General features: G+C 61.5%; 47 protein-coding genes, 1 other RNA gene and 1 pseudogene. 33 read left to right on the top strand and 16 right to left on the bottom strand.

Annotation, left to right across the window (positions count from 1 at the left end; genetic code table 11):
* The 17 genes from rnpB to lpxC form a co-directional block, all read left to right on the top strand.
* Positions 1-138: RNase P RNA component class A (rnpB, locus tag Q8O69_RS21975), an RNA gene on the top strand; the annotation flags it as partial.
* A 308-nt stretch (positions 139-446) separates the two neighbouring features.
* Positions 447-902 (top strand): division/cell wall cluster transcriptional repressor MraZ, encoded by a 456-nt coding sequence (mraZ, locus tag Q8O69_RS21970; RefSeq protein WP_090249128.1) that lies wholly within the window; start codon positions 447-449, stop codon positions 900-902.
* Between the two features lie 2 nt (positions 903-904).
* The gene (gene rsmH / locus Q8O69_RS21965; protein WP_305594582.1) at positions 905-1,846 is read left to right on the top strand and encodes a 16S rRNA (cytosine(1402)-N(4))-methyltransferase RsmH; all 942 of its coding nucleotides are present in this window, start codon (positions 905-907) and stop codon (positions 1,844-1,846) included.
* On the top strand, positions 1,843-2,136 hold the full coding sequence (ftsL, locus tag Q8O69_RS21960) for a cell division protein FtsL (RefSeq protein WP_305594580.1): 294 nt from the start codon (positions 1,843-1,845) through the stop codon (positions 2,134-2,136). Before rsmH ends, ftsL begins: the two co-directional genes overlap by 4 nt.
* A complete protein-coding gene (locus Q8O69_RS21955) occupies positions 2,133-3,875 on the top strand; it encodes a penicillin-binding protein 2 (protein WP_305594578.1) in 1,743 nt (580 codons plus the stop codon). The genes ftsL and Q8O69_RS21955 overlap by 4 nt, the downstream gene beginning before the upstream one ends.
* Positions 3,875-5,353, top strand: a complete 1,479-nt coding sequence (locus Q8O69_RS21950) for a UDP-N-acetylmuramoyl-L-alanyl-D-glutamate--2,6-diaminopimelate ligase (protein ID WP_305594576.1) — start codon at positions 3,875-3,877, stop codon at positions 5,351-5,353. The genes Q8O69_RS21955 and Q8O69_RS21950 overlap by 1 nt, the downstream gene beginning before the upstream one ends.
* Entirely contained in the window at positions 5,346-6,728 is a 1,383-nt protein-coding gene (murF, locus tag Q8O69_RS21945) for a UDP-N-acetylmuramoyl-tripeptide--D-alanyl-D-alanine ligase (RefSeq protein ID WP_305594574.1), read from the top strand. Before Q8O69_RS21950 ends, murF begins: the two co-directional genes overlap by 8 nt.
* Positions 6,728-7,810 (top strand): phospho-N-acetylmuramoyl-pentapeptide-transferase, encoded by a 1,083-nt coding sequence (mraY, locus tag Q8O69_RS21940; protein ID WP_305594572.1) that lies wholly within the window; start codon positions 6,728-6,730, stop codon positions 7,808-7,810. Before murF ends, mraY begins: the two co-directional genes overlap by 1 nt.
* Positions 7,811-7,831: 21 nt before the next feature.
* Complete coding sequence (murD, locus tag Q8O69_RS21935; protein WP_305594571.1) at positions 7,832-9,178, top strand: UDP-N-acetylmuramoyl-L-alanine--D-glutamate ligase; 1,347 nt, start codon at positions 7,832-7,834, stop codon at positions 9,176-9,178.
* On the top strand, positions 9,178-10,404 hold the full coding sequence (gene ftsW, locus Q8O69_RS21930; RefSeq protein ID WP_305594588.1) for a putative lipid II flippase FtsW: 1,227 nt from the start codon (positions 9,178-9,180) through the stop codon (positions 10,402-10,404). The genes murD and ftsW overlap by 1 nt, the downstream gene beginning before the upstream one ends.
* A complete protein-coding gene (gene murG / locus Q8O69_RS21925) occupies positions 10,394-11,464 on the top strand; it encodes an undecaprenyldiphospho-muramoylpentapeptide beta-N-acetylglucosaminyltransferase (RefSeq protein WP_305594569.1) in 1,071 nt (356 codons plus the stop codon). The genes ftsW and murG overlap by 11 nt, the downstream gene beginning before the upstream one ends.
* A 34-nt stretch (positions 11,465-11,498) precedes the next feature.
* Positions 11,499-12,920 (top strand): UDP-N-acetylmuramate--L-alanine ligase, encoded by a 1,422-nt coding sequence (gene murC / locus Q8O69_RS21920; RefSeq protein ID WP_305594587.1) that lies wholly within the window; start codon positions 11,499-11,501, stop codon positions 12,918-12,920.
* Complete coding sequence (locus Q8O69_RS21915) at positions 12,917-13,867, top strand: D-alanine--D-alanine ligase (protein ID WP_305594567.1); 951 nt, start codon at positions 12,917-12,919, stop codon at positions 13,865-13,867. The genes murC and Q8O69_RS21915 overlap by 4 nt, the downstream gene beginning before the upstream one ends.
* 3 nt (positions 13,868-13,870) lie before the next feature.
* Positions 13,871-14,746: a cell division protein FtsQ/DivIB gene (locus tag Q8O69_RS21910; RefSeq protein WP_305594565.1), complete on the top strand. Its 876-nt coding sequence runs from the start codon at positions 13,871-13,873 to the stop codon at positions 14,744-14,746.
* A 20-nt stretch (positions 14,747-14,766) separates the two neighbouring features.
* Positions 14,767-16,014, top strand: a complete 1,248-nt coding sequence (gene ftsA, locus Q8O69_RS21905; RefSeq protein WP_090251236.1) for a cell division protein FtsA — start codon at positions 14,767-14,769, stop codon at positions 16,012-16,014.
* 43 nt (positions 16,015-16,057) lie between these two features.
* Complete coding sequence (ftsZ, locus tag Q8O69_RS21900; RefSeq protein WP_160085453.1) at positions 16,058-17,245, top strand: cell division protein FtsZ; 1,188 nt, start codon at positions 16,058-16,060, stop codon at positions 17,243-17,245.
* Between the two features lie 112 nt (positions 17,246-17,357).
* Positions 17,358-18,269, top strand: coding sequence for a UDP-3-O-acyl-N-acetylglucosamine deacetylase (gene lpxC / locus Q8O69_RS21895; protein WP_090249100.1), 912 nt, complete (start codon positions 17,358-17,360; stop codon positions 18,267-18,269).
* A gap of 84 nt (positions 18,270-18,353) precedes the next feature.
* Here lpxC and Q8O69_RS21890 read toward each other — a convergent pair whose 3' ends face one another.
* On the bottom strand, positions 18,354-18,809 hold the full coding sequence (locus Q8O69_RS21890; protein ID WP_275960783.1) for a DUF721 domain-containing protein: 456 nt from the start codon (positions 18,807-18,809) through the stop codon (positions 18,354-18,356).
* An 81-nt stretch (positions 18,810-18,890) separates the two neighbouring features.
* Here Q8O69_RS21890 and Q8O69_RS21885 point away from each other — a divergent pair, with 81 nt between their 5' ends.
* The 6 genes from Q8O69_RS21885 to Q8O69_RS21860 all read left to right on the top strand — a co-directional run bounded on the left by Q8O69_RS21885 (position 18,891) and on the right by Q8O69_RS21860 (position 26,800).
* Complete coding sequence (locus Q8O69_RS21885) at positions 18,891-19,817, top strand: M23 family metallopeptidase (protein ID WP_305594561.1); 927 nt, start codon at positions 18,891-18,893, stop codon at positions 19,815-19,817.
* 117 nt (positions 19,818-19,934) lie between these two features.
* Positions 19,935-22,667, top strand: a complete 2,733-nt coding sequence (gene secA / locus Q8O69_RS21880) for a preprotein translocase subunit SecA (RefSeq protein ID WP_305594559.1) — start codon at positions 19,935-19,937, stop codon at positions 22,665-22,667.
* Between the two features lie 290 nt (positions 22,668-22,957).
* Positions 22,958-24,175: a bifunctional glutamate N-acetyltransferase/amino-acid acetyltransferase ArgJ gene (gene argJ, locus Q8O69_RS21875; RefSeq protein WP_305594558.1), complete on the top strand. Its 1,218-nt coding sequence runs from the start codon at positions 22,958-22,960 to the stop codon at positions 24,173-24,175.
* A 126-nt stretch (positions 24,176-24,301) separates the two neighbouring features.
* The gene (locus tag Q8O69_RS21870; RefSeq protein WP_305594556.1) at positions 24,302-24,934 is read left to right on the top strand and encodes a glutathione S-transferase family protein; all 633 of its coding nucleotides are present in this window, start codon (positions 24,302-24,304) and stop codon (positions 24,932-24,934) included.
* Positions 24,931-25,872 carry a Nudix family hydrolase gene (locus Q8O69_RS21865; protein WP_305594554.1) on the top strand — a complete coding sequence of 314 codons (942 nt, stop codon included), beginning with the start codon at positions 24,931-24,933 and terminating at the stop codon, positions 25,870-25,872. Before Q8O69_RS21870 ends, Q8O69_RS21865 begins: the two co-directional genes overlap by 4 nt.
* 34 nt (positions 25,873-25,906) lie before the next feature.
* Positions 25,907-26,800 carry an RluA family pseudouridine synthase gene (locus Q8O69_RS21860; RefSeq protein ID WP_305594552.1) on the top strand — a complete coding sequence of 298 codons (894 nt, stop codon included), beginning with the start codon at positions 25,907-25,909 and terminating at the stop codon, positions 26,798-26,800.
* Between the two features lie 138 nt (positions 26,801-26,938).
* On the opposite strand, the gene Q8O69_RS21855 is transcribed toward Q8O69_RS21860, so the two are convergent.
* The 4 genes and pseudogenes from Q8O69_RS21855 to Q8O69_RS21840 all read right to left on the bottom strand — a co-directional run.
* Positions 26,939-27,520, bottom strand: coding sequence for a cob(I)yrinic acid a,c-diamide adenosyltransferase (locus Q8O69_RS21855; protein WP_305594550.1), 582 nt, complete (start codon positions 27,518-27,520; stop codon positions 26,939-26,941).
* A 2-nt stretch (positions 27,521-27,522) separates the two neighbouring features.
* On the bottom strand, positions 27,523-29,541 hold the full coding sequence (locus Q8O69_RS21850; RefSeq protein WP_305594549.1) for an ATP-binding protein: 2,019 nt from the start codon (positions 29,539-29,541) through the stop codon (positions 27,523-27,525).
* 46 nt (positions 29,542-29,587) lie between these two features.
* Positions 29,588-30,496: a putative 2-dehydropantoate 2-reductase gene (locus Q8O69_RS21845; protein ID WP_305594547.1), complete on the bottom strand. Its 909-nt coding sequence runs from the start codon at positions 30,494-30,496 to the stop codon at positions 29,588-29,590.
* A gap of 110 nt (positions 30,497-30,606) precedes the next feature.
* Positions 30,607-31,483, bottom strand: a pseudogene (locus Q8O69_RS21840) (response regulator); the annotation flags it as partial.
* 142 nt (positions 31,484-31,625) lie between these two features.
* Between Q8O69_RS21840 and Q8O69_RS21835 the strand changes: the two are divergent.
* Both Q8O69_RS21835 and Q8O69_RS21830 read left to right on the top strand, forming a co-directional pair.
* A complete protein-coding gene (locus tag Q8O69_RS21835; RefSeq protein WP_275960794.1) occupies positions 31,626-32,105 on the top strand; it encodes a YajQ family cyclic di-GMP-binding protein in 480 nt (159 codons plus the stop codon).
* Between the two features lie 112 nt (positions 32,106-32,217).
* Positions 32,218-33,051, top strand: a complete 834-nt coding sequence (locus tag Q8O69_RS21830; RefSeq protein ID WP_305594545.1) for a mechanosensitive ion channel family protein — start codon at positions 32,218-32,220, stop codon at positions 33,049-33,051.
* 12 nt (positions 33,052-33,063) lie between these two features.
* Here the strand turns inward: Q8O69_RS21830 and Q8O69_RS21825 are convergent, their stop codons facing one another.
* From Q8O69_RS21825 to Q8O69_RS21815, 3 genes are all read right to left on the bottom strand, one after another.
* Positions 33,064-33,789, bottom strand: coding sequence for a lipopolysaccharide kinase InaA family protein (locus Q8O69_RS21825; protein WP_305594543.1), 726 nt, complete (start codon positions 33,787-33,789; stop codon positions 33,064-33,066).
* 64 nt (positions 33,790-33,853) lie between these two features.
* Positions 33,854-35,398, bottom strand: a complete 1,545-nt coding sequence (locus Q8O69_RS21820; RefSeq protein WP_305594541.1) for an AmpG family muropeptide MFS transporter — start codon at positions 35,396-35,398, stop codon at positions 33,854-33,856.
* 43 nt (positions 35,399-35,441) lie between these two features.
* On the bottom strand, positions 35,442-35,831 hold the full coding sequence (locus Q8O69_RS21815) for an MGMT family protein (RefSeq protein WP_305594539.1): 390 nt from the start codon (positions 35,829-35,831) through the stop codon (positions 35,442-35,444).
* A 1-nt stretch (position 35,832) separates the two neighbouring features.
* Here Q8O69_RS21815 and Q8O69_RS21810 point away from each other — a divergent pair, with 1 nt between their 5' ends.
* Complete coding sequence (locus Q8O69_RS21810; protein WP_305594537.1) at positions 35,833-36,831, top strand: DUF481 domain-containing protein; 999 nt, start codon at positions 35,833-35,835, stop codon at positions 36,829-36,831.
* Positions 36,832-36,941: 110 nt separating this feature from the next.
* Positions 36,942-37,946 carry a DUF481 domain-containing protein gene (locus Q8O69_RS21805; protein ID WP_305594535.1) on the top strand — a complete coding sequence of 335 codons (1,005 nt, stop codon included), beginning with the start codon at positions 36,942-36,944 and terminating at the stop codon, positions 37,944-37,946.
* A gap of 182 nt (positions 37,947-38,128) precedes the next feature.
* Here Q8O69_RS21805 and Q8O69_RS21800 read toward each other — a convergent pair whose 3' ends face one another.
* A complete protein-coding gene (locus Q8O69_RS21800) occupies positions 38,129-38,887 on the bottom strand; it encodes an SDR family oxidoreductase (RefSeq protein ID WP_275960801.1) in 759 nt (252 codons plus the stop codon).
* Between the two features lie 93 nt (positions 38,888-38,980).
* Between Q8O69_RS21800 and Q8O69_RS21795 the strand changes: the two genes are divergently transcribed.
* From Q8O69_RS21795 to Q8O69_RS21775, 5 genes are all read left to right on the top strand, one after another.
* Positions 38,981-39,712 carry a HugZ family protein gene (locus tag Q8O69_RS21795; protein ID WP_305594532.1) on the top strand — a complete coding sequence of 244 codons (732 nt, stop codon included), beginning with the start codon at positions 38,981-38,983 and terminating at the stop codon, positions 39,710-39,712.
* Positions 39,713-39,918: 206 nt separating this feature from the next.
* Positions 39,919-40,368, top strand: a complete 450-nt coding sequence (locus tag Q8O69_RS21790) for an FxsA family protein (RefSeq protein ID WP_305594530.1) — start codon at positions 39,919-39,921, stop codon at positions 40,366-40,368.
* A gap of 223 nt (positions 40,369-40,591) precedes the next feature.
* Positions 40,592-40,888, top strand: coding sequence for a co-chaperone GroES (locus Q8O69_RS21785; RefSeq protein ID WP_305594528.1), 297 nt, complete (start codon positions 40,592-40,594; stop codon positions 40,886-40,888).
* Positions 40,889-40,947: 59 nt separating this feature from the next.
* Positions 40,948-42,591 (top strand): chaperonin GroEL, encoded by a 1,644-nt coding sequence (gene groL / locus Q8O69_RS21780; RefSeq protein WP_275960804.1) that lies wholly within the window; start codon positions 40,948-40,950, stop codon positions 42,589-42,591.
* A 598-nt stretch (positions 42,592-43,189) separates the two neighbouring features.
* Positions 43,190-43,414: a hypothetical protein gene (locus Q8O69_RS21775; RefSeq protein WP_090382500.1), complete on the top strand. Its 225-nt coding sequence runs from the start codon at positions 43,190-43,192 to the stop codon at positions 43,412-43,414.
* 58 nt (positions 43,415-43,472) lie between these two features.
* Here Q8O69_RS21775 and Q8O69_RS21770 read toward each other — a convergent pair whose 3' ends face one another.
* The 7 genes from Q8O69_RS21770 to Q8O69_RS21740 form a co-directional block, all read right to left on the bottom strand.
* Positions 43,473-46,520: a multidrug efflux RND transporter permease subunit gene (locus tag Q8O69_RS21770; protein ID WP_305594525.1), complete on the bottom strand. Its 3,048-nt coding sequence runs from the start codon at positions 46,518-46,520 to the stop codon at positions 43,473-43,475.
* Positions 46,521-46,547: 27 nt separating this feature from the next.
* Complete coding sequence (locus tag Q8O69_RS21765) at positions 46,548-47,684, bottom strand: efflux RND transporter periplasmic adaptor subunit (RefSeq protein WP_305594523.1); 1,137 nt, start codon at positions 47,682-47,684, stop codon at positions 46,548-46,550.
* A gap of 200 nt (positions 47,685-47,884) precedes the next feature.
* The gene (locus Q8O69_RS21760; RefSeq protein WP_275960808.1) at positions 47,885-49,510 is read right to left on the bottom strand and encodes a methyl-accepting chemotaxis protein; all 1,626 of its coding nucleotides are present in this window, start codon (positions 49,508-49,510) and stop codon (positions 47,885-47,887) included.
* 191 nt (positions 49,511-49,701) lie between these two features.
* Positions 49,702-50,796 carry a DUF1513 domain-containing protein gene (locus tag Q8O69_RS21755; RefSeq protein WP_305594585.1) on the bottom strand — a complete coding sequence of 365 codons (1,095 nt, stop codon included), beginning with the start codon at positions 50,794-50,796 and terminating at the stop codon, positions 49,702-49,704.
* A gap of 9 nt (positions 50,797-50,805) precedes the next feature.
* Positions 50,806-51,867 (bottom strand): imelysin family protein, encoded by a 1,062-nt coding sequence (locus Q8O69_RS21750; RefSeq protein WP_305594521.1) that lies wholly within the window; start codon positions 51,865-51,867, stop codon positions 50,806-50,808.
* Positions 51,868-51,877: 10 nt separating this feature from the next.
* A complete protein-coding gene (locus Q8O69_RS21745; protein ID WP_305594519.1) occupies positions 51,878-53,293 on the bottom strand; it encodes a di-heme oxidoredictase family protein in 1,416 nt (471 codons plus the stop codon).
* Between the two features lie 373 nt (positions 53,294-53,666).
* The gene (locus Q8O69_RS21740) at positions 53,667-55,001 is read right to left on the bottom strand and encodes an imelysin family protein (RefSeq protein ID WP_305594517.1); all 1,335 of its coding nucleotides are present in this window, start codon (positions 54,999-55,001) and stop codon (positions 53,667-53,669) included.
* Positions 55,002-55,201: 200 nt separating this feature from the next.
* On the opposite strand from Q8O69_RS21740, the gene Q8O69_RS21735 reads away from it, so the two are divergent.
* The coding region (locus Q8O69_RS21735; protein WP_305594515.1) for a LemA family protein at positions 55,202-55,710 on the top strand (509 nt) is incomplete at its 3' end.

The raw sequence follows: 55,710 nt of genomic DNA, 5'->3' as shown, positions 1-55,710 counted from the left end.
ACTCGGAGCAAGACCAAATAGGGTTCCATTGGCGTGGCCCGCGCTGGAACCGGGTAGGTTGCTAAAGGCGTGCAGTGATGTACGTCGTAGAGGAATGACTGTCCTCGACAGAACCCGGCTTACAGATCGACTCTCCACCTTCCTCATTTATCCGCTTCACTGTTTCACCTCCTTTCTAAGACCGAAAAAATCTTACTCTTAACAAACTACTTTAACTTCGCGGTTCAACGCGCTGCATAAGCTCATTTTTATATCCATTTCCTCGCGTTATTTCTCCGTTTTGCCCCTCTCAAAGTTCGCTAAATCGCCGTTCTATAAGGATTTTTCCCGCCAAGCGTGCCTTGACGGTGGGGGGCGTGCGTTCCTATAGTGTGCGCGAGTGGTAGGAAGTGGCACAAAGTGGGTTTCTTAGGCATGGATAGCTAATAAAAAGGGGTAGCGCGATCGTGTTTCGCGGAGCAAACGCCATCAGTCTCGACGCCAAAGGGCGACTCGCGATGCCAAGTCGGTATCGGGACGAGCTTGTGTCGCGTTGCGCCGGCCAGCTTATCGTCACGATTGATGCCATCGACCCCTGCCTCTGCGTCTATCCACTGTCCGAGTGGGAGCTGATTGAAGCCAAGCTCCGCGAACTCGCCTCCTTCCGTGAAGAAAACCGCCGCCTGCAGCGTTTGCTAATCGGCAACGCTGTTGACCTTGAGCTGGATGCCAGTGGTCGTTTCCTGGTGCCGCCGCGTCTGCGCGAGTACGCCAAGCTGGACAAGCGCGCGATGCTGGTCGGCCAACTCAATAAATTCCAACTGTGGGATGAAGATGCCTGGAATGCTGTGGCCGATGCCGATCTGGCCGCGATCAAGCAACCGGGTGCTCTGTCCGACGACCTACGTGACCTGATCCTGTGACCATGACCAGCAATTTCCGCCACATCACCGTGCTGCTCGACGAGGCTGTCGAAGGGCTGGCTGTGCGCGCCAATGGTTGCTACCTGGATGGCACCTTCGGGCGCGGCGGGCATAGCCGGCTGATCCTGGAAAAGCTCGGACCAGACGGTCGCTTGCTGGGGTTTGACAAAGATCCCCTGGCAATTGCGACGGGAAATGCGCTGGCGGCCGAAGACGGCCGCTTTGTCGTTGTGCAGCGCAGCTTTGCCGAGCTGGGCGCCGAGCTGACGCAGCGCGCGCTGGGCGGCCAGGTCAGCGGCATTTTGCTCGATCTCGGTGTGTCGTCGCCGCAGCTGGACGACGCCGAGCGCGGCTTCAGCTTTATGAATGACGGCCCGCTGGATATGCGTATGAACCCGGATGCCGGCGTCAGCGCCGCCGACTTCATTGCCAGCGCTGGCGAAGAAGAAATTGCCCGGGTGTTCAAGGAATACGGCGAAGAGCGCTTTGCCAAGCGCATGGCTCGCGCAGTGGTGTTGCGCCGCGCCGAGCAGCCGTTTACCCGCACCGCCGATCTGGCCCAGGTGCTGACCGTGGCCAATCCGGCCTGGGAAAAAGGCAAGAATCCGGCAACGCGCGCCTTCCAGGGCCTGCGCATCTATATCAACAACGAACTGGGTGATCTGGAGAGCGGCCTCGACGCGGCCCTGGAAAACCTCGAAGTGGGCGGTCGCCTGGTGGTGATCAGCTTCCACTCGCTGGAAGACCGCATCGTCAAACTCTTTATGCGCAAGCATGCCAAGGGTGAGATGGACAAGCTGCCGCGCGATCTGCCGATCATCCCGAAAGCCTTCGAGCCGCGCTTGAAGCTGATCGGCAAACCGGTATTCGCCTCCGAGGCTGAGCTTGCCGCCAATCCACGTTCGCGCAGTGCGGTGATGCGCATTGCAGAGAAAGTGCGATGAGCGCGCTATTCGCCAAGCCATTGCCCGGTGGCAGTCTGCTGATGCTGCTGTTGTTTGTGGCTGTGCTGGTGTCTGCGGTGGGGGTTTCCTACAGCGCGCACTGGAATCGTCAGCTGCTTAACGACCTATATGCCGAACTCAGTGTGCGCGATAAGGCGCAGGCCGAGTGGGGCCGGCTGATTCTCGAGCAAAGCACCTGGACCGCGCATAACCGCATCGAAACCCTGGCCACTGAGCGCCTAAGCATGCGTATCCCGGATGCGGCCGAAGTGCGCATGGTGGCGCCATGATCGGTCTTGAAGGCGCACTCTACCCCTGGCGCTTCCGTCTGGTGCTGCTGCTGCTGGCATTGATGGTGGGTGCGATTGCCTGGCGAATTGTCGATCTGCAGGTGTTTGACCAAAGCTTCCTGCAGGCCCATGGCGACGCACGCAGCGTGCGGCATATCCCGATTCCAGCGCATCGCGGGCTGATCACCGACCGTAATGGCGAGCCCCTGGCTGTCAGCACTCCGGTGACTACCCTGTGGGCCAATGGCAAGGAGCTGCAAAGCGGCAAGGCCAAGTGGAATGAACTTGCTGCTGCCCTGGGTCAGGACGCCAAGACCTTCTCTGTGCGCCTGGCTGCGGCGCATGAGCGCGAGTTTATGTACCTGGTGCGCGGGCTGACGCCTGAACAGGGCCAGCGCATTCTCGACCTGAAAGTGCCGGGCGTGTACGGCATTGAAGAATTCCGCCGCTTCTATCCAGCGGGTGAGGTGGCCGCCCATGTGGTGGGCTTTACCGACATTGATGACCGTGGCCGCGAAGGCATGGAGCTGGCCTTTGAAGACTGGCTGGCCGGCGTGCCCGGCAAGCGTCAGGTACTCAAGGACCGGCGCGGACGGCTGATCAAGGACGTCCAGGTTGCACAGAATGCCAAGGCCGGTAAGGCCTTGGCATTGTCGATTGACCTGCGCCTGCAATATCTGGCACACCGCGAGCTGCGCAACGCCGTCACCGAGTTCGGCGCCAAGGCCGGCAGTCTGGTGCTGCTCGACGTACAGACCGGCGAAGTGCTGGCCATGGTCAACCAGCCGACCTACAACCCGAACAACCGCCGCAATCTGCAGCCGGCGGCCATGCGCAACCGCGCGATGATCGATGTGTTCGAGCCAGGCTCGACCGTCAAGCCGTTCTCCATCGCTGCCGCCCTGGGCTCCGGCCGCTGGACGCCGGCAATGACCGTGGACACTGCGCCGGGCAGCTTGAAAATCGGCCGTTACACCATTCGTGACGTATCGCGTGGCGGGGTGCTCAACCTGACCCAGATTCTGATGAAGTCGAGCAACGTCGGCATCAGTAAGGTGGCCTTCGATATCGGCGCAGAGCCGATTTACGCCGTGATGCAGCAAGTCGGCCTGGGCCAGGACACCGGCCTGAGCTTCCCAGGCGAGCGCGTCGGCAATCTGCCCAACTACCGCGTCTGGAAACAGGCCGAGACCGCCACTCTGGCTTATGGCTATGGCCTTTCGGTGACCGCGGTGCAGTTGGCGCATGCCTACTCGGTGTTGGCCAACCACGGCGGGAACGTGCCGTTGTCGATGGTGCGTTTGGATCGCCAGCCGGTCTCCACCCAAGTCATTGATCAGCAGATCGCCAAAACCGTACTCGGTATGCTCCAGTCGGTGGTTGAAGAGCCAGGCGGCGGCGGTGCGCGGGCCAAGGTGCCGGGCTACCACGTCGGCGGCAAAAGCGGCACCGCACGTAAAGCCGCCACCGGCGGCAGCAAGGGTTATGTCGACAAGGCCTATCGCTCGTTCTTCGCCGGTGTTGCGCCTATCGATAACCCACGTATTGCCGCGGTCATCATGATTGATGAGCCGGGCGAGGGCGGTTACTACGGCGGCCTGGTCGCCGCGCCGGTGTTTGGCAAGGTCATGGCCGGTGCGCTGCGGCTGATGAACGTCGCCCCGGATAACCTGCCGCCAGCCGAGCCAGTGAAGGTTGAAACCGCAGCCGTTGATCCCCTTAAAGGAGGGCGCATCTAATGCCTATGCCCCTTAATCAGTTGCTGCCGGAAGCCGCCAGCTCCACCCTGATTCGTGAATTGACCCTGGACAGCCGCAAGGTGCGTCCGGGTGACCTGTTTCTCGCCGTGCCCGGCACCCAGCAGGACGGCCGCGTGCATATCGCCGATGCGGTTGCACGTGGCGCAGCTGCCGTGGCCTATGAAGCCGAAGGCGCTGCGGTGATGACTGCGCACAGTGCCGAGCTGGTTGCGCTCAAGGGCCTGGCTAATCAGCTGTCGGCGATTGCCGGGCGCTTCTATGGCGAGCCGAGCCGTGGCCTGCACCTGGTCGGCATCACCGGCACCAACGGCAAAACCAGCGTCAGCCAGTTGCTGGCTCAAGCGCTGGATCTGCTGGGCGAGCGCTGCGGCATCGTCGGCACCCTGGGTAATGGTTTCTACGGCGCGCTGGAGCAGGGCCGTCACACCACGCCTGACCCCATTGGCGTGCAGGCGACCCTGGCTGACATGAAAAACGCCGGTGCGCGCGCCGTGGCCATGGAGGTCTCGTCCCACGGTCTGCATCAGGGTCGCGTGGCTGCCCTGGCGTTTGATGTGGCGGTGCTGACTAACCTGTCGCGCGACCATCTGGATTACCACGGTTCGATGCAGGCCTACGCCGAGGCGAAAGCCGCGCTGTTCGCCTGGCCGGGTCTGCGTTGCCGGGTGCTCAACCTCGACGATGCCTTTGGCCGTGAGCTGGCCGCTGCCGAGCACGAGTCGCGGTTGATCAGCTACAGCCTGATCGATTCCGACGCCTACCTGTATTGCCGCGACGCACAGTTCGACGAGCAGGGCGTGCGCGCGACCTTGGTCACTCCGCGTGGTGAAGGCAGCCTGCGCAGCTCGCTGCTGGGGCGCTTTAACCTGAGCAACCTGCTGGCGGTGGTCGGCGCGCTGCTCGGCCTGGATTACCCACTGGATGAAATTCTCAAGGTGCTGCCACAGCTACAGGGCCCGATTGGCCGGATGCAGCGTCTGGGCGGCAACACTTCGGGACGAGCCAAGCAGCCGCTGGTGGTGGTGGATTACGCGCATACCCCGGATGCTCTGGAAAAAGTCCTCGAAGCCCTGCGCCCGCACGTCAAAGGCCGCCTACTGTGCCTGTTCGGCTGCGGTGGTGATCGCGACAGCGGCAAGCGTCCGCTGATGGCGGCGGTGGTCGAGCGTCTGGCCGATGCGGTGCTGGTCACCGATGACAACCCGCGCACTGAAGCGCCCGCGCAGATTTTCAGCGATATCCGCGCCGGCTTTGCCAGCCCGGAATCGGTGCAGTTTATTCACGGTCGTGGCCAGGCGATTGCCCAACTGATTGCCACTGCCAGTGCCGATGACGTGCTGGTGTTGGCCGGCAAAGGCCATGAGGACTATCAGGAAATCAACGGCGTGCGTCAGCCGTTCTCCGATCTGGTCGAATCGGCCAACGCTTTGGCCGCATGGGAGGTGGCGCATGCTTAAGGCGCTGCATTTGAGCGAAGTGGCTGCACCATTGGCTGCCCGGGTGATCGGTGCGGACGTGGCGTTCAGCGCCGTCAGCAGCGACAGCCGGGCGATTCAGCCGGGCCAGCTGTTTGTCGCCCTGGCCGGCCCGCGCTTCGATGGCCATGACTACCTGACGGAAGTCGCCGGCAAAGGCGCAGTGGCTGCCCTGGTTGAGCGTGAAGTGGTTAATGCTCCGCTGCCGCAACTGCTGGTGAGCGATACCCGTCTGGCCCTTGGTCAACTGGGCGCGTTGAATCGTCAGGCGTTTAACGCGCCAGTGGTGGCGATTACCGGTTCCAGCGGTAAGACCACCGTGAAAGAAATGCTCGCCAGTATCCTGCGTGAGGGCCTGCAAGGTTCGGTGCTGGCCACCCGTGGCAACCTGAATAACGACCTTGGCGCGCCGCTTACCTTGCTGGAGTTGGCTCCTGAGCATGTCGCCGCAGTGATCGAGTTGGGCGCCAATCATGTTGGCGAAATCGCCTACACCGTCGGCCTGACTCTGCCGCAGGTGGCCATCATCAACAATGCCGGTAACGCCCATGTCGGCGAGTTCGGCGGCCCGGAAAAGATTGTCGAAGCCAAAGGCGAAATCCTCGAAGGCTTGAATGACAGCGGCGTGGCCGTGCTCAACCTTGACGACAGCGCATTCGCCATCTGGCAGCAACGCGCTCAGGGTCGTTCGGTTAGCAGTTTCGCTCTGCGTAATTCCGCAGCTGACGTCTACGCCAGCGAACTGGCCCGCGACGCCCGTGGCTGCTCAGCCTTTACCCTGCACTGCGCCAGCGGTCAGGCACGTATTCAGCTCAACCTGCTCGGCGAGCACAACGTCGCCAATGCCCTGGCTGCTGCGGCTGCAGCCCAGGCGCTGGGCATTACCCCGGCCGCGATCAAAGCTGGGCTGGAAAGCCTGCAGCCGGTCAAAGGCCGCGCCGTTGCGCAGATTGCGCCGAACGGCCTGCGGGTGATCGACGACAGCTACAACGCCAACCCGGCATCCGTTTGCGCAGCTATCGATATCCTCGCCGGCTTCCCTGGCCGCCGCGTGCTGGTGCTGGGCGATATCGGCGAGCTGGGCGAATGGGCCGAGCAGGGCCATCGCCAAGTCGGCAGTTATGCCGTTGGCAAGGTTGATGCGCTGTATGCCGTCGGCCCGAAGACGGCTCACGCAGTGGCCGAATTTGGCGCGGCGGCTCGGCATTTTGCCGACCAGGCCAGCCTGATTGCTGCGCTGCTTCTAGAACAAGGCAGCGAGCAGGGCGACACCACCCTTCTAATTAAAGGTTCACGCAGTGCGGCGATGGAAAAAGTCGTCGCGGCACTGTGTGGCACATCCGGGGAGATTCACTAATGCTGCTGCTGCTGGCGGAATACCTGCAACAGTTCCACAAGGGTTTCGCAGTGTTTCAGTACCTGACACTGCGCGGCATCCTCGGCGTGCTCACCGCGCTGGCGCTGTCGCTGTGGCTTGGCCCGTGGATGATCCGCACTCTGCAGATTCGCCAGATCGGCCAGTCGGTGCGCAACGACGGCCCGCAGTCGCACCTGTCGAAGAAAGGCACGCCCACCATGGGCGGCGCGCTGATTCTCTCGGCCATCGCCGTCAGCACCCTGCTCTGGGCCGACCTGTCCAACCGCTACGTCTGGGTCGTGCTGGCCGTGACCTTGCTGTTCGGTGCCATCGGCTGGGTCGATGACTACCGCAAGGTGATCGAGAAGAACTCCAAGGGCCTGCCGAGCCGCTGGAAGTACTTCTGGCAGTCGGTGTTCGGCCTGGGTGCCGCGCTCTTCCTTTATATGACTGCGCAAAGCCCGGTGGAAACCACCCTGATTCTGCCGATGCTCAAGGACTTCAGCCTGGAGCTGGGTCTGGGCTTCGTGGTGCTGACCTACTTCGTTATCGTCGGTTCGAGCAACGCGGTAAACCTGACTGACGGCCTCGATGGCCTGGCCATTCTGCCTACCGTGATGGTCGGCGGCGCGCTGGGGATCTTCTGCTACCTGTCGGGCAACGTGAAGTTCGCCGAATACCTGTTTATTCCCTATGTACCGGGTGCGGGTGAGCTGATTGTGTTCTGCGCCGCCCTTGTTGGTGCTGGCCTCGGTTTCCTCTGGTTCAACACCTACCCGGCGCAAGTGTTTATGGGCGATGTCGGCGCACTGGCGCTGGGCGCGGCCCTGGGCACCATCGCAGTGATCGTCCGTCAGGAAGTGGTGCTGTTCATCATGGGCGGCATCTTCGTGGTGGAAACCCTGTCGGTGATCATCCAGGTCGCCAGCTTCAAGCTTACCGGCAAGCGCGTGTTCCGCATGGCGCCGATCCATCACCACTTTGAACTGAAAGGCTGGCCAGAGCCGCGCGTAATCGTGCGCTTCTGGATCATCACCGTGATTCTGGTGCTGATCGGCCTTGCCACCCTGAAACTGCGTTGAGGATTGAGGACTTATAACAGCATGACCCTGATCGCTTCTGACCACTTCCGCATCGTTGTCGGCCTCGGCAAGAGCGGCATGTCCCTGGTGCGCTTCCTCGCGCGCCAGGGCCTGCCGTTTGCCGTGGTCGACACACGTGCAAACCCGCCGGAGCTCGCCACCTTGCGTGAGCAGTTCCCGCAGGTGGAAGTGCGTTGTGGCGAACTGGATGTGGAATTCCTCTGCCGCGCCAGCGAACTGTTGGTCAGCCCGGGTCTGGCCATTGCCACCCCGGCGCTGCAGGCGGCGGCTGCGCGCGGGGTCAAGCTGTCGGGTGATATCGATCTGTTCGCCCGTTATGCCAAGGCGCCGATCATTGCCATCACCGGCTCCAACGCCAAAAGCACCGTGACCACCCTGGTTGGCGAGATGGCCGCCGCTGCGGGCAAGAAGGTCGCCGTCGGCGGTAACCTCGGTACGCCGGCGCTGGATCTGCTGAATGATGAGATCGAGTTGTACGTCATGGAGCTGTCGAGCTTCCAGCTGGAAACTACCGACCAGCTCAACGCTGAAGTGGCGACCTGCCTGAACATCAGCGAAGACCATATGGATCGCTACGCCGATCTGCCGGCCTACCACCTGGCCAAACACCGCATCTTCCGTGGTGCGCGGCAGGTGGTGGTGAACCGCGATGACGCCTTGTCGCGTCCGCTGGTGGCCGATCAACTGCCGTGCTGGTACTTCGGCCTGGGCAAACCGGATTTCAAACGTTTCGGCCTGCTCGAAGAAGATGGCGAGAAGTCTCTGGCTTATCAGTTCGCTGCGCTGCTGCCGGTACGTGAGCTGAAAATTCGCGGCGCACACAACCAGTCCAATGCCCTGGCTGCCCTGGCGCTGGGCCATGCGGTGGGCCTACCGTTCGAGCCGATGTTGGCAACCCTCAAGCAGTTCGCTGGCCTGCCGCATCGCTGCCAATGGGTTGGTGAGCGCAATGCGGTGAGCTACTACGACGATTCCAAGGCCACCAACGTCGGTGCCGCGCTGGCTGCTATCGAAGGCCTGGGTGCGGATATCAGCGGCAAACTGGTGCTGATCGCCGGTGGCGATGGCAAGGGCGCGGATTTCTCGGCGCTGAAAGCGCCAGTCGGCACGTTCTGCCGCGCCGTGGTGCTGCTTGGCCGCGATGCTGAGCTGCTGGCTGAGGCGCTGGGCGACGCCGCCCCGCTGATCCGGGTCAAGACCCTGGAAGAGGCTGTGCAGCGCGCTGCTGAACTGGCCGAGCCAGGCGATGCCGTACTGCTGTCGCCGGCCTGCGCCAGCCTGGATATGTTCAAGAATTTCGAAGAGCGCGGGCGTCTGTTCGCCCAGGCCGTGGAGGGTTTGCAATGATGCTGGCCCGCCTGCTCGCCGCACCTTCACCGCTGCATACCCGTCGCGGTATCGATCTGGACTTTCCGCTGCTGGCCGGTTGCCTGGCGCTGCTCGGCCTGGGGCTGGTGATGATTGCTTCGGCTTCCTCGGAAGTGGCCGCGGTGCAGTCGGGCAACCCGCTGTACCACATGATTCGTCACCTGATTTATCTGACCATCGGCCTCGGCGCCGCGCTGGCGACCCTGCTGGTGCCGATGGCGCTGTGGCAGCGCTACAGCGGCGTGCTGCTGCTGGCGGCGGTGGTGTTGCTGATTTTGGTACTGCTGCCGGGTATTGGCCGTGAGGTCAACGGTGCCAAGCGCTGGATCGGCCTGGGCGTGTTCAACCTGCAGCCCTCCGAGCTGGCCAAGCTGTTTAGCGTGATGTTTATCGCCGCCTACCTGGTGCGTCGCCAGACCGAAGTGCGCGAGAAACTCACCGGCTTTATCAAGCCGATGCTGGTACTGGGCCCGATTGCCGCGCTGCTGCTGGCCGAGCCGGACTTCGGCGCCACCGTGGTGCTGGTCGGTGCGGCCATCGCCATGCTGTTCCTCGGCGGGGTCAACCTGCTGCGCTTTATTCCTCTGGCGGCCTGCGTACTCGGCCTTGGCGTGGTGGTGATGACCAGTCAGGCCTATCGCCTGGAGCGTCTGACCAACTTCGTCGACCCCTGGGCTGACCAGTACGGTGCCGGTTACCAGCTGAGCCAGGCGCTGATCGCCTTCGGCCGTGGCGAATGGTTCGGCGTCGGCCTGGGCAACAGTGTGCAGAAGCAGTTCTACCTGCCGGAAGCGCATACCGACTTCGTATTTGCCGTGCTGGCCGAAGAGCTGGGCATGGTCGGCGCACTGATTACCGTCGCCCTGTTCGTCTTCGTCAGCGTGCGCGCCCTGTATATCGGCCTGTGGGCAGAGAAGGCCAAGCAGTTCTTCTCGGCCTATGTCGCCTACGGCCTGGCGTTCCTGTGGATCGGTCAGGTACTGATCAATATCGGCGTGAACGTCGGCCTGCTGCCGACCAAAGGGCTGACTCTGCCATTCCTCAGCTACGGCGGCAGCTCGCTGGTGATCTGCTGCGTCAGCCTGGCGCTGCTGCTGCGTATCGAGTGGGAGCGTCGTACTCAGCTCGGTAGCGAGGACGTCGACTTCAAGGAATCGGATTTCTTCGAAGGCCAGTCCGCCGAGGAGGTTCAGCATGCGCGGTAATGTGCTGATCATGGCCGGCGGCACCGGCGGGCACGTATTCCCTGCACTGGCCTGCGCCCGTGAGTTCAAAGCGCGCGGCTACAGCGTGCATTGGCTGGGTACGCCGCGTGGCATCGAGAATGAACTGGTGCCGGCTGCCGGTCTGCCGCTGCACCTGATCGACGTCACTGGTCTGCGTGGCAAGGGCAAGCTGTCACTGCTGAAAGCGCCGTTCCAGTTGATCAAGGCACTGTTCCAGGCACGCAAGGTAATGCGCGAGCTGCAACCGTTGTGTGTGCTGGGCATGGGCGGTTATGTCACCGGCCCGGGCGGCCTGGCCGCGCGCATGAGTGGCGCGCCGCTGATCATCCACGAGCAGAACGCCGTGGCCGGTACTGCCAACCGCAGCCTGGTGCCATTCGCCAGTCGCGTCTGCGAAGCCTTCCCGAATACCTTTGGCAACAGCGACAAGCGCCGCACTACCGGCAATCCGGTGCGTGAAGAGCTGTTCCTGGAAACCCCGCGTGACTCGCTGCGCAACCGCCAGCCGCGTTTGCTGGTACTGGGCGGCAGCCTAGGTGCCGAACCGCTGAATAAATTGCTGCCCGAAGCCTTGGCGCTGGTGGCCGCTGAGCTGCGCCCTGAGGTGTTCCATCAGGCCGGCAAGCAACATGATGCAATTACCGCTGAACGCTATCGCGCGGTTGACGTCGAAGCGCAGGTCGCGCCGTTTATCAAGGACATGGCGCGGGCCTACGCCTGGGCCGATCTGGTGGTGTGCCGGTCCGGCGCACTGACTGTCAGCGAACTGGCCGCCGCAGGCCTGCCGGCATTCCTGCTACCGCTGCCACACGCGATTGATGATCACCAGACCCGCAATGCCGATTATCTGGCCAGTGCCGGCGCTGCCGTACTGCTGCCACAACGTTCCACTGACGCCGCCAAGCTGGCCGCGCAGCTGACCGAGGTTTTGATGCACCCCGAACAACTCACTCAAATGGCGCAGACGGCTCGTCGTCTGGCCAAGCCCGATGCAACCTGCACCGTTGTCGATATCTGCCTGGAGGTGGCCCGTGGCTAAGTCTCCCGCCGCTGCACGCTCGGAAATCCGCCGTATGCGCCGCATTCGCCGTATCCACTTTGTCGGCATCGGTGGTGCCGGCATGTGCGGTATTGCCGAAGTGCTGCTTAACCTCGGCTATGAAGTCTCCGGCTCCGACCTCAAGGCCTCGGCCGTGACCGAGCGTCTGGAAACCTTCGGCGCGCAGATCTTTATCGGCCACCGCGCCGAGAACGCCGAGCAGGCCGACGTACTGGTGGTATCCAGCGCGGTAAATACCAGCAATCCGGAAGTTGCTACGGCCCTGGAGCGTCGTATCCCGGTAGTGCCGCGCGCCGAGATGCTCGCCGAGCTGATGCGCTACCGCCACGGCATTGCCGTGGCTGGCACCCATGGCAAGACCACCACCACCAGCCTGTTGGCCTCGGTGTTCGCTGCTGGCGGCCTGGACCCGACGTTCGTCATCGGTGGCCGGCTGAATGCAGCAGGCACCAACGCGCAGCTGGGCAGCAGCCGTTACCTGATCGCCGAAGCCGATGAGAGTGACGCCAGCTTCCTGCACCTGCAGCCGATGGTCTCGGTGGTCACCAATATCGACATGGACCACATGAGCACCTATGGCGGTGACTTCAACAAGTTGAAGAAAACCTTCATCGAGTTCCTCCACAACCTGCCGTTTTACGGGCTGGCGGTGATGTGTGTGGATGACCCGATCGTGCGCGAAATCCTCCCGCAGGTGGCCCGTCCGACCGTGACCTACGGCTTTGATGAAGATGCCGACGTGCGTGCGATCAATGTGCGTCAGCAAGGTATGCAGACCTTCTTTACCGTGCTGCGCCGCGACCGCGAGCCGCTGGATGTGTCGGTGAACATGCCGGGCAACCACAACGTGCTGAACGCCCTGGCCACCATCGCCATCGCCAGCGACGAAGGCATCAGTGATGAAGCCATCGTCCAAGGCCTTTCGCAGTTTCAGGGTGTGGGTCGACGCTTCCAGGTCTACGGCGAGCTGCCGGTGGACGGCGGCAGCGTGATGTTGGTCGACGATTACGGCCACCACCCGCGCGAAGTCGCGGCGGTGATCAAGGCCGTACGCGGTGGTTGGCCGGAGCGCCGCCTGGTGATGGTTTACCAGCCGCACCGTTTCAGCCGCACCCGCGACCTGTATGACGATTTCGTTCAGGTGCTCGGTGATGCCCAGGTGCTGTTGCTGATGGAAGTCTACCCGGCCGGTGAAGCACCGATTCCGGGGGCTGACAGCCGCAACCTGTGCCACAGCATCCGTCAGCGCGGCCAGCTCGACCCGATCTATATCGAACGCGGCGTGGACCTCGCTCCAATCGTCAAGCCGCTGCTGCGCGCGGGCGACATTCTTCTCTGCCAAGGTGCCGGCGACATCGGCGGCCTGGCCCCGCAACTGTTGCAAAGCCCTTTGTTCGCCACAGTCGGCGGCGAGTCATCAGAGGAGTCGAAATGAGTGCTGCCAGTCTGCAATCACAATTTCCGGTCAGCGCCTTTGGACGCGTGGCCGTGCTGTTCGGTGGCAAGAGCGCCGAGCGTGAAGTCTCGCTGAAGTCCGGTAATGCCGTGCTGCAAGCGCTGCAGGCGGCTGGCGTGGATGCGTTCGGCATCGATGCTGGCGATGACTTGCTGCAGCGCCTGACCGCCGAGAAAATCGACCGTGCCTTTATCGTGCTGCACGGCCGTGGCGGTGAAGACGGTTCGATGCAGGGCCTGCTCGAGTGCGCTGGGATTCCCTACACCGGCAGCGGCATCCTGGCCTCGGCCCTGGCCATGGACAAACTGCGTACCAAGCGCGTGTGGCTCAGCCTTGGCCTGCCAACGCCGGCCCACGCGGCTCTGACCTGCGAAGCCGATTGCCATGCGGCGGCTGCCGAGCTGGGCTTCCCGCTGTTCGTCAAACCGGCCCATGAGGGGTCGAGCATTGGCATGGCCAAGGTCAATGATGTCGATGCGTTGATCGCTGCCTGGAAGGATGCCAGTCGCTACGACTCGCAGGTGCTGGTCGAGCAGATGATCGCCGGTCCCGAGTTCACCATTGCCATGCTGCGTGGCCAGGTGTTGCCGCCGATTGCGTTGGGTACGCCGCACAGCTTCTACGACTACGACGCCAAGTACCTGGCCAATGACACCCAGTACCGCATCCCGTGCGGTCTCTCGGCGGAGAAGGAAGCCGAGCTGAAAGACCTCACTGCCCGCGCCTGCGAAGCAGTCGGCACCCAGGGCTGGGCCCGGGCCGACGTGATGCAGGACGTCGACGGCAAGTTCTGGTTGCTGGAAGTCAACACCGTGCCGGGCATGACCGACCACAGCCTGGTGCCGATGGCAGCCCGCGCTGCAGGTCTGGATTTTCAACAACTGGTGTTGGCGATTCTGGCCGACAGTCTTGAGGCACGGGGTTAACTTATGACGGCCACCTTGCGTCACCAGCCAGGCTCGAACCGCGCTCCCGTGCGCGGCAAGCCTGTGCCGCGTGGCGCCAGCCGTTTGGTGGCCAAGGAGCCGATCAGCCTGCGCATGAGCCTGCCGAAGGCCCGCTTTGCGGGGCTGGGCGGCTGGCTCAAGCACCTGACCTGGCCGCTGTTGCTGCTTGCGCTGGGCTACGGCACCTACGAGTTGTCGTTGCGCGCGCTGCCCTATGCCGACCAGCCGATTGCGCGGATCAGCGTCGAAGGCGACCTCAGCTACGTCAATCAGCAGGCCGTGCAGCAGCGTATTGCGCCCTATGCCAATGCCAGCTTCTTCAAGGTTGACCTGCTCAGCCTGCGCCGCGAGCTGGAACTGATGCCATGGATCGCCAGCGCCCAGGTGCGCCGCGTATGGCCGGATCAGTTGGTGGTACGTCTGGAAGAACAATTGCCGATTGCCCGCTGGGGCGATGAGGCACTGCTGAACAACCAGGGCGAGGCGTTCGCGCCGCAGGAACTGGCCAATTACCAACACCTGCCGCAGCTGTATGGCCCCAAGCGGGCGCAGCAGCAGGTGATGCAGCAATACCAGGTGCTCAGCCAGATGCTGCGGCCCATGGGCTTTTCCGTGGCACGCCTGGAGTTGCGCGAGCGCGGCAGCTGGTTCCTCTCCACCGGGCAGGGCATCGAACTGCTGCTGGGGCGTGACCATCTGGTGGAAAAAATGCGGCGCTTCACGGCCATCTACGCCAAGGCCTTGAAAGAGCAACAAACGAATATTGCGCGGATCGATCTGCGTTATGCCAACGGCCTGGCCGTGGCATGGCGCGAGCCGGTAGCGCCCACGGCGGCACCAACCGCTGTCGTGCAGTGAATCAGGAGAAGACAAGAGCCATGGCAAACGTGCAGAGCGGCAAGATGATCGTCGGCCTCGACATCGGTACCTCCAAGGTGGTGGCACTGGTCGGTGAAGTGAATGCGGACGGCCAACTGGAAATCGTCGGCATCGGCACCCATCCGTCGCGCGGCCTGAAGAAGGGCGTGGTGGTGAATATCGAGTCCACCGTGCAGTCGATCCAGCGCGCTGTGGAAGAAGCCCAGCTGATGGCCGGCTGCCGTATCCACTCGGCTTTTGTCGGCGTGGCCGGCAACCATATCCGCAGCCTCAACAGCCACGGCATCGTTGCCATTCGTGATCGTGAAGTCAGCCCGGCAGATCTGGAGCGGGTGCTCGACGCCGCCCAGGCCGTGGCGATTCCGGCCGACCAGCGCGTACTGCACACCCTGCCGCAGGATTACGTGATTGATAACCAGGAAGGTGTGCGTGAGCCGCTGGGCATGTCTGGTGTGCGTCTGGAAGCCAAGGTGCACGTGGTCACCTGCGCGGTAAATGCCGCGCAGAACATCGAGAAATGCGTGCGCCGCTGCGGCCTGGAAGTCGACGACATCATCCTTGAGCAGCTGGCCTCGGCTTATGCGGTGCTGACCGATGACGAGAAAGAGCTGGGCGTGTGCCTGGTGGATATCGGCGGCGGCACCACTGACATCTGCATCTTCACCGAAGGCGCGATCCGCCACACCGCGGTAATCCCGATTGCTGGCGATCAGGTCACCAACGACATCGCCATGGCCCTGCGTACGCCGACTCAGTACGCCGAAGAAATCAAGATCCGCTACGCCTGCGCCCTGGCCAAGCTGGCTGGTGCCGGCGAAACCATCAAGGTGCCGAGCGTTGGTGATCGTCCGCCGCGCGACCTATCGCGTCAGTCCCTGGCCGAAGTGGTCGAGCCGCGTTACGACGAGCTGTTCACCCTGATCCAGGCCGAACTGCGCCGCAGTGGCTACGAAGACCTGATCCCGGCGGGCATCGTCCTGACCGGCGGTACGGCGAAGATGGAAGGCGCGGTGGAGCTGGCCGAAGAAATTTTCCATATGCCGGTCCGCCTGGGCGTGCCCCAGGGCGTCAAGGGCCTGGCCGATGTGGTGCGTAACCCGATTTATTCCACAGGCGTGGGCCTGTTGCTGTACGGACTGCAAAAGCAGGCCGACGGCATCTCCATGTCTGCGCTTGGCAGCTACAGCGATGAACCCAAACAACCTGTGCTGGAACGGCTGAAACGCTGGGTCCAGGGCAATTTCTGATTTTGCAGTAGGCGTTACAACTAGAAAGTAAAGGAGAGGGAAAATGTTCGAACTCGTAGACAGCGCTCCAGCTAGTGCGGTTATCAAGGTCATCGGCGTGGGCGGCGGCGGCGGTAATGCTGTCAATCACATGGCGAAAAACAACATTGAAGGCGTTGAGTTCATCTGCGCCAACACGGATGCACAGGCACTGAAAAACATCGGCGCACGTACCGTGCTGCAACTGGGCACTGCGGTGACCAAGGGCCTCGGCGCGGGTGCCAATCCAGAAGTCGGCCGTCAGGCGGCCATGGAAGATCGCGAGCGTATCGCTGAAGTGCTGCAAGGCACCGATATGGTCTTTATCACCACCGGCATGGGCGGCGGTACCGGTACCGGTGCAGCTCCTGTTATTGCTCAGGTGGCCAAGGAAATGGGCATCCTCACCGTTGCGGTGGTGACCCGTCCGTTCCCGTTCGAAGGCAAGAAGCGCATGCTGATCGCCGAAGAAGGCATTCGCGCGCTGTCGGAAAGTGTCGACTCGCTGATCACCATTCCGAACGAAAAACTGCTGACCATCCTCGGTAAAGACGCCAGCCTGCTGTCGGCTTTTGCCAAGGCTGACGATGTACTGGCCGGTGCCGTGCGCGGTATCTCCGACATCATCAAGCGCCCGGGCATGATCAACGTCGACTTCGCCGACGTGAAAACCGTGATGAGCGAAATGGGCATGGCGATGATGGGCACTGGCTGCGCCAGCGGTCCGAACCGTGCACGCGAAGCCACTGAAGCAGCGATCCGCAACCCGCTGCTGGAAGACGTCAACCTGCAAGGCGCGCGCGGCATTCTGGTGAACATCACCGCCGGTCCTGACCTGTCCCTGGGTGAGTACTCCGACGTGGGTAACATCATCGAGCAGTTCGCTTCCGAGCACGCCACCGTCAAGGTCGGCACCGTGATCGATCCGGACATGCGCGACGAGCTGCACGTCACTGTAGTTGCCACTGGTCTGGGTGCGCGTATCGAGAAGCCGGTCAAGGTTATCGACAATACTGTGCAAGTTTCTGCCAGCACTGGCAGTAATGCCGCAGCCCCGGCGCGTGCCGAGCAGAGCGTCAACTACAAGGACTACGAGCGTCCGACCGTTCAGCGTCAAAGCCACGGCGGCGCTGCCACTGCGGCCAAGCTGAACCCACAGGATGACCTGGATTACCTGGACATCCCGGCGTTCCTGCGTCGCCAGGCCGATTGATGAAATGTATCAGGAGTATTGGGGTGATTGGTGTTCAGCAAAGGCCGGTTCTGCTATCATCGCCGGCCATTGTTGAAAACAATTCGCAACTAGTGCTATAGCGGCCAAAGCCATGATCAGACAACGCACCCTGAAGAACATTATCCGCGCCACTGGCGTCGGCCTGCATTCCGGGGAAAAGGTATACCTGACCCTGAAGCCGGCACCCGTGGACACCGGTATCGTGTTCCGTCGTACCGACTTGGACCCTGTCGTGGAAATTCCCGCGCGTGCAGGCAATGTTGGTGAAACCACCATGTCGACCACTCTGGTCAATGGTGATGTCAAGGTGGATACGGTAGAGCACCTGCTTTCGGCCATGGCTGGCCTGGGCATCGATAACGCCTACGTCGAGCTCTCCGCGTCCGAAGTCCCGATCATGGATGGCAGTGCGGGTCCCTTTGTATTCCTGATTCAATCTGCTGGTTTGCAAGAGCAGGACGCCCACAAGCAGTTCATCCGCATCCTTCGTGAAGTGACAGTAGAAGAGGGCGACAAGCGCGCCACCTTCGTGCCTTTCGAAGGGTTCAAGGTGACCTTCGAGATCGATTTCGATCATCCGGTCTTCCGCAATCGCACCCAGTCGGCCAGCGTGGACTTCTCCAGCACCTCGTTTGTGAAAGAAGTCAGTCGTGCCCGTACCTTCGGTTTTATGCGTGATATCGAGTTCCTGCGTTCACAGAACCTGGCACTCGGCGGCAGCGTAGATAACGCCATCGTGGTAGATGAGTTCCGTGTGTTGAACGAAGACGGCCTGCGTTACGAGGACGAGTTCGTCAAACACAAGATTCTCGATGCGATTGGCGATCTGTACCTGCTGGGTAACAGCCTGATTGGCGAGTTCAAGGGTTTCAAATCGGGGCATGCGCTGAACAATCGCCTGCTGCGCACCCTGATCGAGCAGCCTGATGCTTGGGAAGTGGTCACCTTTGATGACCCCAACACCGCGCCAATCTCTTACATGCGCCCGGTTGCGGCCGTGTAACGCAATACCCTCCTTACTTTGCTTTTTGAGGCCACCTTCGGGTGGCCTCTTTTTTAGCCTAGGTTTTGGTGGGCATAAAAGTACTTATTCGCTGGGTTTGCCGTGTTTGGCCAGGCGCTCCAGGGCAGCGCGTAGCTTGGGGTCGCTAATGCCGTCGGCGGTGGCTTGGATGTTTTCCGCAGCGCTGCTGGACAGGCAGATTGTGCGACCCGGTGCACGCCTTTCGGCAGTCGGAGGTTGCACCTTGAACAGGATCTTCGTTAAGGTCGCGAATTCTTCGAGTGCCTGCAGTTGTTTCAACAAGCGTTTTTGTTGATAGCGCAGGCGCGTGGCCCAGTGGCCATCGGTGATGATCAATAGCAGGCAACCCTCGCGCCATGAGGCTACATGGCAGTGTTCGCGAGCAGCAGGTTGCAGCTGGCTTTCCAGTAGGTGCTGCAGACGATCAATGCGTTGCGCTTGATTGAACAGCGCCTTCAGGGGTTTCGCTTCGCGCAACAGCGCGGCGGGAGCCCGGGCCGGCAAAGGACGAAAAGTCATGGCAGGACGCCTGAAAAAGTGGAGCCGCCATGGTAGCAGAATCGCTGCTGCCGACTGACGCTTCACCACTAGGGGAAGGCCGTGCACATCATTCTACTTAGTCGGCACCACGGTGCCGCACGCTCGCTCAGTCTGGATCTGCGCTGGCTATTGCTGGCGTTGCTGCTGGCGCTCGGCGCAGCGCTGGCCAGCGGTGTGGCCGTCGGTGCCTGGTGGGCGCCAGCAACGGTTGAGGTGCATGACGACACCCAGCTCAACCAGGCGATGGATCAACAGCGCGCCGAAGTCGGTGAAGTACGGCGTGACGCGCAGCGTCAACTGGATGCCTTCGCCGTGCATGTCGCTGAGTTGCAGGCGCGCCTGACCCGTCTGGATGCCTTGGGTGCACGCCTGACCGAGTTGGCGGATCTGGATGCCAACGAATTCGACTTCTCCCTTAATGTTGGCCAGGGTGGTGCGGAAGATGCCCTGGGCGATGCCGCGTATGCGCCGCCGCCGTTTATGGATGAGCTGGATCGCCTGAGTCTGCGCCTGGACAGCCGCGAACAACTGCTGGAAGTGCTGGAGCAGCTGATCGGCGAGCGACAGCTGAATGAGGCCGAATACCTGTCTGGCATGCCGGTGCGCCATGGCTATATGTCCTCGCCATTCGGTCGTCGCGTGCACCCGCTGACCGGGCGCAATACCCAGCATAAAGGTGTCGATTTTGCCGCCAAGCCCGGCAGTGATGTGGTGGCCGTCGCGGCCGGCGTGGTGAGTTTCTCCGGGGTCAAGTCAGGTTACGGGCATACTGTGGAGATCAGTCATGCAGACGGTTACACCACCCTGTATGCGCACAACAAGAGCAATCAGGTACAGATCGGTGACCTGGTGCAGCGCGGCCAGACCATTGCCAAGGTCGGCCGCAGCGGCCGCGCCAGTGGTTACCATGTGCACTTCGAGGTCACCAAGCATGGCCGGCTGGTCAATCCAGCCAGCTATATAGCCCGGGTTAACGACGTCGAATAACGCCGCTTTCCTCGTTTGCGTTTCCGGGTAGAATGCCCCCTTCGCACGCAGCCATAAAGGCTGCATGGGTCGCTGTTCAGCCGCCCTCAATCCATACGCCTGGAAGATCCTGTCGATATGTTTGCGCCTTTGTTGAAAAAACTCTTTGGAAGCAAGAACGAGCGTGAAGTCAAACGCATGCTCAAGGCGGTACAAGCCGTCAATGCCTTCGAGGAGCAGATGCTTGCCCTTTCCGATGAGCAACTGCGTGCCAAGACGGAGGAGTTCAAAGCCCGTCTGGCCAAAGGCGAAACCCTCGATCAGCTGCTTGCTGAAGCCTTTGCGGTCGCCCGCGAAGCCGGCAAGCGGGTGATGGGCATGCGCCACTTCGACGTGCAGTTGATTGGTGGTATGACCCTGCACGAAGGCAAGATCGCCGAGATGCGCACCGGTGAGGGTAAGACCCTGGTGGCGACCCTGGCGGTGTACCTCAATGCGCTGTCCGGCAAGGGCGTGCATGTGGTGACGGTCAACGATTACCTGGCTCGCCGCGACGCCAACTGGATGCGTCCGCTGTATGAATTCCTCGGTATGAGCGTGGGTATCGTGACCCCCTTTATGCCGCCGGAAGAGAAGCGTGAAGCCTACGCCGCCGATATCACCTACGGCACCAACAACGAATTCGGTTTCGATTACCTGCGCGACAATATGGCCTTCAGCCTGGAAGACAAATTCCAGCGCGAGCTGAATTTCGCCGTAATCGACGAAGTTGACTCCATTCTGATCGACGAAGCGCGCACCCCGCTGATCATCTCCGGCCAGGCCGAAGACAGTTCGCGCCTGTATACCGAGATCAACAAGCTGATCCCGCGCCTCAAGCTGCATGTTGAGGAAGAAGAGGGCGTGGTCACCCAGGAAGGCCACTACAAGGTTGACGAGAAGGCGCGCCAGGTCGAGCTGAACGAAGCGGGCCACCAGTACGTTGAAGAAATGCTCACCGAAGTCGGCCTGCTGGCCGAGGGCGAGAGCCTGTATTCGGCGCACAACCTGGGCCTGCTGACTCATGTCTACTCGGGCCTGCGTGCGCACAAGCTGTTCAACCGCAACGTTGAATACATCGTGCAGAACAATCAGGTGCTGCTGATCGACGAACACACCGGCCGTACCATGCCCGGTCGTCGTCTGTCCGAAGGCCTGCACCAGGCAATCGAGGCCAAAGAAGGCCTGCCGATCCAGGCTGAGAGCCAGACCCTGGCTTCGACCACCTTCCAGAACTACTTCCGCCTGTACAACAAGCTGTCCGGCATGACCGGTACTGCTGATACCGAAGCATTCGAGTTCCACCAGATTTACGGCTTGGCGGTGATCGTGATCCCGACCAACCGTGCCCTGGCGCGTAAGGACTTCAACGATCTGGTCTACCTGACTGCGGAAGAGAAGTACGCTGCCATCGTTACCGATATCAAGGAAAGCATGGCTCTCGGGCGTCCGGTGCTGGTCGGTACGGCCACCATCGAAACCTCTGAGCGCATGTCGGCACTGCTCAATCAGGAAGGCATCGAGCACAAAGTGCTCAACGCCAAGTTCCACGAGAAGGAAGCCGAGATCATTGCCCAGGCCGGTCGTCCGGGCGCGCTGACCATTGCCACCAACATGGCCGGTCGCGGTACCGACATCCTGCTGGGCGGCAACTGGGAAGTTGAAGTTGCCAACCTGGAAAACGCCACGCCTGAGCAGATCGCGCAGATCAAGGCCGATTGGCAGAAGCGTCACCAGCAGGTGATCGAGTCGGGCGGTCTGCATGTGATCGCTTCTGAGCGTCACGAGTCTCGGCGTATCGACAACCAGCTGCGTGGTCGTGCGGGCCGTCAGGGTGACCCGGGCTCCAGCCGTTTCTACCTGTCGCTGGAAGACAGCCTGATGCGCATCTTCGCCTCGGATCGGGTGAAGAACTTTATGAAGGCCCTGGGCATGCAGTCCGGTGAAGCCATCGAACACCGCATGGTCAGCAACGCCATCGAGAAGGCCCAGCGCAAGGTTGAGGGGCGTAACTTCGACATGCGTAAGCAGCTGCTGGAATTCGACGACGTGGCCAACGAGCAGCGCAAAGTGATCTATCACATGCGCAACACGCTGCTGGCTGCCGACAACATCGGCGAAACCATCGCCGAGTTCCGTCAGGAAGTGCTGGATCACACCATCAACCAGCATATCGCGCCGCAATCGCTGCCTGAGCAGTGGGATATCGCCGGCCTGGAAGAGGCGTTGTACAGCAGCTTCAACCTGCGCCTGCCGATCCAGCAGTGGCTCGACGATGACCACAAGCTGTATGAAGAGACCCTGCGTGCGCGCATTCTTGAAGAGCTGGTCAACGCCTACAACGAGAAAGAAAACGAAGCCAGCGCCGAAGCCCTGCGTACCTTCGAGAAGCAGATTCTGCTGCGTGTCCTCGACGACCTGTGGAAAGACCACCTGTCGACCATGGATCACCTGCGTCACGGCATTCACCTGCGCGGCTACGCGCAGAAGAACCCGAAACAGGAATACAAGCGCGAGTCCTTCACCCTGTTCCAGGAACTGCTGGATTCGATCAAGCGCGACACCATCCGCGTGCTCTCGCACGTGCAGGTGCGTCGTGAAGATCCGGCCGAGGAAGAGGCCCGCCTGCGTCGTGAGGCTGAAGCTCTGGCCGAGCGCATGCAGTTCCAGCACGCCGAAGCCTCGGCTCTGCTGCCGCAAGCCACTGAAGAAGAGGGTGATCTGGCGGTTGCCGTTGCGCCAGTGCGCACCGAGCCGAAGATTGGCCGCAACGAGCCGTGCCCTTGTGGTTCCGGCAAGAAGTACAAGCACTGCCACGGTCAGGTTAATTAAGAACCTGTCCTGGACCTGCTGCGCGTCGGCGATACTGCGTTAAAAATGGCCTCGGAATGCTCATTTACAGCTCGTAAACTCCGCTTCCTCGGCCATTTTTGCCTTGTCTCGCTCTAGCTCGCGAGTCCAAAAACAGGTTCTAAGCCGGCCATTGACGGCTTAAAGCGGGTTGAGCCGACAGTGAAGTTGGCTATGCTTGGCCCAGCTTGATTAACGCCGCGAACGGTCTGACCGCTCGCGGCGTTTTACCATCGCAATCAGACGTATCACCACCTCAAGGAGCGTTCTCTATGGCTGTTGGTCTTGGCCCGTTGTCTACCCTGCACCCGGTTCCAGGTTTCGAGCTGGGCATCGCTTCGGCGGGCATCAAACGCCCAGGGCGCAAGGATGTGGTAGTGATGCGATGTGCCGAAGGCTCCAGCGTAGCGGGTGTGTTCACCCTCAATGCGTTCTGCGCCGCGCCGGTTATTCTGGCCAAGAAGCGCGTGCAGGGCAGCGTGCGTTACCTGCTGACCAACACAGGTAACGCCAACGCCGGCACCGGTGAGCCGGGCCTGGCGAATGCCATGCGCACCTGCGCCGCCCTGGCTCAGCTGACCGGCGTGGATGAGGGCGCCGTGCTGCCGTTCTCCACCGGGGTGATTGGCGAGCCGCTGCCGGTCGAAAAGATCGAAGGCGCGCTGCAGGCGGCTCTCGACGACTTGTCCGAGAATCACTGGGCTGAAGCCGCCACCGGCATCATGACCACCGACACCCTGCCCAAGGGCGCCAGCCGCCAGTTTGTTCATGATGGCGTCACCGTCACCGTGACCGGCATCAGTAAAGGCGCGGGGATGATTCGCCCGAATATGGCGACCATGCTCGGCTATATCGCCACTGACGCCAAGGTAGCGCGCAGCGTGCTGCAGGACCTGGTCCGTGATGCGGCGAACAAGTCGTTCAACCGCATCACCATCGACGGCGACACCTCAACCAACGACTGCTGCATGCTGATCGCCACTGGCCAGGCGGCCCTGCCGGAAATCACCCAGGCCAGCGGCGACCTGTTCGCCAAGCTCAAGGAAGCGGTATTCAGCGTGTGCATGGAAGTGGCTCAGGCCATCGTCCGCGACGGTGAAGGCGCGACCAAGTTCGTCACCGTGCAGGTCAACGGCGGCGCGACCCACCAGGAATGTCTGGATGTCGGTTACGCGGTGGCCCATTCGCCGCTGATCAAGACCGCGCTGTTTGCCTCCGACCCGAACTGGGGGCGCATTCTCGCCGCCGTCGGTTACGCCGGTGTGGCGCAACTGGATGTCAGCCTGATCGACGTGTTCCTCGGCGATGTATGCATCGCCAGCAAGGGCTGCCGCGCTGCCAGTTACACCGAAGAGCAGGGCGCCGCCGTGATGGCCAAGGAAGAGATCAGCATCCGCATCGAGTTGGGCCGCGGTGGTTGCAGCGAGACAATCTGGACCACCGACCTGTCCCACGAGTACGTGAAGATCAACGCCGAGTACCGCACCTGATCCGTCCCGTACCTGCTGTTTGACTGCCCGCATTCCCGTTGCTCATGCCCCCATGAGCAACGGGAATTTGCTATTGCGGGAGTCGCCTTTTAAGGTCATGCGACCTTCTCGCATCGAGCGCAGCCCATGTCACTTACTCTGGTTATCGGCGACAAAACCTATTCGTCCTGGTCGCTGCGTGCGGCGCTGGCCCTGGAACTGACCGGCGCACCCTATGCCGAGCAGCTGATTACCCTGAACCGCCCCGATACCCGCGCGCGGATTTTGCAGCACTCGCCGACCGGCAAGGTGCCGCTGCTGATCAGTGATGACGGCGCGATCTGGGATTCCCTGGCAATTGGCGAATACCTGGCCGAATGTTTCCCCGCAGCGCAGCTGTGGCCACAAGCCCGGGCTGCCCGTGCACTGGCACGCAGTGCCTGCGCCGAGATGCACAGCGGTTTTGTCGCGTTGCGCAGCCACCTGCCGATGGACCTCAAGCGCAATCAGGCGTTGGCTGAAATACCCGCCGATGCCGTGGCCGATATCCAGCGCATCTGCGCCCTGTGGGCCGAGTGCAGGCTGCGCTTTGGAAAGGAAGGCGCCTTTCTGTTTGGTCAGCCCTGCCTGGCCGATGCCTTCTTTGCCCCCGTGGCGGCACGCCTGCGCAGTTATCAGGTAGCGCCACCGGCTGAGGCGGCCGCCTATGTCGAGACCATTTACCAGTGGCCGGCGTTTCAGCGCTGGTACCAGGCTGCTCAGGAGGAACATCTGGCGTGAAACGTATTCATGTAGCCGCTGCGGTGATTCGTGGCGTGGACGAGCAGATTTTGCTCGCCAAACGGCCCGAGGATAAGCACCAGGGCGGCCTTTGGGAGTTTCCCGGTGGCAAGGTCGAAGCCGGTGAGACGGTTCAGTCTGCCCTGGCCCGCGAGTTGGACGAGGAACTCGGCATCCGTCCCAGCGCCGCGCGGCCTTTGATTCAGGTGCGCCACGATTACCCGGACAAACAGGTACTGCTGGACGTCTGGGAAGTCTCGGCGTTTACCGGTGAACCCCATGGTGCCGAAGGTCAGCCGTTGGCCTGGGTCAGCCCTCGGCAGTTGGGCGATTATGAGTTTCCCGCCGCCAATCGACCGATTGTCGCGGCAGCACGTTTGCCCGAGCGTTATCTGATTACCCCCGAGGGGCTGAGTGGGCCTGAGCTGCTACGTGGCATCCAGGTGGCGCTGAAAAGCGGTATTCGTTTGCTGCAACTGCGCGCCCCGGCGATGTTTGATGCGCAGTATCGCGACATTGCCGTGGATGCCCTTGGCCTCTGTGCCGGCAAGGCGCAGCTGATGCTCAAGGGGCCATTGGAATGGCTGGGCGACTTTCCCGCCGCTGGCTGGCACCTGACGGCGCAGCAGTTGCGTGAGTTGAGCGCTGGCGGCCGGCCGTTTCCGCCGCAGCGCTGGCTGGCGGCGTCCTGCCACTCGGCGCAAGAGCTGGAATTGGCCACACAAATGGGTGTGGACTTCATCACCCTGTCTCCCGTGCAAGCCACCCACACCCACCCCGATGCGCAGCCGCTGGGCTGGGCGCAGGTCGCCGAGTTGCTGCAGGGCTTTAATCAACCGGCTTTTCTGCTCGGTGGCGTCACCCCGGCCGATGTCGAGCGCGCTTGGCAGGTCGGCGCCCAGGGCGTGGCGGGTATTCGCGCGTTCTGGCCCGAGTGAGTCTGTTTATGTGTCTGCCTGATCGAGTGCGTTGATGCCTGTTGAAGCCCGTTCCCCGTCGAATATGCGCCCCAGTACCCTGCATTTGCCGCGTGGCAACTGGGCGACGGTGTTCGAATGCTTGTGCGCGCACTTCCCGGCAATTACTCCGGCGGTGTGGCAGGAGCGGATCGCCCGTGGTCGGGTACTGGATGCGCAGGGGCAGCCGCTCGGCATGGCTGCGGTTTACCGCGAAGGACTCAAGGTTCACTACTTTCGCGAAGTGCCAGCGGAGACGCCGATTCCCTTCGAAGAAACCCTGTTGCATATCGATGAGCACCTACTGGTGGCCGACAAGCCGCATTTTCTGCCGGTGATGCCGGCTGGCGAATATGTCGAGCAGACCTTGCAGGCGCGGTTGGCCAAGCGCCTGGGCAATGCCGACCTGGTGCCGCTGCACCGGATTGATCGGCACACCGCAGGCCTGGTGCTGTTTTCCACCAATCGGCAGAGCCGTGGTCAGTACCAGGCGCTGTTTCGCCTGCGGCAGATGGACAAGTGCTACGAGGCGCTGGCGGCGGCTTTGCCGCAGCTGGAATTTCCGCTGTTGCGGGCGACGCGGCTGGAAGGCGCTGAGCCGTTTTTCCGCATGCAGGAAGTGGCCGGGGAGGCCAATACGGAAACGCGTATCGAGGTCGCCCAGCGCCTAGGTGAGCACTGGCTGTACCGGCTGTATCCGGTTACCGGCAAGAAGCATCAGCTGCGTGTGCACCTGGCCGCGCTGGGTGCGCCGATCCTCAATGACCCGTTCTATCCCGAGGTCAGCGATGCTCCCGATGCGCCGGATGACTACAGCAAACCGCTGAAACTACTGGCCAAGGGGCTGAGCTTTATCGACCCGCTAAGCGGTGAGCAGCGTACATTCGAAAGCCAGCTTAGTCTGCTCTGAAGTCGTCGGGTGGATGACGCGGCTTCACGCACTCAGCGCCAACCTGCGCAACGTAGCCTCGTAGCCCGGATGCAATCCGGGAAAACTGCACATGCACCACCGCTCCCGGATTGCGCTAGGGCATATCCGGGCTACGGCTCAGGCCTTTGGTTTCGTTGCCGCCTGCCAGAGCACTTCATCAATCCCCTGACGTTTGGCGATCAGCCGCGCGGCGACGAATAGCAGATCAGACAGGCGGTTGACGTAAGCCAGGCCGACGCCGCGAATCGGCTCCACGGCGTTCAGGTGCTGGCAGCGCCGCTCGGCGCTGCGGGCCAGGCTGCGGCACACGTGAGCTTGGGCGATCAGGCGTGAGCCGCCGGGCAGGATGAAATTTTCCAGTGGGCCGACTTCTTCGTTCCAGCGGTCGATAGCCGCTTCCAGCCGCTCGATTTCCGAGGCCTGCAGGGCCTGGTAGTCGGGCATCGCCAGTTCGCCGCCGAGGTCGAACAGGCGGTGCTGGCAGGGCGCGAGCACTTCGATAATCTCGGTCAGCCCCGGGCACTGGGCTTGCTGTTCGGCAAGTTCGGCCAGCAGCAAACCGATATGACTATTCAGCGTATCCACTTCGCCCATGGCATCCACCCGTGGGTGGTCCTTGGTCACGCGGCGGCCATCAGCCAGGCCGGTTTCGCCGGCATCGCCGGTGCGGGTGTAGATTTTCGAGAGGCGGTAACCCATGTTCAAAGACCTGTGTCGGGCGTGGCGACGGTCATTGGCAGGCGCAGGGTGAAGCAGGTGCCCTGGCCGGCTTTGGACTGCACTTCCATCTGCCCTTTGTGGTTGTTGGTGATGATGAAGTAGGACACCGACAGGCCCAGCCCCGTGCCCTGGCCGACTTCCTTGGTGGTGAAGAACGGCTCGAAGATGCGCTTGCGCACCGACTCGGGCATGCCGACGCCATTGTCTTCCACCTGGATTTCCGCCCAGGGCGGCGCCAGGCGTACGCGCAAGGTGATCTGCCCTGGAGTCGTGCTGTCGTCGCGCTGGTGGATGGCCTGGGCGGCGTTTTTCAGCAGGTTGAGCAGCACCTGTTCCAGTTCGTTGGCGGTGGCCGGCACGGCGGGCAGGTCGGCATCGAATTCACGCTGGATGTTCAGGCTCTTGAAGTCGAAGCTTTCGGTCAGGTCGAAGTCATTGCTGGCGATTTCCAGCGCCTGGTCGACCAGCGCGGGCAGGTGGCAGGGCGCGAGCTGGCGGTCGCTGCGGCGGCTGAAGTTGAGCATATGGCTGACTATCTTCGCCGCACGGCTGCCGGCCTGCTGGATGCCGTCAAGCAGGCGCGGAATTTCCCGAGCGTTGAGGTAGCGGTCGATAGCTTCCAGGCAGATGCCAGCCTGTTCGGCCTGTTCGCGATTCTTTTCCAGCTCGGGTGACAGGCGCCGACGGATGTTCTGCACGTTGTGCAGGATGGCCCCCAGCGGGTTGTTGATCTCGTGCGCCATGCCGGCGGCCAGGCCACCGACCGAGAGCATCTTCTCCGACTGCACCATCATTTCTTCCAGGTTCAGACGCTGGGTGATGTCGTCGATACGGATCACCACGCCGCGACCGCTGCCGCCCGTGAGCGGGTAGAAGGTCAGGGCAAAGTGGCGTGGCTGCTCGTTGCTGCCCCAGGTTACCCGCTCGATCTTTTCCACCTGATGCTGCTCGACGGTGCGTCTTAGCTGCGTCAGGAAGGGCTTGAGCGGCGGGAAGGCGAGGAAGATCGGTTGGTTCAATGCTTCGTCCAAGCGGGTGCCGGAGAGGCTGCTGGCTTCCTGGTTCCACTGGGTGACGTAGAGTTGCTCGTCGAGGGCGATCAGCGCCGAAGGCATGGAGTCGATGATGCTGTTGAGGTACTTCTGAAAGCCGGTGAGCTTCTTCTCGATCTTGCCACGCACCTGCACTTCCAGCTCCAGCTTGCGGTTGGAGTGGCGGGTTTCTTCGGCCAGGTGCTGGGCCTGGTCGAAGGCCTCCTGAGCGTCGTCACGGGCGCGCTTGAGCTGCTGCTCACGGGCTTCGATGCGCACCAGCATGGTGTTGAAAGCATCGGCCAGGCTGCCGATCTCGTCGCGGTTGCCACGGCGCGCACGCAGGGCGTAGTTCTCTTCGCGGGTGACCTGGCGCGAGAGTTCTTCCAGGCGGCGGATCGGCCGGGTGATCAGGCGGCGCACCTGACGCGAGACGATCAGCCAGAGCACTACGCTCAAGGCCAGAATCACCAGGCTGGCGGTCAGGGTGCCGGTGTAGAACACCCCTGGCAGTTCGCTGGAGGCCACCAGCAGCAGATGGCCGGCGTTGCCCGTAGCCTGCGGCAGTTCGACCAGCTGGTTGATACGAAACTCGCTGTGGCGCCAGGACTCAACCTCTTCGACGCGCTGCGGCAGCTGCAGTTTGGTGCCGCGCTGCAGCTGCGCCAGGTTCAGGCCCTCGGCGTCATAGATCACTGCCGCGCGCAGCGGCGCGTAGTCATCCAGGCGCCTGAGCAGGGCTTCAGCGGCAGCGGGGGAACTCAGCGCTTCCTTGCTCAGCGGCGGGCTGGCAATCAGCCGACCGAGGGTGTGCAGGGCCTGGGGCGCCACGCTTTCCTGGGAGATCCAGTAGGCCGCGCTGATAAAAGCCAGGTTGGCCACCAGCAGTACGGTGGCGAGCAAAGCCAGCAGGGCGACCAGCAGCTTGCGGCCGACCGGTAGGTTTTCGAGGCTCTGACGCAGGGGCATGGCGGGCTGTCGTGGTGGCGAAAGTGCAGGCAGGTTAACGCGGGCCTCAGTGGCTGGGCAATCCGCGTGCATCGAGGTGGGCCAGCAGTTGGCTGTGCAGCGCCTGCAGATGTGGCAGCACCAGTTGGTGACGTTGCGCGGCGTTGCAGGCGTAACCCAACAGGTAGGCAATTTCCGTGCGGCGGACCTGGCTGACATCCTGATGCATGGAGGAATAGTTGGCGGCGGTGGCCTGGATTACCCGCTGCACTTCGTCGTGCAGGTCTTCGGCTGCAGCGCTGTGGCCGCAGCGCTGTAGTAGTTCAGCCAGTTCGCTGCACAGGCAGGCGATCTGCGCCGGGTGTTCACGCAGCCCGCCATTGCGGCAGTCGTGCAGCACAGTCAGCGGGTTGATCGCGCAGTTCAGCGCCAGTTTGCGCCACAGACGGCTGAGGATATCCAGGCTCCAGTCGTGAACAATGCCGGCCTGGCGCAAGTCTTCCAGCCAGGCGGGTGGCTGCAGATCGAGCGGGTCGCCGAGCCAGGTATGGCCGTGGCCGGCAAATACCACCTGAAAATCTGCCTGACGAAACGCGCCTTCGGTGCTGGAGGCAAAGATACAGCGCGCCTGGGGCACTGTGCGGGCGACTTCGTCCTGGCTGCCCAGGCCATTTTGCAGCAGGAGGATTTCGGCGCCAGGGGCCAGGCGTGGCGCCAGTTGGCTTACCGCCGCGGCGGCGTCATAGGCCTTGCAGGCCAGCAGCAGGCGCTGGATCGGCTCGGGGGAATCGACTGTTTGCGCGGCAATGGCGAAGTGCTGTGGCTGGCCCTGTTCAATCAGGGTCAGCCCGCCGGCCTGTTGATAGCTGTGCAGGCGCGCCGGGTCGCGCAGGATCAGTTGCACCGGCAGGCCAGCGCGCGCCAACCGAGTCGCCCATAGGGTGCCGAGGCTACCGGCGCCGAGGATATGCCACATGCCGAGCGCGGCTTATTGCGGCAAGGACAGGCGCAGGGCGGTCACCAGTCCGGTGCTGTGCGATTCGGGCAGTATCCTGGCCGCGTGGTCGGTGATTTGGTCCGGAGTGATGGGTAGGCCTTTGGCATCCAGTCCCACCAGGCTGATACCGGCCTTGAGGCTGATAAAGCCTTCGCTGGTCTTGAAGGCCTTGAGGTTGATGCCTTCATGCAGGCGTTTGAAGCTGCTCGGTGAGCACTCGTGCAGGTCGGTCAGTAGGGTGATCAGGCCGAAATGGCTTTCATCCAGGCGCACCAGCACATCCAGTGGCCGCACCAGTTGTTGCAGGCGCCGCGCCACGCCAGTGAGCAGTTCGTTGTAGAAGGCATCGCCATACTGCTGGTGCAGCTCGTGCATGTCCTGCAGGCCAATCAGCAGGTAGCACAGCGCGCCGCCGCGGGATTCGACCTGGCGCAGGCTGTCGAGCATCTTCTGGTGCAGGTAGCGGTTGTTGCCGAGGCCCGTGAGTGGGTCGATCAGGTTGCGCTGTTCCAGGCTGGCGATGTTTTCGGTGAGCAGGCGGTTCTCCTGCAGCAAGCGCTGCAGGGTGTTGCACAGGCGATCGGCCGCGTAGACGCGCGGCACCAGCTGTTCATTCATCGCCGCCTTGCTGATGAAGTCATCGACACCGCTGTCGAAGGCTTCACCTAATACGTTTTCGCCTTCCTTGCCGGTGAGCAGGATGACGTAGGTGTAGTGATGGGCCATTTCATCGAACTGGCGTACCTGCACGGTCAGCTCCAGGCCGTTCATCTCCGGCATCAGCCAGTCGGCGAGCAAGACGCTGGCCGGGCGCTGTTCGAGCAGGCTGATGGCTTCGGCGGCGCTGCTGGCAAAACGGAGGTCCTGATAGCCCGCCTGGCTCAGGGCGCGCCCGATCATGGCGCTGGAGAACTTGGCGTCATCGACGACCAAAATGCTCAGGTGGGGGTTAGGCATGGGCAGGCTCGCTAGGGGGAAATCGCGTGGGCCCGATACTTCGCCGGGCAGTGTGTGTTGCTACCGCTATATAATGGTCGGGTTTTTTTACCGTCAAGCCAGGCGTGTCCCGTTCGTGATGCAGGGCGCGCCGTCTATCTGGAGTAAGCCCATGCCCTCGTTCGACGTGGTGTCCGAGTTGGACAAACATGAAGTTACCAACGCCATCGACAGCGCCATCAAAGAGCTGGACCGTCGTTATGACCTGCGCGGTAAAGGTAGCTTTGAGCTGAAAGAGCTGACTGTCAACCTGACAGCCGATGCGGATTTTCAGTTGGAGCAGATGGTCGAGATTCTCAAGCTCTGCCTGGTCAAACGCAAGATCGACGTACAGTGCCTGGAGTTCAAGGACGCCTATGCGTCGGGCAAGAGTGTTAAGCAGGAAGTGATTCTGCGTGAAGGCATTGAAAAGGACCTGGCGAAGAAGATTGTCGCGCACGTCAAAGACAGCAAGCTCAAGGTGCAGGCCGCCATTCAGGGCGAGCAGGTGCGTATCACCGGCAAGAAACGTGATGACCTGCAGGAGGCGATTGCCGCCCTGCGGGCCAAGGACTTCGGCATGCCGCTGCAGTTCAACAACTTCCGCGATTAACACGTGAGTGTGGAACCTTGCCGCCTTACAGGCGTCGCAAGGGGGTTGCTGCAGTAAAACCGCCACGGCTTGCCGTGGCGTTTTATTTTCAAAGGTTTACAAGGATTAACCGATGGATATGAACGTCGAACAACTGGTGAAAATGTCTGAGGCCTGGCTGCCTGTGGTGCTCGAATACAGCGGCAAGCTGACGTTGGCTTTGATCACAATGCTGATCGGTTGGTGGCTGATCAGCAAGCTCACCAGCAGCATTGGTCGCTTGCTCAATATGCGTCAGATCGACCGCGCGCTGAGCAGTTTTATCTGCAGCCTGGTCGGCATCGTGCTCAAGGTGTTGCTGCTGGTCAGCGTGGCCTCGATGATCGGTGTGGAAACCACCTCCTTTATTGCGGTGATCGGTGCCGCCGGCCTGGCGATTGGCCTGGCCCTGCAGGGCAGCCTGGCGAATTTCGCGGGCGGGGTCTTGATCATGCTGTTTCGCCCGTTCCGCGCCGGCGACTGGATTGAGGCGCAGGGCGTATCGGGCAGTGTCGACAGCATTCAGATTTTCCATACCACGCTGAAAACCGCTGACAACAAAGTGGTGATCGTGCCCAACGGCAGTCTGTCGAATGGCCATATCACCAACTATTCGCGCGAATCCACGCGGCGCGTCGATATCAACCTGGGTATCGATTACTCAAGTGATATCAAGCAGGCCCGCGAGGTGTTGCTGAGCATCGCCAAGGACCCACGCGTGCGCCAGGACCCAGCCCCGGTGGTGTTTGTAACCGGTTTGGGTGATAGCGCAATCAACCTGTCACTGCGCATCTGGGTGGCGACGCCAGATTTCTGGCCAGTGACCTTCGCCTTCACCGAGCAGGCCAAGGAGCGTCTGAGTGAGGCGGGTATTGGCATTCCATTCCCGCAGCGGGTGGTGCATCTGGTGCAGCAGCCCGCCGCGTGACAGCGCGCCGGGTTAGCGGCGAGTGGCGTTATAGAGGGTTTTGAACGTGCGGCCCATCGCCAGTTGGTAGTGGCCGATCAGGCTTTGCCAATCGGCCTGATCCCATGGCGAATGGCGCCGCAATTGCAGCATGTCGTGCAACGCGGCTTGCTTGCTGGTCAGACGCGGGCGTGATTTTTCCAGATCAAGCAATGCGATTTCGCAGGATGGCTGTGCATCAGTAGTCTGGATGCGCACAAAGATATGCTTTGCATACATGCAGCCATGCTGCCGGCGGGCCTTGTGCAAGTTGGCCAGACTTTGCGCTATCTGCTGCAGGAGTTGTTGGTGCAGGGCGGCGTCTAGCACCTCACGATCATGGCTTGCATACCATTCATCGAGAGGTTGAAAGCCTTCCAGAGCTTTGGTCACCAGCATTGCGCGCCAGCCTTCGCGGCTTCGCTCGGCTGCGCAGTAAACGATCTCCGGTACCGCTACACCGGCCTTGAGTGCGCTGAGCAGCGCGTCGCGCTCGCGCAATACGGTGGGACGCCCCCAGGGGTGAAGCAGGCTGCGGTAGGTATGCCCGGTCTGCTTTTTGGCATAGAGCAACTGCCCCTGCTGGGTGATGCGCTGAACGCCGCTGTTGCCTCCACGGCGGTCATTGGGCTCTTCGACCCATTCGCCCTGGATCTGCCACCAGCTATCAAGGCTGGCTGGGCTGAGGATACTGCTGACGTTACTGAATGTTACGGTCATGGCCTGCCCTTTTGCGAATGTTAGGGCATAGCAAGACTCTTGCCAGTTAGCTCAGTTAGCTCAGTTAGCGCTGCTCGGCGGCGTTAATCGTGTTGGCATCACTGGCCTGCGGCCGCTCGCGGCGCCATTGCAGAAGAATCAGGATCAGTGTCGGAATGCCCAGCAAGGCGGTGATCAGGAAGAACTGCGCGTAGCCATAATTCTCCACCATCACCCCCGAGTAGCCGCCGATCAGCCGTGGCAGCAGCAGCATGATTGAGCTGAGCAGGGCGTACTGGGTAGCGGAGAACTTCAGGTTGGTCAGGCTCGACAGGTAGGCGACAAATGCCGCAGTGGCCAGGCCGGCGCTGAAGTTGTCGGCGGAGATGGTCAGGATCAGCATCTGCAAATCCGCGCCCATGCCGGTGAGCATCAGGAACAGCAGGTTGGTCGCCGCCGAGGCCGCGCCGCCGATAAACAGGATCGGCAAAATACCGAAGCGCACGATCAGCAAACCGCCAAAGCCTGCACCAATCAGGGTCATCACCAGGCCGAACAGCTTGCTGACGCTGGCGATCTGATCCTTGGTAAAGCCCTGGTCGATATAGAACACGTTGGCCATTACGCCCATCACGGTGTCCGACATGCGGTAGGTGGCGATCAGGCCCAGCAGCAGGAAGGCCTGCCAGCGATAACGCAGGATAAAGTCGTTGACTGGGGTCAGCACCGGTGCCAGGCCGCGGCGGCCCATGGCGGACAGGCACAGGCTGGTGAGGATGGTGTAGAGCAGGGCGCGCAGGAAGGCGCGGTCTTCCAACAGCAGGTCGAGCATGCTCGCTTCGCCGTTGATCACGCTGGCGAAGTCGGTGTTATAGAACTGGGTAAACATTGCCGGTACTGATACCAGCAACACAATCAGCACCACTACAGAGACAATCTGATGGCTGAAGCCATAACGGGCGGCGGCCAGTTGTGTACGCAGTGGCACATCCGGCTCGCGCATCCACAGGCTGGTCAGCAGGCCAGGCAGCATTAGCAGGGCAAACAGCAAATAGGTGCCGGCCCAGGCGCCGTGCTGATAGAGCAGGGCAGTGGAGCCAAAACCTTCGGCGAAATACAGTGCACCGGCGGTGGCCAGCAGGGCGGCGACGCGGTAGCCGGCCATATAACTGGCTGCCAGCGCGGCTTGGCGGGTGTCATCGACGATTTCCAGGCGGTAGGCATCAACGGCGATGTCCTGGGTGGCCGAGGCGAAGGCCACCAGTACGGCCAGGGAAATCAGCCAGGTCAGGTGGGTTTGCGGGTCACACAGGGCCATACCGGCCAGGCCGATGGCGATCAAAATCTGTGACAGCACCAACCAGGAGCGTCGACGGCCTAGCTTGCCGAGCAGCGGCAGGCGCCATTGATCAAGCAGTGGCGACCACACCCATTTAAAGGCGTATGCCAGGCCGATCAGGCTGGCAAAACCAATGGTGTCGCGGGCCACGCCGGCTTCGCGCAACCAGACAGAAAGGGTAGAGAACACCAACATATAGGGCAGGCCAGCGGCGAACCCTAGAAGGAGCAGCACCAATGTTGAGGGGCTGGAGTAGGCAGCAATGGCATCACGCCAGCTTTTACGGGGCATTGAAGGGGTATCAGCCTGAGTTTGACCTAATAAAGGGCGCACTCTACCCGCTGTGCTCCATTGGGCGCCAGCCATAGCGTGGCATATCCACCCTATCGTTATGGATTTGCACACCTTCGTCACGTAGACGGCTGCGCTGTTCCGCACCGGACAGGCTGCCAGCAGGCAAACTGAGGCGTCCGTCAGCGGCAATTACCCGGTGCCAGGGCAGGGTGCTGCCGTCCGGCAGTTGGCTGAGGGTGCGCCCGACCCATCGCGCGGCGCGGCCTAAGCCGGCGTATGCAGCCAGTTGGCCGTAACTCACCACGCAGCCGGCCGGTATCTGCGCCAGCACCGCATAAAGTGCCGTGCGGCGTTCGACCTGGCTTGCTGTTGGCTGGCCTGGCGCGGCATGCTTCGATCCCTGTCCTGGCTCGCTATCCGGCTTTCCCATCATGCTGCTACGTACTCTGTTGTGTTCTTTGGTTCTTGCTCTGGCCGCGCCTGTGTCGGCAGACACCGTGTGGCTGAACAATGGTGACCGCCTGAGCGGCGAGATAGTTCTGCTCGATGGCGGCAAGCTGGCCTTGAAAACCAAGTACGCCGGCCAGGTGCTGATTGCCTGGAAGGATATCGACACCCTGCGTTCGGAGAAACCCTTGCTAATGCGCCGCCAAGGCCTCGACAGCGAGCACAGCAACCAGCTGGAAGCCGCCGGCAAAGGCATGGTGCGGGTGATCGGTGACAGTACGCAGACCGTGCCGCTATCTAGCATCAAACGCCTGATCCCCCCGCGTCCGGTGCTGCAGGACCGCTTCTGGGAAGGCAATCTGGACGCCAAGCTGGATATGAAGCGCGACAGTAATGAAACTGACGAGTGGAAGCTTAAAGGCAACGCGCGCGTGGAGCATGGGCGCTGGCGCCATCTGTTGACTGGCGAGCTGGAGCGCAAGGTCAAAAATGACGCGAAGACTGCCGACAACTGGCAGCTGGAATATGACCTTGACCGCTTTATCACCGATCACTGGTTCTGGCGGGTTGGTGCCGAGCAGGACGAAGATGAGTTCGCCTTTTTTACCCGTCAGCGCTCGCTGGGAACCGGGCCGGGTTATCGCTTCTGGGATAACGAACTGGGCCGGCTGGATGTGATTGGACAGTTCAACCGTCTGCAGTTGGAGTCCAGTGATGCTGAACGCTCGCTCAATACCTACTCGGTTGCCTGGGATTACAAGCGCCTGCTGTGGGGCACCCGGCTGGAGTTTTACAGCACGGCCGAGCTGCAGTTTCCTGATATAGAAGAAATTGACTACGTACTCGACAGTGAAATGGGCCTGCGTTACCGGCTGACGGATTGGGCGCGGCTGTCGCTGCTGTATGAACTGGACCAGGCGCGTGGGCTCGGGCAAACCAGCAGTGAACGCCGCTATCTGTTGGGGGTAGGGGTCGGCTGGTAGCACACGCGGTGGTGAACTCGTGGTGATTCTGTCGGTCAGTGCTTGCTCTGGCGTCGTGCTTACGGATAATGCGCGACCTCCCGCGAACCCGAAGTAGACAGACCATTCCTATGTTTTCCCGAACCCTGCTGTGCCTGACCCTTTCCGTGGCCGCCACCTCCGCGCTGGCGGATACCGTCTGGCTGAAGAACGGCGACCGCCTGACCGGCAAGATCAAGTTCTACGACGGCGGCAAGCTGCTGCTGGAAACTGACTACGGCGGCGCCATCGCTCTGGACTGGAGCAAGATCGCCACCCTGGAAAGCGATCAGGAACTGCTGATCAAGGAAAACGCCATCGCCGGTGAGCGCGCCAAGTCTCTGCAGCCGGCCGAACCGGGCAAGGTGATCCTGGCCAACGGTGACGCTCCGAAGACGGTTGAGCTGGCCAGCATCAAGCAAATGCTCAAACCTAAGCCGCTGATTGAAGACTTTGTCTGGAAGGGCAATATCGACGCCTCACTGGACTACAAACGTGCCGAGCGGGACACCGACGACTATGACGTACGCTTGAAAACTCAGGCGCGGCATGGCCTGTGGCGGCATAACGGGCAGGCCGAGTACAACCGCGAATTTCGCGACAGTGTGGTAAGCACCGATAACTGGGGCGTGGAATATGCCCTCGACCGCTTCCTGACCGAACACTGGTTCTGGCAAGGGCGCTTGGAGTACAAGCGTGATCGCATTGAAGACCTGCGTCGTCAGCGTACCGTGGGTACCGGTCCGGGTTACCAGTTCTGGGACAATGAACTGGGTGCCTTCTCCGTGGCCGGGCTGCTTAACCGCACGGACTACGAATATGCCAACGGTGAAAGCGACAACTTTTACGCCGCGAGCCTGAAGTGGGACTACAACCGTTACCTGATCGGCAAGAGTGTCGAGCTGTTCAGCGATGGTGAAGTGGGCAAGCCACTGAACAACGTTGCTGATTACACTCTGGATGCCGCCGTGGGCTTGCGTTACAAGCTGACCGACTGGGCCTCGCTGAATATGAAGGCTGAGAAGGACCTGGTCAGCGGCTCGGAAGGTGAGCTGGATGAGACCCGTTATAGCCTGGGTTTTGGCCTGGGTTGGTAAGGTCTTAGCGCCACAAAAAAGCCCCGCGTTTGCGGGGCTTTTTGTTTCCAGCATTCTAGATCTAGCGAGCTAGAGCCAGGCAAGGCGAAAACGACCGAGGGCGCGGAGTTTACGGGTTGTAAATGAGCAGCCCGAGGTCGTTTTTAACGCAGGATGGCCGACGCGCAGCAGATCGGTGCCGATTACAAGCGCAGGCCGCCGTCCAGCTCCAGAACCCGACCGGTGTAATAGTCGTTTTCCAGAATATAGGCCACCGAGTGAGCGATCTCGGCTGGTTTGCCCATGCGGCGCAGTGGGATGACCGAGGTCATGCGCTCCAGCGCTTCCGGCTTCATGCTGGCAACCATTTCGGTTTCGATAAAGCCCGGTGCCACGCCAGCGACACGGATGCCGTAACGCGCCAGTTCCTTGGCCCAGACCACGGTGTCGGCTGCTACGCCGGCCTTGGCGGCGGAGTAGTTGGCTTGGCCGATATTGCCGGCGCGGGAGATCGAGGAGATGTTGATGATCGCGCCTTCATTCTTCAGCTCGATCATCTTCGCCGCTACTTCGCGAGTGCAGAGGAACACGCCGGTCAGGTTGACGTCGATCACCGACTGCCACTGGGCCAGGCTCAGCTTGGTGATTTCGCCGTCCTTGACCTTGATGGTCAGGCCGTCACGCAGGATACCGGCGTTGTTGACCAGGCCGTTGATCGCGCCGAAGTCTTCGGCAATCTGCGCCACGGTCTGGGTCACTTGCTCTTCATTGGCTACGTTGCACAGGTAAGCGCGGGCTTCTACGCCCATGGCCTTGCAGGCAGCCACGGCTTCGTCGAGTTTTTCCTGGTTCAGGTCGACCAGCGCCAATTTGACGCCCTTGTCCGCCAGGTATTCAGCCATGGCGCGGCCCAGGCCCTGACAGCCGCCGGTAATGATGATGACCTTGTCTTTAAGTTGCATCGCGAGTCCCCTCAAATGGTGTCGTGTGGCCTTGCCGGCGGTTAATCTAGGCGCCTCCCGTTCTGTGACGGATTTTATGCAAGGAGTCATAAGTTGAGCGTGAAAGCCGGCAAGCATGCCCGAGAATTGCTGCTCAAGGAATACCGTGGCGTGCTCAGTACCCATTCCAAGGCCATGCCGGGTTTCCCTTTCGGATCAGTGGTGCCCTATTGCCTGGATGCTGACGGTTACCCGCTGATTCTGATCAGCCGCATCGCCCAGCACACCCATAACCTCAAGCAGGACGGCAAGTGTTCGCTGCTGGTGGGCGAGCGCGGGGCGGAAGATGTGCAGGCGGTCGGTCGTCTTACTTTGCTCGCGCAAGCACGACAATTGGATGACGAGGGACAGATCGCTGCGGCGGCGCAGCGTTATTACCGTTATTTCCCCGATTCACGCGGTTATCACCAGGCCCATGACTTCGACTTCTGGCGACTTGAGCCGGTGCGCTGGCGCTATATCGGTGGTTTTGGCGCGATTCACTGGCTGGATCAGGTGGCTTTGGCCAATCCCTTTGCTGGCGACAGTGAAATCAGCATGATCGAGCATATGAACAGCGACCATGCCAACGCCATTGCCCACTATGTCGAGTTGGCAGGTCTGCCCAGTCATGCACCGGCGGAACTGGTTGGTCTGGACAGCGAAGGTTTCCACCTGCGCATCGGGCAGAGCCTGTATTGGCTGGCATTTCCAACATCCTGTAACAGTCCGATGGAGGTGCGCCAGGCCTTGGTGGCACTGGCCCGCGCCGAAGTCTGGCCGACCGACGGTCAGGCTTCAGCTTGAATTCAGCCTAACGCCCCATACTTCACCCTTACTGGAAGCTGATCTTCCGTTTAGAGCCTGTCTACGATCTGCTGCGCGTCGGCCCTGCTGCGTTAAAAACAGGCTCGGAATGCTCATTTACACCAGTAAACTCCGCTTCCTCGCCTGTTTTTGCCTTGCATGGCTCTAGCTCGCGAGACCGTAAACAGGCTCTTAAGGAACCTTTGATGCGCGCTTTTCTGTTTCTGTTTTTGCTGTTTCCGATCATCGAGCTGGCCCTGCTGATTCAGGTGGGCAGCGCCATCGGCGTGCTGCCGACCCTGTTGCTGGTCATAGGTACTGCCATTCTCGGCAGTGTTTTGCTGCGTGTAGCCGGCGTTGCCACGGCCTGGCGTGCGCGGGAAAAGCTGGCGCGTGGTGAGTTGCCTGAGCAGGAAATGCTCGAAGGCCTGTTGATCGCCGTCGGTGGTGGTTTGTTGCTGCTGCCAGGCTTTATCAGCGACATCTTCGGCGTGTTCTGCCTGATTCCATTCACTCGTCGTCTGCTGGTCAACAAGGTGCGCCTGCGTGCCGCTGAGCAGGCCATGCGTCAGCGCGCCTTCTTCGACGACCAGGCTGCGCGCTCCGGGCAAGTCCGCCCCAATGTGCTGGAAGGCGAATACGAGCGCCGCGACTGATTTGCGGCTCGTAAAAAGGCTTTCACATATTAAAAATTTCACCCTCTGCCCTTGAAATCCCCTTGTGCGCCCTTATGTAGCGGTCACCGCAAGGTTTTCTGTCGTATCGGCAGATCAGACTTCAGCGCTGCGCCTGGCGTAGCGCTACCGGCCTCGCCGGACTTTGCTAACCCGCTGGTGACTACACCAGCCGCTGTAAACCACCTATTGGGAGAGATCGACAATGAAGCTTCGTCCTCTGCATGACCGCGTTGTAGTTCGTCGCAGCGAAGAAGAAAAGAAAACCGCCGGTGGCATCGTGCTGCCAGGTTCCGCTGCCGAGAAGCCGAATCAGGGCGAAATCGTGGCGGTAGGTACCGGCCGCGTGCTGGACAACGGTGAAGTGCGTGCCCTGGCCGTTAAAGTCGGCGACAAAGTTCTTTTTGCGGCCAGCTACTCTGGCCCAGTAACTGTAAAAGCTGATGGCGAAGACCTGCTGGTAATGAGCGAGAGCGAAATTCTCGCTGTCATCGAAGCTTGATTGCAGCGCCCCGTCGCTACGAATTCCGCTCTATTTGAACGAATCAAGGAATAACCATCATGGCTGCTAAAGAAGTTAAATTCGGCGATTCCGCCCGCAAGAAAATGCTCACTGGTGTCAACGTTCTGGCTGACGCAGTAAAAGCTACCCTCGGCCCGAAGGGTCGTAACGTGATCATCGAGAAGAGCTACGGCGCTCCGACCATCACTAAAGACGGCGTTTCCGTTGCCAAAGAAATCGAGCTGAAAGATCGCTTCGAGAACATGGGCGCGCAGCTGGTTAAAGACGTTGCTTCCCGTGCAAACGATGACGCTGGCGACGGCACCACCACTGCCACCGTTCTGGCTCAAGCCATCGTCAACGAAGGCCTGAAAGCCGTCGCTGCCGGCATGAACCCGATGGACCTGAAGCGCGGCATCGACAAGGCGACCATCGCCATCGTTGCTGAGCTGAAGAAGCTGTCCAAGCCATGCGCCGACACCAAGGCCATCGCTCAGGTCGGTTCGATCTCCGCTAACTCCGACAGCTCCATCGGCGAAATCATTGCCGAAGCCATGGAAAAAGTCGGTAAAGAAGGCGTGATCACCGTTGAAGAAGGCTCGGGCCTGGAAAACGAACTGTCGGTTGTTGAAGGCATGCAGTTCGACCGTGGCTACCTGTCCCCGTACTTCATCAACAAGCCGGACACCATGGTGGCCGAGCTCGACGGCCCGCTGATCCTGCTGGTCGACAAGAAGATCTCCAACATCCGTGAACTGCTGCCAGTTCTCGAAGCTGTGGCCAAGTCCGGCCGTCCGCTGCTGATCGTTGCCGAAGACGTTGAGGGCGAAGCCCTGGCGACTCTGGTTGTGAACAACATGCGTGGCATCGTTAAAGTCGCTGCCGTTAAGGCACCGGGCTTCGGCGACCGTCGCAAGGCCATGCTGCAGGACATCGCCGTTCTGACTGGCGGTACCGTTATCTCCGAAGAGATCGGTCTGAGCCTGGAAAGCGCCACCCTGGAGCACCTGGGTAACGCCAAGCGCGTAATCCTGAGCAAAGAAAACACCACCATCATCGACGGCGCTGGTCAGCAGGCTGATATCGAATCGCGCGTTGCGCAGATCCGTAAGCAGGTTGAAGACACCTCGTCCGACTATGACAAAGAAAAACTGCAAGAGCGTCTGGCCAAACTGGCTGGCGGTGTTGCGGTGATCAAAGTCGGTGCCGGCACCGAAGTTGAAATGAAAGAGAAGAAAGCCCGCGTTGACGACGCCCTGCACGCGACCCGCGCAGCCGTTGAAGAAGGCGTGGTACCTGGCGGTGGCGTGGCTCTGGTACGCGCTCTGCAGGCCATCAGCGAGCTGAAAGGCGACAACGCCGATCAGGACGTGGGTATCGCTCTGCTGCGTCGTGCTGTTGAAGCACCGCTGCGTCAGATCGTTTCCAACGCTGGCGGCGAGCCAAGCGTAGTGGTCGACAAGGTCAAGCAGGGTTCGGGCAACTACGGCTTCAACGCCGCAACCGACACCTACGGCGACATGATCGAGATGGGTATTCTCGATCCGGCCAAGGTCACCCGTTCGGCGCTGCAAGCTGCAGCTTCGATCGGCAGCCTGATGATCACCACCGAAGCGATGATCGCCGAAGTGGCTGAAGACAAGCCGGCCGGTGGCGGTATGCCAGACATGGGCGGCATGGGTGGCATGGGCGGCATGATGTAAGCCAGCCCGGCGCCCAGCAGACCGCCGCCAGGCGGTTTGCTTGATGTAAAGAAAACCCCGTGCCTGTCACGGGGTTTTCATTTTTCTCGGCTATAAACAGTCCTCGCGGCAAAGCGGTACGCCAATTGCTTTGTGTGATGCGCGCTCCCGGACTGGAGCCTGTCAATCTGCGCTGTGCTGTTGGTCAGCATTGCCGCGCCGTGTTTTGACCTCACCTGGATGTGCTCTACCACGCCGCTTTTGCCGTGTGGCTGGAGGTTGTGCCGGTTAGGGTGTTGCCTGCGGCTGTTTTAAAACCGCTGGTTCTATGACGCACCACGCTGATGCAAATGGGCAATTAAGTGACTGTGGGTGTGTTACCGCCAGGTGCGCTGATGCGGCCCCAATCCTTGGTTTGCTCGCGCATTGAACCATTGGTGCGAATGTAGTTCGAAGGCCTGGCCTGCTAAATGGCTTGCGTGTGGATCAGGATGATCGCAATAGAGTTGCCGGCAGAGTCCGGCAGTAACGACCGCTGGTCGCAAAGCGCGACATTGCGGTTATCAGTGATCTAGGGTCTACAAACAGCGTTTGGCAGCGCTATCAAGAGGTTGCAGTGATGAAGCTAGAAATCGCACGAGGTTTGTTCCTGGTGACCGCGCTCAGCGTGGCCTCGCTCGCGGCGGCGGCCTGGCAAGAAGCCAGCCCCCAGGTCATCACCCTCAATGAGCGCGGCTACTGCCCGTTGCCACCGCAGGCACGAACGGCCGAGGCGCTCAAGCCGGATCACGACCTGCTGCTGTTTATGTTCAGCCTGTCCCAGGGCGCTCGTTCGCAAGGTTGACCTGCTGACCTGACAATTCGATAGACAGAAAAAAGCCCTGCATTGCAGGGCTTTTTGCTTAGTGGGCTTTGGCCGTTGCCGGTGGCGCATCGGGTTGTGCCAGCAGGCTGTACACGCAGGGCAGCACGAACAGGGTGAACAGCGTGCCAATCGACATGCCGGTGGCGATCACCAGGCCGATGTCGAAGCGGCTGACCGCACCGGCGCCGGTCGCCAAAATCAACGGCACCATGCCGAAGACCATCGCCGCGGTGGTCATCAGCACCGGCCGCAGGCGAATCGCCGCCGCTTCTTCGACCGCTTCACGACGCGACAGGCCTTTCTCGCGGCGCAGCTGGTTGGCGAACTCGACGATCAGGATGCCGTGCTTGGTGATCAGGCCGATCAGTGTCACCAGGCCCACCTGGGTGTAGATGTTCATGCTCGACAGGCCGAGGAACAACGGAATCAGCGCGCCACAGATCGACAGCGGCACCGTGACCATGATCACCAGTGGGTCGCGGAAGCTCTCGAACTGCGCCGCCAGCACCAGGAAGATCAGCGCCAGCGCCAGGCCGAAGGTCACGTACAGCGCGCTGCCTTCCTGCGCCAGTTGCCGCGAGGCACCGGCGAAGTCGTAGGCGTAACCGGCTGGGGCTTCCTCGCGCATGATCTGCGTCACCGTGTCGATGGCTTCGCCCATGCTGACAATCGGCACGCCCTGGATAATCGCCGAGTTGAGCTGCTGGAACTGGTTGAGCTGGGTTGGCCGCGCACGGTCACTGACTTTGACCAGGGTCGACAGGGCCAGCATCGCGCCGCTTTCGCTCTTCACGTAGTAGCTGCCCAGCCATTCCGGGTTGTCGCGGTAGGCGCGCTCGACCTGGGCAATCACCTTGTAGCTACGCCCATCGATGGTGAAGCGGTTGATCTCGCCTTCACCGAGCAGGCTGGCCAGGGTCAGGCCGAGGTCTTCCATGGACACACCCATCTGCGCGGCTTTTTCGCGGTCGATTTCCACCACTACTTCCGGTTTGTCGAAGGCCAGGTCGACGTCGAGGAAGGCGAACTTGCCGGACTCCACCGCGCGTTGCTTGACCCGTTCGGTCACCTGCAACAGCGACTGGTAGTCGTTGGGCGTGTTGATCACGAACTGGAACGGCAAACCCTCGCCGGTGCCCGGCAAGGACGGTAGGTTGAAGCCGAAGATCTGCAGGCCGGCGATCTGCGACAGGCGACCCTGCACCTCCGGCAGAATCTCCATCTGGGTGCGTTCGCGCTCGTTCCACGGCGTCATCAGAAAGCCGCCGATACCCGACTGCACACCGTTGAAGCCGTTGATCTGGAACGAGGAGTAGTACTCGGGGAACTCCTTGAAGATGCTCACGAACTCATCGGTGTACTTGTTCAGGTATTCCAGGTTGGTCGGTTGCGGCGCGCTGGCCATCATAAAGATGATGCCCTGATCTTCTTCCGGGGCCAGTTCGCTTTTAGTGAACTTGAGCAGTACCGGGATCAGGCACATAACGATCACCGCGAACACCAGCACCACCGGGCGAGTGTCCAGGGTGCCGTGCAGGGCGCGCTGATAGCGCTGCTTGAGGCTGTCGAAGATCTGGTCGAGCTTGTGCGCCAGGCCCGATGGATTTTCTTCGTGACGCAGCAGTTTGGCGCACATCATCGGTGACAGGGTCAGGGCGACGATGCCGGAGATGATCACCGCACCGGCCAGGGTCAGGGCGAATTCCTTGAACAGCGCGCCCGTGAGGCCCTCGAGGAAGCCGATAGGCGCGTATACCGCCGCCAGGGTGATGGTCATCGACACCACCGGTACGGCGATCTCCCGCGCGCCTTCGATGGCCGCATCGAACGGCGTTTTACCTTCCTCGATATGCCGATGGATGTTCTCCACCACCACGATGGCGTCGTCCACCACCAGACCGATAGCCAGGACCATGGCCAGCAGGGTTAGCAGGTTGATCGAGTAGCCCATCAGCTGCATAAAGAACATCACGCCGATCATCGACAGCGGAATGGTGATCACCGGGATCAGCACCGAGCGGAACGCGCCGAGGAACAGGAACACCACTACGATCACGATCAGTACGGCTTCGAACAGGGTCTTCACCACCTCATCGATCGATGCCTGGATAAACAGCGTGGCGTCGTAGGCAATGGAGACTTTCAGGTTCGGCGGCAGCTGCGCTTCCAGCTCGGGCATGACCTTGCGCACTTCCTTGATCACGTCCAGCGGGTTGGCCCCCGGCGTGCCCTTGATGGCGATGTACACCGAAGGGGTGCCATCGAAGGAGCTGATCGAGTCGTAGCTTTCCGCGCCCATTTCCACCCGCGCCACATCGCGGATCAGCACGCGGCTGTCGCCCACGGTTTTCAGCGGGATAGCGGCAAACGCCTCGGCCGATTTCAAGTCGGTTTCGGCGTTTATGCTGGTGACCACATATTCGCCCTTCACTTCGCCCGCTGCGGCGAGGAAGTTGTACTTGCGCACCGCCTCATTCACATCACTAGCGGTCACGCCGTAGGCGCCCATCTTCACTGGGTCTAGCCACAGGCGCATGGCAAACACCTGGTTGCCGAGAATCTCGGCCTCGGCCATGCCGGGCAGGGTAGCCAGCTTGGGCTGTATCACTCGTGACAGGTAGTCGGTGATCTGCGGGTTGCTCAGCTCCTGGCTATAGAAGCTGAGGTACATCAGCGCCGTGGAGTCCGCGGCTTCCTTGCTCAGCACCGGGTCTTCGGCGTCCTGCGGCAGCTGGTTCTTCACCTCGTTGGCCTTGGCCAGCAGTTCGGTGAACAAACGGTCGCTATTGGCGCCGATGCGCGCATAGATCGAGATGATCGACACATTCTGCCGGCTGACCGAGGTCATGTAGTCGATGCCGTCGGCGCTGGCCAGGCTCTGCTGCAGCGGCTGGGTGATATAGCCCTGGATGGTCTCGGCATTGGCCCCGGGGTAAGCCGTAGTTACCGTGATCAGGGCGTTTTCCATCTGCGGGTACTGGCGGATGGTCAGTTTGCTGAATGCCTGAAAGCCAAGCAGGATGATCAACAGACTGACCACGGTCGCCAATACCGGGCGACGGATAAAGGGATCAGTAAAAGCCATAAATAAGTTCCTTTGAGCCGCGCTCGATTACTCGACGCTCGGCTTGGCCTCGACATTGGCATTGGCGATGCTGACGTGGGCGCCGTTATCCAGCTTCAGCTGGCCGGCGGACACCACCTGCTCACCGGCCTGCAGACCTTTGCTGATCACCACCTGGCCTTCGCGGCGCTCGCCGGTTTCAACAAAGCGGCGCTCGACCACCAGTTCAGCCTGGCCTTTGTCGTCTTTGACCACCTGGCCGTCTTCAGCCTTCTTCTCGCCGATCACGTACACCGAGTTGCCGTACAGGGTGTAGGTGATGGCGGTTTCCGGTACCACGATCAGGTTCTGCTCGCCGGGCAACAGCACTTCCAGGTTGGCGAACATGCCGGGCAGCAGTTTGCTTTCCGGGTTGACCAGCATGGCGCGCACCTGCACGTTGCGGGTGGCGTCTTCGACCTTGGGGTTGATCGCGGCAATTTCGCCCTCGAACACCTCATTCGGGTAAGCCGCCACGCTAAAGCGCACGCGCTCGCCGATGGCCAGCTTGGGCACCGCCTGCTCGGGCAGGAAGAAGTCGACGTAGAGCTTGCTCAGGTCCTGCAGGGTGGCGATGGTGGTGCCCGAGGACAGGTAGTCACCGACGTCGACCTGGCGGATGCCGATGGTGCCGGCAAACGGCGCGATGATGCGCTTTTTCGCCAGCATGGCTTTCAGTTGGGCAACGCTGGCGTTGGCCTTCTGCAGGCTGGCGGAGAGGCGGTCGAACTCGCTTTTCGAGATACTCTGGCGATTGACCAGGCTGCGGCCGCGCTCGTATTCCACGCGGGCCAGGCCCAGTTCAGCCTCGGCGGTGGCCAGGCTGGCCTGCTCGACATCGCTGTCCATCTGGATCAGCGGCTGCTGCAGGGTGACCTGTTCACCGGAGCGGAACAGCACCTGCTGCACGGTGCCGCCGACCTCTACGGTGAGGTTAACGCCCTGGAAGGCCTTGAGCGTACCGATGGCTGGCAAGCGGCCCTGCCACGGGCGTTCTTCGGCCGTTGCGGCATCGACGCTGATGGCCGGCTGCGGCGCGGAGAACATCTGCACTTGTTGGTAGATGGAGAAGCCTTTGTAGGCGGCGAGGGCGAGTACCACGACGAGTACTGCGCCGAGCATGATCAGCATGCGGCGGAGCAACATATTCCGGTTCCTTGGCAAGGCGGTTGGATAGCCTGGGAATAGGCAAGAGGGGCACATTAGACCTCGCGCAAAGGCCTGTCAAAGATTCGCATTTGCAAAATAGCGTTGTACAAAACTTGCCTGATTGATCAAGTGCTTTTTAAGCAAAATGCCAGCATATGCTGGCATTTTGTTTGTTGCGCTGTACTGACCTCTGGACGTCAGGCACTCAGGCGCTGGGTCACTTCGTTGAGTTGCCCGGAGAGCACTTGCAGGTTTTGCCCGGCGCTTTCGGTGCGCTGCACGTTCTCCTGGTTGGCCGTGGCGATGGCGGTGATTTCGGTGAGGTTGCGCGAGATGTCTTCCGCCACCGAGGTCTGTTCTTCGGCGGCGGTGGCGATCTGCCGGTTCATATCGCGAATCGCTTCCACCGCGCTGGTGATCAGCTGCAGCGTGGCGCCGGCCTCGGTGACCTGAGTCACGCCTTCCTCGCTGCGGTGTTGGCCGCTCTCGATGGCGCGCACCGCATTCACCGCACCGGTTTGTACGGTGTCGATGATCTGGTGAATTTCTGCAGTGGACTCGGCGGTACGCTGCGCCAGGGTGCGCACCTCGTCGGCTACCACGGCAAAGCCGCGGCCCTGTTCGCCGGCGCGGGCGGCTTCGATGGCGGCGTTGAGCGCCAGCAGGTTGGTCTGTTCGGCGATGCCGCGAATCACTTCCAGTACCTTGCCGATGCGCCCGCTGTCGGCTTCCAGGCGGCGAATCACCTCCGAGGTGTTGCTGATCTCACCGCGAATGTCGGTGATGGTCTTGATGGTTGCCTGCATCACTGTTTCGCCCTGGCGCGCGGCGCTGTCGGCGGCATCGGCCGCGCCGGCGGCTTCGGCGGCGTGGCGGGCGACCTCCTGGGCCGTGGCGGACATTTCATGCATGGCCGTGGCGACCTGGTCGGTACGCGAAAACTGCTCGCGGGTGCCCTGGGCCATCAGCGTGGCGATGGAGTTGAGTTCGCCGCTGGCGGTGTCCAGATCAGCGGTGCTGCGCTTCAAGCGGGTAAAGGTGTCGGAGAGGAAGTCGCGCAGGATATTTGCGGCAACGGCCAGATTGCCCAACTCGTCCTGGCGAGTGGAGTCGACACGCTTGCCGAAGTTGCCCTGGCTAAGCTGGGCGATATGCTCGATCAGCTCGCGAATCGGGTTGATCAGGTTACGGTTGACCAGCCACAGGCTGAACAGGGCAATCACCACGGTGGCGCCGAGCATCAGCAGGGTGCCGAGGGTAATGGTGCGGTCGGCCGCAGCGTTGATCAGGCTGGCCTGCTCCAGGCTCTGTTTATGCAACTCGCTGGACAGGGCCTCCAATTGTTGTGCGGTGTTGCGGTCAATACCGGACACCGCCTTGTCGCCAACCGCAGCGTCACCGCCGGCTGCGACAAAGGCATCGCGACCCTTGCGGTAGTTGGCGCCGAGCGTCTGGTGTTCGCTGCGCAATGTATCGACCTTGGTCTTCAGTTCGCGGTCGTTACCAGCCTCTTCGCTCAATTTGCCCAGTAAGTCCTGAACCTTGCGTTCCTGCGCCTCAAACTGGCTCCAGTATTTGTCCAGCTGGGCTTTGTCGCTGCCACGCAGCAGGACGTTTTTCCATTCCTGTACCTGGGTCTTGAAGTTCAGGTTGGTCGAGTCGATCAGCGCCGAGGCCTCCAGCGGGCCATCAAGCAGGCTGCGGTAGGCCTGCATGCCGCTGGAAAGGAAGCTGAAGCAAGCCAGTGCCGTGACCAGAATCAGCGCCAGGCTGCCGCCAAGCAGGGCGAGAATTTGCGCGCGCAAGGATTTTTGCAGAAACATGGGTGATACCCCTGAGTGTGGAAGGCGGGATGCCAGTGACGCAGAACGCGCCCTAACTGCGAAGATCCCTATCGACTGGTATCGGCTGGGCCGGGTGCCTGGAAGCAACGGCTAGCTAGGAGTATAGATCGGCTCTGCGGCAGCGTTCTTTAGCGTGCCGCAGGCGTATTACAGATTCAGCGCTGGGGCGCTTAGACCAGGCGCAGGTGGTTGTCCCACAGGCCGGCGGGGAGTTGCAGGGGCTGGCTGCTGATCTGGGCGCTGCGGCAGTCGTACAGGCGGCAACGGCCGACGCCACTGCTGACCACAAAGCCTTCAGCCACCGCGCCCACTCCGGCGCAGTCGGCCAGGGGCGCATCCAGGCGCAGTTCGGCGCTGTCCAGGTCCCAGATAAATACCCGGTTGCCGCGCGGTGCGGTCAGCGCCAGCAGGCGCAGCTCGCTGTGGATCGCCACGCTGGCGGTGTACTGGTTCATCAGCTGGCGCTGTGCATCGGCCACCGGGAAGTGCTGGAAGGGCTGGCCAGGGCGCTTGATCGCCAGCAGCGGCACCACATCACTGATCTCGCCCATATATTGCTGGCCGGTCACCAGGGTGCCGTCGCTGGCCACCGCCATATGGCGCACGCTGTTCATTCGTTCGGGCAACTGCTCCTGGCTGAGCAGGCTGCCGTCGCGGCGCAGCAGCACCAGGCTGGAGTCCATGGCGTCGAGGTTCATTTCCACCCGGCTGTCGGCTTCGGTGCGGATGCCGCCGTTGGCCACCGCCAGGGTTTCGCCATCTGGCAGCCAGAGCAGCTGGTGCGGGCCGATGCCGTGGGTCGACAGCTCGCTGCTGCGCAGCAACTGTTCACCTTGCAGGCGATAGACGCCGAGTACGCCGCGACCGGGATCGGCGGTGTCGTTCTCGGTGGCGTACAGCCATTCGCCGTCCTTGTGGAACACCGCATGGCCGTAGAAGTGGCGCTGCTTGGGCGTATTCAGGGTCTGCAGCAGGCGGCCGTCGCGGGTGTCGATCAGGTAGCTCTGGGTGCTCGGGCGGCGGCCGACAAACAGTGCCATCGGCAGAAATGGGTGACCGATCACATCGTGGCAGCGCTCGTTGACCTGGGTGGCAAATGCCTGGCTGCCATCCAGCCGGTAGCCGACCGCAAAATGTTTGCCAGCGCTGTCGTTGCGCGCCGATAGCAGTAGCGGTTGGGCACTGTTGTGCATCAATGTCCAGCCACCCAGGGCACTGACGGCCAGCGCCGCGCCGGTGAGACCGAGGAATGCTCTGCGATTGATCTGCATGCTTTAGTCGCCGTCATGGGCGTTAAAGCCCAGCTGGATACCCAGCACTTTCGCCAGCTCGCCTTCATGCAGGCGGTGCAGCACATTCAGGCTGTCGTACAGGGCGTTGACCTCGGCGCGCCCGGCTTCATCGCCAAGCAGTTCGCCGAGCGGGCGCTGGGCGGCGGCCAGGCGCTGGCGGGTGTCGCTGTAGGCGGCGTTGATGCGTTGTTTCAGTGCGTCTTGATCACTGCCAAGCAGCGCCTGGATGCCGTCCTGTTCGGCGCCCAGCCAGATGCGTTCGGCGCTGGCCAGGCTGGCAGCGAGGTTGGCCAGGCTGGCTTTGCTGCGCCAGGCTTCGGCCTGATAGGGCTGCGGTTGACCTTTGCTCTGGCGGCCGAGTGGCGTGCCGAGTTTCTTCTTCAGTCCGTCGATGGCGCTGACCTGGGTGCGCAGCAGTTCCGCTACCGCTTCTGGTGCTTCGGCGTAGCGCGCGTTGGGAAAGTTTTTCAGCAGGGCGGCCATGCCGTCCTTGGCTTGCCACTGGCTCAGCACATCGGCGGCCAGCACTTGCTGGTGTTGACCGATGGCGACGATCAGTGGGCAGTAGCGGGTTTTCTGTTCGGCGATGTTCAGGTCGATGGCCGGGTCGAACAGCAGGTATTCATAGGCGGTCAGGCCTTGCACCACGACGCTGGATTTATCCAGATCGGCTGGGGTCAGCTCGGGTTTGCTGTTGACCAGTGCTTCAACCTGACGCGCTACCAGGTTCTTCTTGTCCGGCCAGAACTGCACCTGCCAGGCGCGGTTGCCTTCCGCCAGTGGGCCGAAGGCCACCGGTTGCACGGCAGCCCAGGCGCTTTGCGCACTGGCGAAGGCCTGGCGGGCCTCGGCGAGGTTCTGCTGGCCCGTGCAGAAGGCCTGGCCGCTGACGGCCAGCTGGCGGTCGGCTTCACTCCAGGCGCTGTAGATCGGCAGCAATACGCCATCGGTGAGCGCACGGCTGACCTGCTGCTGCGGATCGCTTGGGCTGCAGGCGGTGAGCGTGAGGCTGAGCAGGGCGAGCGTGAGGGGTGAGCGGATCATCTGCGGCTCCTTACAAGGAATTCAGAAAAGCCAACAGCGCGCTGCGCTCGTCGGCATTGAAAGTCAGCACCTGCTGTTTGGCCGCCTCGGCCTCACCGCCGTGCCAGAGGATGGCCTCCAGCAGGTTGCGTGCGCGGCCGTCATGCAGGAATTGGGTGTGGCCGTTGACTGTTTCCGTCAGGCCGATGCCCCAGAGTGGCGGGGTGCGCCATTCGCGGCCGCTGGCGAGAAATTCCGGGCGGTTATCTGCCAGCCCGTCGCCCATGTCATGCAGCAGCAGGTCGCTGTAGGGGCGAATCAGCTGATTGGCCAGTTCCGGTTCGGCGGCATCGGCAGCAGTGGTGAATTGCGGGGTATGGCAGCCCTGGCAACCGGCCTGGTAGAACAGGTTCTTGCCAGCCAGCACCTGCGGTGTATCGGCGCCGCGCCGCGCCGGCACGCCGAGGTTGCGGGTGTAGAACAGCACGCTGGCGAGGATGTTGTCGCTAACCTCGGGCTCGCCGCCGTGGGGCGCGCTGCGGCAGTCCGTCTGCGCCTCGGTGCAGTTGTCATGGGCAATCAGCGTGCTGGTCAGGCCCATGTCGTTGGCAAAGGCTTCGGCGTTCTGCTGGTTGAGGGTTGGTTGTCCAGCTTTCCAGCCGAAACGACCGAGCACCGTGCGTTGTTGCTCGCGGTCCCAGACCTGGTTGGCGCGCCCGGAAATGCCATCGCCATTGCCGTCATCCGGATCGGCATTGGCCAGGATGGCTGCTTCGGAAATGGCTTCGAGCAGGCCCAGGCCGATCATCGGCGGGGCGATACGCGCGGAGAACAGCGTGTCGGGATGCAGGGCGCCGTAGCCGAGTTGGCTGATTTTCAGGCTGGGCTTGCGCAGCTCGACCTGATGACCATCGGCAAAACTGACCAGCTGCGTGCTGTAACTGACGCGCACCTTGCCTTCGGGGGCGGTGCCGGGGTTGGCCATATCCTGCAGCTGAGCGCCGTAGGTGGGGTCGGCCAGCACGCCAAGGCGCTGGATGATTTCGGCATGTTCACTGCCAGCCGGGATCGACAGGCGTACCAGCATGGACGCCGCGCTCTGCGCATCGGCGGCCGGTGGATGGCCGCGGCCGTCCTTGATATGGCAGTTCTGGCAGGCGTTGGTATTGAACAGTGGACCGAGGCCGTCACGCGCGGTGGTGGTGGCCGGCGAGGTGACCCAGGGGTTGCGAAAGAAGCTATTGCCGACGCTGAAATCCAGGCGGCGCGATGGCGACAGGTTGGCTGATGGCAGGGAGAAGGCGTTCTGATCAGCTTTGCGCACGGTGGCACTACCGGCAGACAGGGCTTCGCCGGGTTCGGCCTGGGGGAACTGTGGGGTTTTATCGCAAGCGACCAGGCTTAGGCTCAAGGCCAACAGCAGCGCAACGCGATGCGGGGCAAACATGAAAGGACATCCGCAGCAGAAAAACAGGCGGCTGATCTTAACAGTCTGATCAGTTTTAAATAAGACGGATTTGCATTATCGCTGGTGGTCAAAGGTCGCAGGGTGCCAAAAAAGGCTGTATCCAAGCTGACTGTTGTCGGCGATTTCGGCCCTGTAGGGGCGTGCTTGGCCGTGATCGGGGCCAGCCAACGATCCACTGTGGGAGGCGCTTCAGCGGCGAGCTTCGGCGCTGGTTGTCGCGGCTGAAGCCCCTCCCACGTCAGTCTCGCCATAAAAATGGCTGGCGTAAAAAAGCCGCGACTCGGGTAAGGAGTCGCGGCTTTTTCATCACTACAAGCTAGGACTTCGTGAGTCGCAGCAAGTCCTACGCAGCTTAGAAGCTGTGGTCAGCGGTATCTGGATTGAGATCACTGATCCCCAGCTTGCCGGCGGCTTGTTCGATTGCGCCAGTCTGCTTGACCAGTGCTGCGATGGCATCACGAACGATCTGCTGGCCTTCGGCGTTGTCGGCGGCGATCAGCTGATCGAAGTGCTTGCCGTTGTTAGCGCTGTCGACCAGAGCCTGCAGCTTGCCTTCGGTGGCTTCTAGATCGGCTTTCAGGGTGCTGTCAGCGGCGGCGTCAACCTTGGCCACCAGCGACGACAGGCTTGGGCCGGTCAGGGTGGTGCCATCGACCTTCTTGTACTCGCCCAGGTAAACGTTGCGAATACCTTTGCCGTTGTAGAAGTGCGAGTTGTGGGTGTTGTCGCTGAAGCAGTCGTGCTCGTCTTCGGTGGAGTTGGCTTCCAGCGCGACTTTCATGCGCTCGCCGGCCAGTTCGCCGAGGGACAGGCTGCCCATGCCGAAGAGCATTTTACGCAGGCCGTTTTCAGCCGTGTCGGCTTCCAGCGTGGCGCGGTAGTTGTCGGTCTTGCCAGCTTGCCACTGCACAACCATTGCATCGAGGTCGCTGACCAGCAGGTCTGCAGCGGCTTTGATAAAGGCACGGCGGCGTTCGTTGTTGCCACCGGTGGCACCGTCACCCACGACGAAATCGCTGGCTGGGCGTTCGCCGGCGCCTGGGTTGGTGCCATTCAGATCTTGGCCCCAGAGCAGGAATTCGATGGCGTGGTAGCCGGTGGCGACGTTGGCTTCGGAGCCGCCCAGCTCATTCAGGCTGGCCAGCAGTTCTGGGGTGATGGTGGTGACATCGAGCTTGTCCTCGCCGACCTGGATCTCGGTGTTGGCGATGATGTTGGCCTGCGCGCCTGGGTTGCCCAGGGCGTGCTGGTAGTCGGCGGCAACGTAGTCGATCAGGCCTTCGTCCAGCGGCCAGGCGTTCAGCTGGCCTTCCCAATCGTCGACCACGGCGTTGCCGAAGCGGAACACTTCACTTTGCATATACGGCACACGGGCAGCCAGCCAGGCTTCGCGGGCGGCTTTCAGGGTGTCGTCATTCGGGTTGGCGAGCAGAGCGTCTACGGCTGCTTGCAGGGTTTTGCCGGTGCTGGCGGCGTCGCTGAATACGGCCAGGGCCAGGTCTGCGTAGTGGCTGACCACAGCTTTGCTGGCGGCTTCATCGACTTGGCTGGTGGCTGCTGCCGGGGCGCTGGCGCTGCTGGCAGCAGGTGCGGCGGCTTGGCTGGCTGGCGCTTTGTCTTCACCGCAACCGGCGAGTGAAATGGCGATGGCAAGCAGGCTGGCAGAGGCCAGGGGCATACGAAGCATGGCGGAATCCTTTGCTGGTGAGAGTAAGCACCCACGCGCGCGGGTACAAAAGCCGAAACATAATGCGAAAGATTTTCATTTTGCGCAAAGGGTCAATGCAGCTTTCTCACCGCGAGCTGTGGGCAAAGTCTGCGATTGGGCCATTCGATAGGGCTAAAATGCTCGCACAGCTGCCTTCAAGAACCACTCAGGAGTTCCGCATGAGCCTTACTAGTGTTGTCGTCATTGTGCTGTTGGTCCTGTTCGCGGCGTATGCCGTGATGCTCTACAACGCGCTGGTGCGTTTGAAGCACGGCGTGAGTAAGGCCTGGTCGAATATCGACGTGATGCTCAAGCAGCGCCATGAGGAATTGCCCAAGCTGGTGGAAACCTGCAAGCAGTACATGCAGCACGAACGCGGCACCCTGGAAGCGGTGATTGCCGCGCGCCAGGCGGTTTCCAGCGCCCAGGCCAAGGGTGACATGAATGCCCTGGGCAAGGCCGAGACGGGCCTGCGCGCCGGCCTGGGTCAGTTGTTTGCCCTGGCGGAGAACTACCCGGAGCTGAAAGCCAATGAGAGCTTCCAGCATCTACAGCAGCGCATCAGCGGGCTGGAAAATGGTATTGCCGACCGCCGCGAGCTGTACAACGAGGCGGTTAACCTGAACAACGTGCGTATTGAGCAGTTTCCCGACGTGATCATTGCTCGTGCCTTTGCTTTCAAGGAGGC

Source organism: Pseudomonas sp., assembly GCF_030690725.1.
Taxonomy (GTDB): domain Bacteria; phylum Pseudomonadota; class Gammaproteobacteria; order Pseudomonadales; family Pseudomonadaceae; genus Aquipseudomonas.
The sequence above is the reverse complement of the archived record's forward strand: the minus strand, read 5'-3'. Positions and strand labels throughout refer to the sequence as shown.

What these genes read in the sequence shown, in the direction of transcription:
- rsmH (WP_305594582.1), top strand. Translation starts at nt 905, where the DNA reads ATGACCAGCAATTTCCGCCACATCACCGTGCTGCTCGACGAGGCTGTC.
- ftsL (WP_305594580.1), top strand. Translation starts at nt 1,843, where the DNA reads ATGAGCGCGCTATTCGCCAAGCCATTGCCCGGTGGCAGTCTGCTGATG.
- Q8O69_RS21955 (WP_305594578.1), top strand. Translation starts at nt 2,133, where the DNA reads ATGATCGGTCTTGAAGGCGCACTCTACCCCTGGCGCTTCCGTCTGGTG.
- Q8O69_RS21950 (WP_305594576.1), top strand. Translation starts at nt 3,875, where the DNA reads ATGCCTATGCCCCTTAATCAGTTGCTGCCGGAAGCCGCCAGCTCCACC.
- murF (WP_305594574.1), top strand. Translation starts at nt 5,346, where the DNA reads ATGCTTAAGGCGCTGCATTTGAGCGAAGTGGCTGCACCATTGGCTGCC.
- mraY (WP_305594572.1), top strand. Translation starts at nt 6,728, where the DNA reads ATGCTGCTGCTGCTGGCGGAATACCTGCAACAGTTCCACAAGGGTTTC.
- murD (WP_305594571.1), top strand. Translation starts at nt 7,832, where the DNA reads ATGACCCTGATCGCTTCTGACCACTTCCGCATCGTTGTCGGCCTCGGC.
- ftsW (WP_305594588.1), top strand. Translation starts at nt 9,178, where the DNA reads ATGCTGGCCCGCCTGCTCGCCGCACCTTCACCGCTGCATACCCGTCGC.
- murG (WP_305594569.1), top strand. Translation starts at nt 10,394, where the DNA reads ATGCGCGGTAATGTGCTGATCATGGCCGGCGGCACCGGCGGGCACGTA.
- murC (WP_305594587.1), top strand. Translation starts at nt 11,499, where the DNA reads ATGCGCCGCATTCGCCGTATCCACTTTGTCGGCATCGGTGGTGCCGGC.
- Q8O69_RS21915 (WP_305594567.1), top strand. Translation starts at nt 12,917, where the DNA reads ATGAGTGCTGCCAGTCTGCAATCACAATTTCCGGTCAGCGCCTTTGGA.
- Q8O69_RS21910 (WP_305594565.1), top strand. Translation starts at nt 13,871, where the DNA reads ATGACGGCCACCTTGCGTCACCAGCCAGGCTCGAACCGCGCTCCCGTG.
- ftsA (WP_090251236.1), top strand. Translation starts at nt 14,767, where the DNA reads ATGGCAAACGTGCAGAGCGGCAAGATGATCGTCGGCCTCGACATCGGT.
- ftsZ (WP_160085453.1), top strand. Translation starts at nt 16,058, where the DNA reads ATGTTCGAACTCGTAGACAGCGCTCCAGCTAGTGCGGTTATCAAGGTC.
- lpxC (WP_090249100.1), top strand. Translation starts at nt 17,358, where the DNA reads ATGATCAGACAACGCACCCTGAAGAACATTATCCGCGCCACTGGCGTC.
- Q8O69_RS21890 (WP_275960783.1), bottom strand. Translation starts at nt 18,809, where the DNA reads ATGACTTTTCGTCCTTTGCCGGCCCGGGCTCCCGCCGCGCTGTTGCGC.
- secA (WP_305594559.1), top strand. Translation starts at nt 19,935, where the DNA reads ATGTTTGCGCCTTTGTTGAAAAAACTCTTTGGAAGCAAGAACGAGCGT.
- argJ (WP_305594558.1), top strand. Translation starts at nt 22,958, where the DNA reads ATGGCTGTTGGTCTTGGCCCGTTGTCTACCCTGCACCCGGTTCCAGGT.
- Q8O69_RS21870 (WP_305594556.1), top strand. Translation starts at nt 24,302, where the DNA reads ATGTCACTTACTCTGGTTATCGGCGACAAAACCTATTCGTCCTGGTCG.
- Q8O69_RS21860 (WP_305594552.1), top strand. Translation starts at nt 25,907, where the DNA reads ATGCCTGTTGAAGCCCGTTCCCCGTCGAATATGCGCCCCAGTACCCTG.
- Q8O69_RS21855 (WP_305594550.1), bottom strand. Translation starts at nt 27,520, where the DNA reads ATGGGTTACCGCCTCTCGAAAATCTACACCCGCACCGGCGATGCCGGC.
- Q8O69_RS21850 (WP_305594549.1), bottom strand. Translation starts at nt 29,541, where the DNA reads ATGCCCCTGCGTCAGAGCCTCGAAAACCTACCGGTCGGCCGCAAGCTG.
- Q8O69_RS21845 (WP_305594547.1), bottom strand. Translation starts at nt 30,496, where the DNA reads ATGTGGCATATCCTCGGCGCCGGTAGCCTCGGCACCCTATGGGCGACT.
- Q8O69_RS21835 (WP_275960794.1), top strand. Translation starts at nt 31,626, where the DNA reads ATGCCCTCGTTCGACGTGGTGTCCGAGTTGGACAAACATGAAGTTACC.
- Q8O69_RS21830 (WP_305594545.1), top strand. Translation starts at nt 32,218, where the DNA reads ATGGATATGAACGTCGAACAACTGGTGAAAATGTCTGAGGCCTGGCTG.
- Q8O69_RS21825 (WP_305594543.1), bottom strand. Translation starts at nt 33,789, where the DNA reads ATGACCGTAACATTCAGTAACGTCAGCAGTATCCTCAGCCCAGCCAGC.
- Q8O69_RS21820 (WP_305594541.1), bottom strand. Translation starts at nt 35,398, where the DNA reads ATGCCCCGTAAAAGCTGGCGTGATGCCATTGCTGCCTACTCCAGCCCC.
- Q8O69_RS21815 (WP_305594539.1), bottom strand. Translation starts at nt 35,831, where the DNA reads ATGGGAAAGCCGGATAGCGAGCCAGGACAGGGATCGAAGCATGCCGCG.
- Q8O69_RS21810 (WP_305594537.1), top strand. Translation starts at nt 35,833, where the DNA reads ATGCTGCTACGTACTCTGTTGTGTTCTTTGGTTCTTGCTCTGGCCGCG.
- Q8O69_RS21805 (WP_305594535.1), top strand. Translation starts at nt 36,942, where the DNA reads ATGTTTTCCCGAACCCTGCTGTGCCTGACCCTTTCCGTGGCCGCCACC.
- Q8O69_RS21800 (WP_275960801.1), bottom strand. Translation starts at nt 38,887, where the DNA reads ATGCAACTTAAAGACAAGGTCATCATCATTACCGGCGGCTGTCAGGGC.
- Q8O69_RS21790 (WP_305594530.1), top strand. Translation starts at nt 39,919, where the DNA reads ATGCGCGCTTTTCTGTTTCTGTTTTTGCTGTTTCCGATCATCGAGCTG.
- Q8O69_RS21785 (WP_305594528.1), top strand. Translation starts at nt 40,592, where the DNA reads ATGAAGCTTCGTCCTCTGCATGACCGCGTTGTAGTTCGTCGCAGCGAA.
- groL (WP_275960804.1), top strand. Translation starts at nt 40,948, where the DNA reads ATGGCTGCTAAAGAAGTTAAATTCGGCGATTCCGCCCGCAAGAAAATG.
- Q8O69_RS21775 (WP_090382500.1), top strand. Translation starts at nt 43,190, where the DNA reads ATGAAGCTAGAAATCGCACGAGGTTTGTTCCTGGTGACCGCGCTCAGC.
- Q8O69_RS21770 (WP_305594525.1), bottom strand. Translation starts at nt 46,520, where the DNA reads ATGGCTTTTACTGATCCCTTTATCCGTCGCCCGGTATTGGCGACCGTG.
- Q8O69_RS21765 (WP_305594523.1), bottom strand. Translation starts at nt 47,684, where the DNA reads ATGTTGCTCCGCCGCATGCTGATCATGCTCGGCGCAGTACTCGTCGTG.
- Q8O69_RS21760 (WP_275960808.1), bottom strand. Translation starts at nt 49,510, where the DNA reads ATGTTTCTGCAAAAATCCTTGCGCGCGCAAATTCTCGCCCTGCTTGGC.
- Q8O69_RS21750 (WP_305594521.1), bottom strand. Translation starts at nt 51,867, where the DNA reads ATGATCCGCTCACCCCTCACGCTCGCCCTGCTCAGCCTCACGCTCACC.
- Q8O69_RS21745 (WP_305594519.1), bottom strand. Translation starts at nt 53,293, where the DNA reads ATGTTTGCCCCGCATCGCGTTGCGCTGCTGTTGGCCTTGAGCCTAAGC.
- Q8O69_RS21740 (WP_305594517.1), bottom strand. Translation starts at nt 55,001, where the DNA reads ATGCTTCGTATGCCCCTGGCCTCTGCCAGCCTGCTTGCCATCGCCATT.